Annotated in this window: 52 protein-coding genes and 1 tRNA gene (1 of these 53 running past the window's edge); 32 read left to right on the top strand and 21 right to left on the bottom strand. The window is 62.9% G+C overall.

Annotated elements, in window-relative coordinates; all coding sequences use genetic code 11:
- The first annotated feature begins 22 nt into the window (after positions 1-22).
- A tRNA-Met gene (locus tag AC07X9_RS12105) sits at positions 23-99 on the top strand.
- A gap of 138 nt (positions 100-237) precedes the next feature.
- On the opposite strand, the gene AC07X9_RS12100 is transcribed toward AC07X9_RS12105, so the two are convergent.
- Entirely contained in the window at positions 238-783 is a 546-nt protein-coding gene (locus AC07X9_RS12100) for an aldo/keto reductase (RefSeq protein ID WP_254908067.1), read from the bottom strand.
- A 27-nt stretch (positions 784-810) separates the two neighbouring features.
- Between AC07X9_RS12100 and AC07X9_RS12095 the strand changes: the two genes are divergently transcribed.
- Positions 811-1,893 carry an IS5 family transposase gene (locus tag AC07X9_RS12095; RefSeq protein WP_031309815.1) on the top strand — a complete coding sequence of 361 codons (1,083 nt, stop codon included), beginning with the start codon at positions 811-813 and terminating at the stop codon, positions 1,891-1,893.
- 119 nt (positions 1,894-2,012) lie between these two features.
- Here the strand turns inward: AC07X9_RS12095 and AC07X9_RS12090 are convergent, their stop codons facing one another.
- A complete protein-coding gene (locus AC07X9_RS12090; protein WP_017181222.1) occupies positions 2,013-2,585 on the bottom strand; it encodes an aldo/keto reductase in 573 nt (190 codons plus the stop codon).
- Between the two features lie 158 nt (positions 2,586-2,743).
- Here AC07X9_RS12090 and AC07X9_RS12085 point away from each other — a divergent pair, with 158 nt between their 5' ends.
- Positions 2,744-3,628: an AraC family transcriptional regulator gene (locus tag AC07X9_RS12085; protein WP_017181221.1), complete on the top strand. Its 885-nt coding sequence runs from the start codon at positions 2,744-2,746 to the stop codon at positions 3,626-3,628.
- An 80-nt stretch (positions 3,629-3,708) separates the two neighbouring features.
- Here the strand turns inward: AC07X9_RS12085 and AC07X9_RS12080 are convergent, their stop codons facing one another.
- Positions 3,709-4,197, bottom strand: a complete 489-nt coding sequence (locus AC07X9_RS12080) for a MarR family winged helix-turn-helix transcriptional regulator (RefSeq protein ID WP_017181220.1) — start codon at positions 4,195-4,197, stop codon at positions 3,709-3,711.
- A 267-nt stretch (positions 4,198-4,464) separates the two neighbouring features.
- On the opposite strand from AC07X9_RS12080, the gene ectA reads away from it, so the two are divergent.
- The 7 genes from ectA to AC07X9_RS12045 all read left to right on the top strand — a co-directional run bounded on the left by ectA (position 4,465) and on the right by AC07X9_RS12045 (position 11,787).
- Entirely contained in the window at positions 4,465-4,953 is a 489-nt protein-coding gene (gene ectA, locus AC07X9_RS12075; protein WP_017181219.1) for a diaminobutyrate acetyltransferase, read from the top strand.
- Positions 4,954-4,969: 16 nt separating this feature from the next.
- The gene (ectB, locus tag AC07X9_RS12070; protein WP_017181218.1) at positions 4,970-6,280 is read left to right on the top strand and encodes a diaminobutyrate--2-oxoglutarate transaminase; all 1,311 of its coding nucleotides are present in this window, start codon (positions 4,970-4,972) and stop codon (positions 6,278-6,280) included.
- Between the two features lie 15 nt (positions 6,281-6,295).
- Positions 6,296-6,709: an ectoine synthase gene (locus AC07X9_RS12065; RefSeq protein WP_017181217.1), complete on the top strand. Its 414-nt coding sequence runs from the start codon at positions 6,296-6,298 to the stop codon at positions 6,707-6,709.
- A gap of 110 nt (positions 6,710-6,819) precedes the next feature.
- Positions 6,820-7,740, top strand: coding sequence for an ectoine hydroxylase (thpD, locus tag AC07X9_RS12060; protein WP_026002071.1), 921 nt, complete (start codon positions 6,820-6,822; stop codon positions 7,738-7,740).
- Positions 7,737-9,179: an aspartate kinase gene (locus AC07X9_RS12055; protein WP_017181215.1), complete on the top strand. Its 1,443-nt coding sequence runs from the start codon at positions 7,737-7,739 to the stop codon at positions 9,177-9,179. The genes thpD and AC07X9_RS12055 overlap by 4 nt, the downstream gene beginning before the upstream one ends.
- A gap of 20 nt (positions 9,180-9,199) precedes the next feature.
- Positions 9,200-10,435 (top strand): MFS transporter, encoded by a 1,236-nt coding sequence (locus tag AC07X9_RS12050; RefSeq protein ID WP_017181214.1) that lies wholly within the window; start codon positions 9,200-9,202, stop codon positions 10,433-10,435.
- Entirely contained in the window at positions 10,432-11,787 is a 1,356-nt protein-coding gene (locus AC07X9_RS12045; RefSeq protein ID WP_086485773.1) for an MFS transporter, read from the top strand. The genes AC07X9_RS12050 and AC07X9_RS12045 overlap by 4 nt, the downstream gene beginning before the upstream one ends.
- A 106-nt stretch (positions 11,788-11,893) precedes the next feature.
- On the opposite strand, the gene AC07X9_RS12040 is transcribed toward AC07X9_RS12045, so the two are convergent.
- Together AC07X9_RS12040 and AC07X9_RS12035 are read right to left on the bottom strand one after the other, a co-directional pair.
- Positions 11,894-14,341, bottom strand: coding sequence for a right-handed parallel beta-helix repeat-containing protein (locus AC07X9_RS12040; protein WP_086485772.1), 2,448 nt, complete (start codon positions 14,339-14,341; stop codon positions 11,894-11,896).
- A gap of 260 nt (positions 14,342-14,601) precedes the next feature.
- On the bottom strand, positions 14,602-18,354 hold the full coding sequence (locus tag AC07X9_RS12035) for a putative Ig domain-containing protein (protein ID WP_017181211.1): 3,753 nt from the start codon (positions 18,352-18,354) through the stop codon (positions 14,602-14,604).
- A gap of 468 nt (positions 18,355-18,822) precedes the next feature.
- Here AC07X9_RS12035 and AC07X9_RS12030 point away from each other — a divergent pair, with 468 nt between their 5' ends.
- From AC07X9_RS12030 to AC07X9_RS11990, 9 genes are all read left to right on the top strand, one after another.
- Positions 18,823-20,688 carry an acyltransferase family protein gene (locus AC07X9_RS12030; RefSeq protein ID WP_017181210.1) on the top strand — a complete coding sequence of 622 codons (1,866 nt, stop codon included), beginning with the start codon at positions 18,823-18,825 and terminating at the stop codon, positions 20,686-20,688.
- Positions 20,685-21,839 carry a glycosyltransferase family 4 protein gene (locus AC07X9_RS12025; RefSeq protein WP_017181209.1) on the top strand — a complete coding sequence of 385 codons (1,155 nt, stop codon included), beginning with the start codon at positions 20,685-20,687 and terminating at the stop codon, positions 21,837-21,839. The genes AC07X9_RS12030 and AC07X9_RS12025 overlap by 4 nt, the downstream gene beginning before the upstream one ends.
- 173 nt (positions 21,840-22,012) lie before the next feature.
- Positions 22,013-22,597 (top strand): sulfotransferase family protein, encoded by a 585-nt coding sequence (locus AC07X9_RS12020; RefSeq protein ID WP_017181208.1) that lies wholly within the window; start codon positions 22,013-22,015, stop codon positions 22,595-22,597.
- 97 nt (positions 22,598-22,694) lie between these two features.
- Positions 22,695-24,194, top strand: a complete 1,500-nt coding sequence (locus tag AC07X9_RS12015) for a lipopolysaccharide biosynthesis protein (protein WP_244917211.1) — start codon at positions 22,695-22,697, stop codon at positions 24,192-24,194.
- Positions 24,191-25,234, top strand: coding sequence for an acyltransferase family protein (locus AC07X9_RS12010; protein WP_017181206.1), 1,044 nt, complete (start codon positions 24,191-24,193; stop codon positions 25,232-25,234). The genes AC07X9_RS12015 and AC07X9_RS12010 overlap by 4 nt, the downstream gene beginning before the upstream one ends.
- Before the next feature lie 477 nt (positions 25,235-25,711).
- Positions 25,712-26,128, top strand: coding sequence for a calcium-binding protein (locus tag AC07X9_RS12005; protein ID WP_017181205.1), 417 nt, complete (start codon positions 25,712-25,714; stop codon positions 26,126-26,128).
- Positions 26,129-26,584: 456 nt separating this feature from the next.
- Complete coding sequence (locus AC07X9_RS12000; protein WP_017181204.1) at positions 26,585-28,441, top strand: acyltransferase family protein; 1,857 nt, start codon at positions 26,585-26,587, stop codon at positions 28,439-28,441.
- A 62-nt stretch (positions 28,442-28,503) separates the two neighbouring features.
- Positions 28,504-30,252 carry a type I secretion system permease/ATPase gene (locus AC07X9_RS11995; protein ID WP_241763563.1) on the top strand — a complete coding sequence of 583 codons (1,749 nt, stop codon included), beginning with the start codon at positions 28,504-28,506 and terminating at the stop codon, positions 30,250-30,252.
- Between the two features lie 21 nt (positions 30,253-30,273).
- Positions 30,274-31,611: an HlyD family type I secretion periplasmic adaptor subunit gene (locus AC07X9_RS11990; RefSeq protein WP_017181202.1), complete on the top strand. Its 1,338-nt coding sequence runs from the start codon at positions 30,274-30,276 to the stop codon at positions 31,609-31,611.
- Between the two features lie 102 nt (positions 31,612-31,713).
- Here the strand turns inward: AC07X9_RS11990 and AC07X9_RS11985 are convergent, their stop codons facing one another.
- Complete coding sequence (locus AC07X9_RS11985; RefSeq protein ID WP_017181201.1) at positions 31,714-32,985, bottom strand: outer membrane beta-barrel protein; 1,272 nt, start codon at positions 32,983-32,985, stop codon at positions 31,714-31,716.
- A gap of 188 nt (positions 32,986-33,173) precedes the next feature.
- Here AC07X9_RS11985 and AC07X9_RS11980 point away from each other — a divergent pair, with 188 nt between their 5' ends.
- Entirely contained in the window at positions 33,174-34,409 is a 1,236-nt protein-coding gene (locus AC07X9_RS11980; RefSeq protein WP_017181200.1) for a right-handed parallel beta-helix repeat-containing protein, read from the top strand.
- Between the two features lie 795 nt (positions 34,410-35,204).
- Here AC07X9_RS11980 and pgeF read toward each other — a convergent pair.
- The gene (gene pgeF / locus AC07X9_RS11975; RefSeq protein ID WP_017181198.1) at positions 35,205-35,966 is read right to left on the bottom strand and encodes a peptidoglycan editing factor PgeF; all 762 of its coding nucleotides are present in this window, start codon (positions 35,964-35,966) and stop codon (positions 35,205-35,207) included.
- Between the two features lie 156 nt (positions 35,967-36,122).
- Between pgeF and AC07X9_RS11970 the strand changes: the two genes are divergently transcribed.
- The gene (locus AC07X9_RS11970) at positions 36,123-37,703 is read left to right on the top strand and encodes an amino acid permease (protein WP_017181197.1); all 1,581 of its coding nucleotides are present in this window, start codon (positions 36,123-36,125) and stop codon (positions 37,701-37,703) included.
- A gap of 59 nt (positions 37,704-37,762) precedes the next feature.
- Here the strand turns inward: AC07X9_RS11970 and AC07X9_RS11965 are convergent, their stop codons facing one another.
- Complete coding sequence (locus AC07X9_RS11965) at positions 37,763-39,031, bottom strand: multidrug effflux MFS transporter (RefSeq protein ID WP_017181196.1); 1,269 nt, start codon at positions 39,029-39,031, stop codon at positions 37,763-37,765.
- Between the two features lie 232 nt (positions 39,032-39,263).
- Between AC07X9_RS11965 and AC07X9_RS11960 the strand changes: the two genes are divergently transcribed.
- Entirely contained in the window at positions 39,264-39,560 is a 297-nt protein-coding gene (locus AC07X9_RS11960; protein WP_017181195.1) for an SEL1-like repeat protein, read from the top strand.
- Here AC07X9_RS11960 and AC07X9_RS11955 read toward each other — a convergent pair.
- From AC07X9_RS11955 to AC07X9_RS11940, 4 genes are all read right to left on the bottom strand, one after another.
- A complete protein-coding gene (locus AC07X9_RS11955; RefSeq protein ID WP_017181194.1) occupies positions 39,557-40,690 on the bottom strand; it encodes a GNAT family N-acetyltransferase in 1,134 nt (377 codons plus the stop codon). The two genes, AC07X9_RS11960 and AC07X9_RS11955, sit on opposite strands and share 4 nt — an antisense overlap.
- A gap of 88 nt (positions 40,691-40,778) precedes the next feature.
- A complete protein-coding gene (locus AC07X9_RS11950) occupies positions 40,779-41,243 on the bottom strand; it encodes a RidA family protein (RefSeq protein WP_017181193.1) in 465 nt (154 codons plus the stop codon).
- On the bottom strand, positions 41,240-41,896 hold the full coding sequence (locus AC07X9_RS11945; RefSeq protein ID WP_017181192.1) for a hypothetical protein: 657 nt from the start codon (positions 41,894-41,896) through the stop codon (positions 41,240-41,242). The genes AC07X9_RS11950 and AC07X9_RS11945 overlap by 4 nt, the downstream gene beginning before the upstream one ends.
- Positions 41,893-42,180 carry a DUF3572 domain-containing protein gene (locus AC07X9_RS11940; RefSeq protein ID WP_017181191.1) on the bottom strand — a complete coding sequence of 96 codons (288 nt, stop codon included), beginning with the start codon at positions 42,178-42,180 and terminating at the stop codon, positions 41,893-41,895. The genes AC07X9_RS11945 and AC07X9_RS11940 overlap by 4 nt, the downstream gene beginning before the upstream one ends.
- Positions 42,181-42,251: 71 nt before the next feature.
- Here AC07X9_RS11940 and AC07X9_RS11935 point away from each other — a divergent pair, with 71 nt between their 5' ends.
- Together AC07X9_RS11935 and AC07X9_RS11930 are read left to right on the top strand one after the other, a co-directional pair.
- Positions 42,252-42,614 carry a response regulator gene (locus AC07X9_RS11935; protein ID WP_017181190.1) on the top strand — a complete coding sequence of 121 codons (363 nt, stop codon included), beginning with the start codon at positions 42,252-42,254 and terminating at the stop codon, positions 42,612-42,614.
- A gap of 134 nt (positions 42,615-42,748) precedes the next feature.
- Complete coding sequence (locus AC07X9_RS11930; RefSeq protein ID WP_017181189.1) at positions 42,749-44,614, top strand: PhoX family protein; 1,866 nt, start codon at positions 42,749-42,751, stop codon at positions 44,612-44,614.
- 181 nt (positions 44,615-44,795) lie between these two features.
- Here AC07X9_RS11930 and rpmG read toward each other — a convergent pair whose 3' ends face one another.
- On the bottom strand, positions 44,796-44,963 hold the full coding sequence (gene rpmG, locus AC07X9_RS11925) for a 50S ribosomal protein L33 (RefSeq protein ID WP_017181188.1): 168 nt from the start codon (positions 44,961-44,963) through the stop codon (positions 44,796-44,798).
- 203 nt (positions 44,964-45,166) lie between these two features.
- Between rpmG and AC07X9_RS11920 the strand changes: the two genes are divergently transcribed.
- From AC07X9_RS11920 to AC07X9_RS11910, 3 genes are all read left to right on the top strand, one after another.
- The gene (locus AC07X9_RS11920; protein WP_017181187.1) at positions 45,167-45,493 is read left to right on the top strand and encodes a hypothetical protein; all 327 of its coding nucleotides are present in this window, start codon (positions 45,167-45,169) and stop codon (positions 45,491-45,493) included.
- 13 nt (positions 45,494-45,506) lie between these two features.
- Positions 45,507-46,073 carry a TMEM165/GDT1 family protein gene (locus AC07X9_RS11915; RefSeq protein WP_017181186.1) on the top strand — a complete coding sequence of 189 codons (567 nt, stop codon included), beginning with the start codon at positions 45,507-45,509 and terminating at the stop codon, positions 46,071-46,073.
- Between the two features lie 99 nt (positions 46,074-46,172).
- On the top strand, positions 46,173-46,664 hold the full coding sequence (locus tag AC07X9_RS11910) for a Dps family protein (protein WP_017181185.1): 492 nt from the start codon (positions 46,173-46,175) through the stop codon (positions 46,662-46,664).
- A gap of 61 nt (positions 46,665-46,725) precedes the next feature.
- On the opposite strand, the gene AC07X9_RS11905 is transcribed toward AC07X9_RS11910, so the two are convergent.
- The 6 genes from AC07X9_RS11905 to AC07X9_RS11880 all read right to left on the bottom strand — a co-directional run bounded on the left by AC07X9_RS11905 (position 46,726) and on the right by AC07X9_RS11880 (position 52,169).
- Positions 46,726-47,196: a GreA/GreB family elongation factor gene (locus tag AC07X9_RS11905; RefSeq protein WP_017181184.1), complete on the bottom strand. Its 471-nt coding sequence runs from the start codon at positions 47,194-47,196 to the stop codon at positions 46,726-46,728.
- Positions 47,197-47,297: 101 nt separating this feature from the next.
- Entirely contained in the window at positions 47,298-49,124 is a 1,827-nt protein-coding gene (cobT, locus tag AC07X9_RS11900) for a cobaltochelatase subunit CobT (protein ID WP_017181183.1), read from the bottom strand.
- Positions 49,121-49,468: a HepT-like ribonuclease domain-containing protein gene (locus tag AC07X9_RS11895; RefSeq protein WP_017181182.1), complete on the bottom strand. Its 348-nt coding sequence runs from the start codon at positions 49,466-49,468 to the stop codon at positions 49,121-49,123. Before AC07X9_RS11895 ends, cobT begins: the two co-directional genes overlap by 4 nt.
- Positions 49,458-49,754, bottom strand: a complete 297-nt coding sequence (locus tag AC07X9_RS11890; protein ID WP_017181181.1) for a nucleotidyltransferase family protein — start codon at positions 49,752-49,754, stop codon at positions 49,458-49,460. Before AC07X9_RS11890 ends, AC07X9_RS11895 begins: the two co-directional genes overlap by 11 nt.
- Before the next feature lie 16 nt (positions 49,755-49,770).
- Positions 49,771-50,778, bottom strand: a complete 1,008-nt coding sequence (cobS, locus tag AC07X9_RS11885; protein WP_017181180.1) for a cobaltochelatase subunit CobS — start codon at positions 50,776-50,778, stop codon at positions 49,771-49,773.
- An 86-nt stretch (positions 50,779-50,864) separates the two neighbouring features.
- Complete coding sequence (locus AC07X9_RS11880) at positions 50,865-52,169, bottom strand: Hsp70 family protein (RefSeq protein WP_017181179.1); 1,305 nt, start codon at positions 52,167-52,169, stop codon at positions 50,865-50,867.
- A 230-nt stretch (positions 52,170-52,399) separates the two neighbouring features.
- On the opposite strand from AC07X9_RS11880, the gene AC07X9_RS11875 reads away from it, so the two are divergent.
- The gene (locus AC07X9_RS11875; protein WP_017181178.1) at positions 52,400-52,672 is read left to right on the top strand and encodes a DUF1294 domain-containing protein; all 273 of its coding nucleotides are present in this window, start codon (positions 52,400-52,402) and stop codon (positions 52,670-52,672) included.
- Here the strand turns inward: AC07X9_RS11875 and AC07X9_RS11870 are convergent, their stop codons facing one another.
- A complete protein-coding gene (locus tag AC07X9_RS11870; RefSeq protein ID WP_017181177.1) occupies positions 52,673-53,293 on the bottom strand; it encodes a J domain-containing protein in 621 nt (206 codons plus the stop codon).
- Positions 53,294-53,337: 44 nt separating this feature from the next.
- On the opposite strand from AC07X9_RS11870, the gene AC07X9_RS11865 reads away from it, so the two are divergent.
- Together AC07X9_RS11865 and AC07X9_RS11860 are read left to right on the top strand one after the other, a co-directional pair.
- Positions 53,338-53,625: a BolA family protein gene (locus AC07X9_RS11865; protein WP_017181176.1), complete on the top strand. Its 288-nt coding sequence runs from the start codon at positions 53,338-53,340 to the stop codon at positions 53,623-53,625.
- Positions 53,625-54,515, top strand: coding sequence for a pirin family protein (locus AC07X9_RS11860; protein WP_086485771.1), 891 nt, complete (start codon positions 53,625-53,627; stop codon positions 54,513-54,515). Before AC07X9_RS11865 ends, AC07X9_RS11860 begins: the two co-directional genes overlap by 1 nt.
- Positions 54,516-54,694: 179 nt before the next feature.
- Here the strand turns inward: AC07X9_RS11860 and AC07X9_RS11855 are convergent, their stop codons facing one another.
- Positions 54,695-55,537, bottom strand: a complete 843-nt coding sequence (locus AC07X9_RS11855) for a zinc-ribbon domain-containing protein (protein WP_017181174.1) — start codon at positions 55,535-55,537, stop codon at positions 54,695-54,697.
- Between the two features lie 170 nt (positions 55,538-55,707).
- Here AC07X9_RS11855 and ftsE point away from each other — a divergent pair, with 170 nt between their 5' ends.
- Positions 55,708-56,418, top strand: a complete 711-nt coding sequence (gene ftsE / locus AC07X9_RS11850; protein ID WP_017181173.1) for a cell division ATP-binding protein FtsE — start codon at positions 55,708-55,710, stop codon at positions 56,416-56,418.
- Positions 56,418-56,837 carry the 5' end (the start) of a cell division protein FtsX gene (locus AC07X9_RS11845; RefSeq protein WP_017181172.1) on the top strand. Its footprint extends 486 nt past the window's final position, so only the first 420 of its 906 coding nucleotides appear in the window; the start codon lies at positions 56,418-56,420; the stop codon falls past the right edge of the window. The genes ftsE and AC07X9_RS11845 overlap by 1 nt, the downstream gene beginning before the upstream one ends.

Raw genomic sequence — 56,837 nt, 5'->3', positions numbered from 1 at the left:
TCCGCCCTTTGTCCTTTGGTGACGCGGGATGGAGCAGCCCGGTAGCTCGTCAGGCTCATAACCTGAAGGTCGTAGGTTCAAATCCTACTCCCGCAACCAAACACACACACAACATACGCCGCCCAGGGAAATCCTCGGGCGGCGTTCCTCGTTCAGCAACACAGGCACACGCAATCGGCGGCGTAGGCGGCGATGGCGGCTATCCGCTCAGGCCGTCGCGGCAACGCAGCCAGACGTCTACTGCCCCCAACTCGCAGCGCGATAGGCGCCCTGCCGCTCCAGCATCCAGCCTGGATATTCCGCAGGCAAGCGGCTGACCGCGTCCAGCGTCGACAGATCCTCAGCGGTCAGGCGGATCGTGGTCGCGGCCAGATTGTCGGCCAGTTGTTCGGGACGCTTCGCCCCGATGATCACACTCGTCACAACGGGCTGATGCAGCAGCCACGCCAGCGCGATCCGCGCCACGCTGACCCCATGGGCCGCCGCAATCGGGCGCAGCGCATCGATGACCGCATAGCCCCGGTCCCGATCCACGGGCGGAAAATCGAAGGCTGCACGGCGACCATCGCCCGCCTCTTCATGCTCACGGCTATATTTGCCGGACAGAAAGCCGCCCGCCAGAGGACTCCATACCATCAGCCCCAGCCTTTCGCTCGTCAGCATTGGCGCGATCTCACGCTCCAGGTCGCGCCCGACCAAAGTGTAATAGGCCTGTAGCGACAGGATGGGCGCCAGTTGGACACCTCGAAAAACTCTGGCGTTTGATCGGCGGATTTGATTCACTTCGTCGGCGATGCGTAGGAGGCGATGATGGCAAGTCAGCCTGGTTTCTTCGATCTTTCGGACCGGTACGATGCGCTGAGCGCAGCGGGCGATCCGCTGGAGCGATTAGCGGCAGTTGTGGATTTCGAGGTTTTCCGTGGTCCGCTGGTGGCAGCGCTTCGTCGCTGCGTTCGCGGCAAGGGTGGGCGACCGCCCTTTGATCCGGTGCTGATGTTCAAGATTCTGGTTCTACAGGCGCTCTATTCGCTGTCGGACGAGGCCGCCGAGTTTCAGATCAAAGACCGGTTGTCATTCCAACGGTTCCTGGGCCTTGGGCTCGATGGCACCGTGCCGGATGCGACCACGGTGTGGCTGTTTCGGGAACGCCTGGTAAATGCCAAGGCCATAGACAAACTTTTCGCTCGCTTCGACGCTGCCCTCAAGGATCGGGGCTATCTCGCCATGGGCGGGCAAATCATCGACGCTACGGTCGTGCAGGCACCCAAACAGCGCAATACCGAAGCGGAGAAAGCAGCGATCAAGGAAGGCGGCGTGCCCGAGGGCTGGAAGCCGGCCAAGACCCGGCAAAAGGACCGTGATGCGCGCTGGTCGATCAAGTACAGCAAGGCCAAGATCAAAGAGGGCGCCGATCCCAAGGCGGCTAGGCCGGTCGATCTGGCCATCCCGATGTTCGGGTACAAGAATCATATCGGCATCGACAAAACCCATGGGCTGATCCGCACCTGGGATGCCAGCGCCGCCAATGCCCATGACGGCGCACGGCTGCCGGTTCTGATCAGTAAGGACAACACTGCCTCCGGCGTCTGGGCTGATACCGCCTATCGATCCAAGAAGAACGAGGCGTTCCTGGCCAGTGGCATGTTCACCAGCCACATTCACCAGCGGCGTAAACCGCGGCGAGCGTTGCCTGAGCGGATCGCCAAGGCCAATACCCGGCGTTCCAAGATCCGCGCCCAGGTCGAGCATGTGTTCGCCGGGCAAAAGAACCGCATGGGGCTGGTCGTGCGCACCATCGGCATCGCCCGCGCTACCATCAAGATCGGCATGGCCAACTTGGCCTATAACTTCCAGCGCTTGGCCTGGCTCGAAGGGCGAACTGCGCCTGCTTGATATGAACCAAGCGCCACCGACGGTAAATCCGGCCACTGCGGCACCGGCAATATCGAAATCACCGACAAATACGCTGCAACATCACTCCTTCCACGCCGCCTCAATCCGCACCGTCGACCCTACACGCAAATCCAGCGGTTCTTCGAGGTGTCCAGTTGCCGGGCGCGCGCCAGACCAACCGCCTTCATGATCTGCCACGCGGCCCAGTTGGACAGGCCGATATAACGCACCAGTCCCTGGCGTACCAAAGCATCGAGCGCATCAAGCGTTTCCTCAATCGGGGTTGCCGCGTCGAAACCGTGGATCTGATACAGGTCGATATATTCCATCTGCAAACGCTGCAGGCTGCCCTTGATCTGGTCGTGAATATGCTTGCGCGACGCGCCGTTGGCGTTGGGGCCGCTGCCCATGGGGCCCAGCACCTTGGTCGCAATTACCAGATCTTCGCGGGCAAGGCCCAGATTGCGAATGGCCTGGCCCAGGATGCGCTCGCTCTGGCCGCCGGCATAGACATTGGCGGTATCGATGAAATTCACGCCGGCATCCACCGCCGCCCGCACCAGCGCATCGGCCTCATCCTGCTGCAACTGGCCGATCAGGCCCCATATGCCTTCGCCCCCGCCAAAGGTCATGGTGCCAAGGCAGATTTCTGAAACAAACAGGCCGCTGGGGCCGAGTGGGCGATAGCGCATGGGGGATTCCTTCAATGGGGAGGGATGCTTAAAATATACGCCCCGACAGCGACCGGGCTACGCCAATTCTCGCAAACTCTTGCCCGATAGTCGCAAAGCGCGGGCGCGGGGTGGATCGGCGGAAGGCCCGCGGCTACCATCGCGTCATGAGAGATGCGATGGACCATCTGCGCGGGCTGCTCGCGCGGCACTGGCACGCCAAGGGGCGAGAGACGCAGATTGACGGCCTGTTCCTCAGTCATGCCGAACAGCCCAGCGACATTATGCGATCCATCTATCGCACATCATTCTGCGTGGTGCTGCAAGGGTCGAAGATCAGCCTGCTGGGCGAGCAGGCATGGCGCTATACCCAGGGTCAATATCTGATCGCGTCGATGGACCTGCCGGTAACGGCCCAGATTGTCGAAGCCTCGCCCGATCGGCCCTATATGGCCTTCAGCCTGACCATCGATCCGGCGATGATCGCGGAACTGGTCGTCGAACTGGAGGATGCGTCGCCTGCCGCCGAACGCGGGCCGCTGGTGGTCGGCGCGCTGGACCCGTCCTTGCTCGATCCCCTCATTCGCCTGTTCGCTTTGCTTGATACGCCCCGCGATCTGCCGGTGCTGGCCCCGCTGATCCGCCGCGAGATCGTCTGGCGGCTGCTGAACGGACCGCACGGGGGAAGCCTGCGCCAGATCGGGTTGGCGGGCGGCGCCATAGCGCGCATTGCCCGCGTGCTGCGCTGGATCACCGATCATTATGCTGACCCGATCAGCATCGATGAACTGGCCGGCATGGCTGCGATGAGCGCGGCCAGCCTGCACCGCCATTTCAAGGCGGCGACGACGCTGACACCCATCCAGTTCCAGAAGCAGGTCCGGCTTCAGGCCGCGCGCCGCCTGCTCCTGTCGGAAACCAACGAAGCTGCCGCAGCGGGCTTTGCGGTCGGCTATGAAAGCGCATCGCAATTCAATCGCGACTATCGGCGTCTGTTCGGCCAGCCACCGCGTCGCGATGTCAGCGCCATCAGGAGGGACGTCACGGCAGATCTGGAAGTCTGAGGCCGTTATCGGCGACGAAGCGCCGGTGTCGGGGGCGGCCCATGCCGTTCACGTCGGCGACCAGAGGACCGGGGTGGTCCTCAATGCGGTTCCGACCGGTCTATCCGCCCGCCGTCGAGCAAAGGTGCGGCATCGATGGTGTCGGCGTCCATCAACACCGCCAGCTTTTCCGCCGCGGCAAGGATCATGGCCTGTTCCCAGGCTGGCAGGGCATCGAACCGGTCGATGAAGCGCATTTGCAACGGATCGGGCGCGCCCGCCAGCGCCTTGCTGCCATCGGGCAACAGGGTCAGGTGGATCTGCCGCTTGTCGCGCTCCCCGCGCTGGCGCTGAACGAAGCCGAGCGCGACGAGCCGATCCACGATCGCGGTGATCGTTGCCTGGCTGAATTGCAGCGTCTGCGCCACTGCCGAGGGCATGGCTGATCCGCGTGTGTCGATTTCACGCAGCACCAGCAATTGCGAAGGCGTGAGGCCTGTCGTGGAGGCGAGCTGGCGGCTGCCAATCTCTGTCGCGCGCAGCACGCGGCGCAGGGCGCGCAGGGTTAGCGAGGCTATTTCGGAGTTCATCCCAACGCCCATAGCGCGAAGCCAGGGGAAGCGCCATTGCACCCTAAATTTCCATTTTTATCCTTCATTGATTGAAACATTATTTGCCGTTCGGGGTTGAAAATGGCGCCCTGAAAAGGCATATAGTCGACCATCTCGCCGGGGAATCTGCTTCTCCGCGTAAAAATATAATTCGGGAGATAAACAATCTTCGATTCCCAAGCTACAGCGGCCGCTTCGCCGCCACGGGCTTCTGCGCGCTCTGAACAGGGCGAGGGGCAGGACATCATGTTCCGCAAGCCCGTTGCGACTGACGGGCCGGTCATCAGCGGATTGATCGCGGCCTGTCCGCCGCTCGATCCCAATTCGGCCTATTGCAATCTGCTGCAATGCACGGACTTTGCCGATAGCTGCATCATCGCCGAACGCGCTGGCGCGGTGGTTGGCTGGGTATCGGGCTATCGCCCCCCGGCAGCGCCCGAAAATTTCTTTGTCTGGCAGGTCGCGGTGTCATCCGCCGTGCGGGGTCAGCGTCTTGGCGGGCGCATGATCGAAGCGCTGCTGGCGCGACCAGAGCAAAGCGGCGTCGCCTATCTGACGACCACCGTGACCGAAGATAATCGCGCATCCTGGGGCCTGTTCGAAGGACTGGCGCACCGCTGGAACGCGACGCTTGAAAAGACGGCCCGTTTCGAGCGCGAAGCCCATTTTGCCGGCGCACATGACACCGAATGGCAGGCGCGTATCGGCCCGCTGCCGACCCTGACGCATATTTGAAAGAGATTTGACCATCATGACCATCATCACACAGCCCAAACCGACCGCGTCCATTCCGGACACCCGTATCTATGAACGGCGTGAATCGGGGGTGCGCAGCTATGCCCGCGCCATGCCGCGCCAGTTCAACCGCGCGCAGGGCGTGTGGATGCACGACAATCAGGGCGGTCGCTATCTGGATTTCCTGTCGGGCTGCTCGACGCTGAATTATGGCCATAATCATCCGGTGCTGAAGAGTGCGCTGGTGGACTATCTCGCTGGCGACGGCATCACCCATGGACTTGACCTCCATACCGACGCCAAGGCGGATTTCCTCGCCGCGCTGGAAGATGTCATCCTCAAGCCCCGCGGCCTTGATTATCGCGCCATGTTCACCGGACCGACCGGCACCAATGCGGTGGAGGCGGCGATCAAGCTGGCGCGCAAGATTACCGGTCGCGAAATGGTGATCGCCTTTACCAACGGATTCCACGGCATGACGCTGGGCGCACTCGCCTGCACCGGCAATGCCGCCAAGCGCGGCGGCGCGGGCGTGCCGCTGAGCCATGTCGCGCATGAACCCTATGACGGCTATCATGGCCCCGACGTCGACACTGCCGAATTGCTGGAGCGGCGCTTGTCCGACCCGTCGAGCGGGCTGGACGCGCCAGCGGCCATTCTGGTCGAAACGGTGCAGGGCGAAGGCGGTCTCAATGCCGCGTCGCCGGAGTGGCTGCGCAAGATTGCAGAGATCGCCAAGCGTCACGGCGCGCTGATGATCGTCGATGATATTCAGGCGGGCTGCGGCCGCACCGGCAATTTCTTCAGCTTCGAAGGCATGGGCTTCACGCCTGACATCGTCACGATGGCCAAGTCTTTGTCGGGCATGGGCCTGCCCTTTGCGTTGACGCTGTTCCGCCCGGAACTCGATCAATGGGCGCCGGGCGAGCATAATGGCACCTTCCGGGGCAATAATCATGCCTTCGTCACGGCGACGGCCACGCTGCGCCATTTCTGGAGCGACGATCGCTTCCGGCAGGATGTTGCCCGTCGCGGCGCGCTGCTGGCGCGGCGACTGGACGCGATGGCGGCCGAACATGGGCTATCCACGCGCGGTCGCGGCATGATGCGCGGCATCGACGTCGGATCGGGCGATGTCGCCGCAACCATCACCGCCGCCTGCTTTGCGCAGGGGCTCATCATCGAAACCAGCGGCGCGCATGACGAGATCGTCAAGGTGCTGGCGCCCCTCGTGATCGAGGACGCCGTGCTGTCGGCCGGCCTCGACATTCTTGAGGAGAGCATCCGGTCCGCGCTGGGCGTCACTTATGGCGTCGCCGCAGAATAAGAGGAGTTATCAGCTATGATCATTCGCAAACTGCAGGATATTCGCAAGTCCGACCGCAACGTGAAGTCCAAGGGCTGGGAAAGCGCGCGCCTTCTGCTGAAGGACGACAATATGGGCTTCTCCTTCCACGTCACCACCATGTACGCTGGCGGGGAATTGCACATGCATTACCAAAATCATCTGGAGGCGGTGCTGGTGCTCAAGGGCACGGGCACTATCGAGGATCTGGACAGCGGCATTACCCATCAACTGGCGCCGGGCGTCATGTATGCGCTCAATGCACATGACCGGCATGTGGTGCGGCCCGAAACCGACATATTGTGCGCCTGCACCTTCAATCCGCCGGTGACCGGCACGGAAGTGCATGACGAAAATGGCGCTTATCCCGCCGAAGCCAGCGTCGCGCGCGAACCGGCGCTGGCCGAATAGGGCCGGGCGATGGCGCTGCCCCTCACTCGGTCGAAACGAACCGATGCAGCGCCGGCCGGTCCCGAACCGGCCATTTCGAATTTTCCATGAACGAACAAAGGGGGAGTCCCATGAAAGACCTCTACCCATCCCGCCATGCGACCATGGCGGAATTTTTGCCGCGTCTCGATCCCGTCGTCCATAGCGCCTGGAACGCGAACGCGCCCGTCAGCCGCGAACAGGCCGACGCCTTCGACCGCGACGGCTTTGTCGTGCTGGAGGATCTGTTTTCCGACGCGGAGATCGCGTTTCTTCAGAGCGAGGCCGGGATGCTGCTTGGCGATCCCGATGCGCTGGAGGAGGAAACGGTCATTACCGAACCGGGCGGCAAGGAAGTCCGGTCGATCTTCCGCATCCATGCCCAGAGCCGGGTGATCGGACGACTGGCCGCCGACGAGCGGCTGGCCGGGGTGGCCCGCTTCCTGCTGGGCGACGATGTCTACATGCATCAGTCGAGACTGAACTATAAGCCGGGTTTCCAGGGCAAGGAATTCTACTGGCACAGCGATTTTGAAACCTGGCATGTCGAAGATGGAATGCCGCGCATGCGGGCGCTGTCCATGTCGGTGTTGCTGGCGGAAAATACGCCGCATAACGGCCCGTTGATGCTGATCCCCGGATCGCACCGTCAATTCCTGACCTGCGTTGGCGAAACGCCGCAGGATCATTACCGCCAGTCGCTCAAGAAGCAGGAATATGGCGTCCCTGACGAGGACAGCCTTGCCGAGCTGGCCCACAAGTTCGGCATCGTCGCCCCGACGGGAAAGCCGGGATCGGTGGTGATCTTCGACTGCAACGTCATGCATGGGTCGAACGGCAACATCACGCCGTTCCCGCGCGCCAATGCCTTCCTGGTCTATAATGCCGTGTCGAACCGGCTGGACGCACCCTTTGGCGTCGACCGGCCGCGCCCCGACTTCATCGCCGCGCGCGGCGAGCCGCAGGTGATCTCGCCCGTCAGCGGGCCGCTAATGGAGGAGGCACTGGCATGAGCAATATCCATAGCGTCGAAAAGATCGGCGGCACCTCCATGGCCGCGACCGCGACATTGTTCGACAATGTGCTGATCGCGGGCCGCAAGGGCGCGGACCTCTACAACCGGATTTTCGTGGTGTCGGCCTATGCCGGGATGACCGACCTGTTGCTGGAACATAAGAAGAGCGGTGACGCTGGCGTCTATGCCCGTTTCGTCGCCGACGATGATGCGACGGGCTGGCGCCAGGCGATGGACATGGTGCGCCGCGCGATGCGGGACCATAATGCCACCATGTTCGTCCGCGCCGACCGGCTGGCGGAGGCCAACGCCTTTGTCGACATGCGGATCGACGCCGTGGCCGCCTGCCTTGACGATCTGGCGCGTCTGCGCAGCCATGGCCGCTTCTGCGTCAAGGAACAGCTGATGACGGTGCGCGAACTGCTGGCGGGTCTGGGCGAAGCGCACAGCGCCCATTCGACGGCGCTGCTGCTGCGCGACCGGGGCGTCAATGCCCAGTTCGTCGATCTCACCTTGTGGGACCAGCAGGACATGCGCGAACTGGACGATCGGATCAGGCAGGCATTCGCATCGATCGACCTGTCGACCACCCTGCCGATCGTCACTGGCTATGCCGGGTGCACGGAGGGCATGGTGCGGCGCTATGCGCGGGGCTATTCGGAAATGACATTTTCGCGCATCGCGGTGCTGACCAAAGCGCGCGAAGCGATCATCCACAAGGAATTTCACCTGTCGAGCGCCGATCCGCGGCTCGTCGGCACGGGCAAGGCCCGCAAGATCGGTCGCACCAATTATGATGTGGCGGACCAGCTGGCGAATCTTGGGATGGAGGCGATCCATCCCGGCGCGGGCAGGGGGCTGCGCCAGACCGACATTCCGCTGCGGGTACGAAACACGTTCGACCGGGAGGATGGCGGCACGCTCATCTGCGGCAACTATGTTTCGGACACGCCGCGCGTGGAAATCGTGACCGGCGTGCGCCATGCACAGGCCCTGCAATTTTTCGAGCAGGATATGGTCGGGGTGAAAGGCTATGACGCCGCCATTCTGGACGCGCTGGCCCGCCATGGCGCATGGATCGTCAGCAAGGCATCCAACGCCAACACCATCACCCACTATCTGTCGGCCGATGTCGCGACGGTGAAGCGGGTGATCGCCGACCTTCAGGCGCAATATCCCGATGCGTCCATATCGGCCCACCCGGTTGCGATCGTGTCCGTCATCGGCAGCGACATTTCACGGCCGGGACTGATGACGGACGCCTTGCAGGCGCTGGCGGACGCGCATGTGCCGATCGTCGCGATGCAGCACCAGATCCGCAATATCGACGTGCAGTTCATCGTCGATGTCGACCAGTATGACACCGCCGTTCGCGCGCTGCACCGCGCGCTGGTGGAAGATGGCCGCGAAGCGATGGAAGGCCGGCGCGCGGCCTGAGCCGCGCATCCGCATCATCCATGCTTGCCGCCGTCCATCCCGTCCGCAGCCTGCTGCTCGCCATCTTCATATTGATGGCGGGCAGCGGCTTTCTGTCCACGCTCATCGGCCTTCGGCTGGAGCGGGCCGGGGCGGGCACGATGGCGATCGGCGCGGTCGCCACCGCCTATTTCGGCGGGCTGGTGATCGGCGCATTGCGCGCGGGGTCGATCGTGCGGCAGGTCGGGCATATCCGCGCATTCGCCGCCTTCGTGTCGCTGTTGTCGGCGAGTACGCTTGCCTATGCGCTGCTACAATATCCACTGTTCTGGGCCTGCCTGCGCCTGATCGACGGCATGTGTGTCGCGGGCGTGTTCATCTGCCTTGAAAGCTGGCTCAACGACCGGGCCGAAGCCGAAACGCGCGGCAGCATATTGGCCGCCTATATGGTCGCGCTCTATTCGGGACAGGCGGTCGGGCAGTTGCTGCTGGGGGCAAGCGGGGCGCTGCCCGCGGTGCCGTTCCAGATCGCCTCGATCCTTGTTTCGCTTGCCATCATTCCGCTCTGCCTGACCCGCAGCAGCGCACCCGCGCCGGTAGAGGCGGAAGCCTTCACGATCCGCGCCCTGTACGCATCCTCGCCGCTCGGCACGGTCGGATCGGTCGCGACGGGGCTGATGCTGGGCGCATTTTACGGCATGGCGGCGGTGCATGTCCGGCGGCTGGGGCTGAATCTGGGCGCGACCGCCAGCTTCATGATGATCGTGATCCTGGGCGGGGTTGCGCTGCAATGGCCGTTGGGGCGCCTGTCCGACCGACTCGATCGGCGGCGGGTGATCGTCGGCTGCTTTGCCGCGACGCTGGCGGTCTGCGTGCTTCTGGCGATGCTGGCGTCGGGCGGACTGGCGTTGCTGGCGCTGGGCGCATTGTTCGGCGGCCTCAGCTTCGCGCTCTATCCGCTTTGCGTCGCGCACTGCAACGACCGACTGCTCGCGAACGAGCGGGTTGCGGCGAGCGGGCGGCTGGTCTTGCTCTATTCGGTGGGCGCGGCGATCGGCCCGCTGGGGGCCGCGATGATGATGAGCCTTGCCCCTGGCGGCGGCCTCTTCCTGTTCATCGCCCTCTGCGCCGCCGCGACGCTCGCCTTTGGTCTGTGGCGGCAGGCAGCGACACCCCCTGTTCCTCTGCCTGACCAGCAGAGTTTCCAGATCGTGCCGCGCACGACGCCGATGGCGGCGCTGCTCGATCCCAATACATCGGACGGACTTGACGAATGACCGCTTCTGCCATGCCCGCCGTGCCCGACGCCCTGGCGCAGGCCGACAACGCCACCCTGCGCCGCGCGATCGCCGCGTCGGCGCTGGGCAACGCCACGGAATGGTTCGACTATGGGATCTACGCCTATGGCGTGACCTATATCTCGGCCGCGCTTTTCCCCGGCGAGGTGGACGATGCGGTGCTGTTCGCGCTGGCGACCTTCGCCATCTCCTTTCTGGTGCGGCCTCTAGGTGGCCTGTTCTGGGGACCGATGGGCGACCGGCTGGGGCGCAAGTCGGTATTGGCGCTCACCATATTGCTGATGTCGGGCGCGACGCTGGCTGTTGGCCTTATCCCCTCCTATGCGCAGATCGGCTGGGCCGCGCCTGCGCTGCTGATCCTGCTGCGGATGGTGCAGGGCTTTTCGACCGGCGGCGAATATGGCGGCGCGGCGACCTTCATGGCCGAATATGCGCCCGACGACCGGCGCGGCTTTTATGGCAGTTTCCTGGAGTTTGGTACGCTGGCGGGCTTGTCGTTCGGCGCGGCGCTGATGCTGGGCTTTTCGCTGCTGCTGGGCGACGCCGCGATGCATGACTGGGGGTGGCGCATCCCGTTCCTGGTGGCCGCGCCGATGGGCCTGATCGGCATGTATCTAAGGTCGCGGATGGAGGATACACCGGTGTTTCGCCAGCAGGCCGCCGAAGGCAGCGGATCGCCACCGCTCGCACGGCTGTTGCGCGACCATAAGCGGCCGATGCTGGTCGTCGCCGGACTGGTCGTGGCGCTCAATGTCGTCAACTATACCTTGCTCAGCTACATGCCGACCTATTTGCAGCGCCGCATCGGCCTGTCACCGGACGAAGCGTTGATCGTGCCGATCATCGGCATGCTGTTCATGATGCTGTTCCTGCCCTTTGCCGGGCATATGTCCGACCGGGTCGGCCGGCGGGCGATGTGGCGCCTGTCGCTCATGGGCCTGCTGGTGGCGGTCGTGCCGCTCTACATGCTGATGGCGACGGGGCTGGTGGGCGCGATTGTCGGGTTCGTGCTGCTGGGCCTGCTCTATGTCCCGCAACTGGCGACGATTTCCGCAACCTTCCCGGCGCTGTTCCCGACAGCCGCGCGCTTTGCGGGCTTCGCCATCGCCTATAACATGTCGACGTCGCTGTTCGGCGGCACCGCGCCAGCGATCGGCAGCGCGCTGATCGGCTGGACCGGCAATGAACTGATGCCCGCCTTCTACATGATGGCGGCCTGCGTCATCGGCCTGATCGCGCTCCGCTTCATGCCGGAAACGGCCGGTCGATCGCTGCACGACGACCCGTTCGCGCGGGCCGGCATGCGGGATCAGCATGAGCCGTCCAAATGAATAAGCCCGCAGGATTGCGGGCTTATTCATTGGCGGTCTGCTGGTTCCGCGTGATGCTGTTCAGGCCCTCTGGTCAGTGCTGACCATAGGCCGTCACAGCCACGGATCAGCCGACCAATATGTCGTCCAGCGCATAGGTCTTTTTGACACCGGCCAGCGTGGCGAAGGTGTAGGATTGCCCGGACAGCGTGGCGATGATGTCGAGGCCGTCGGGGCCAAGATGGGTGGAGAAGGTCACGGCCGGGTGATCTTGCCGAAGGTCGCTGACGTCGATATGATCCTTGCGGAATTCGAAGTCGGCGATCGTGTCATGACCATCGTTGAGCGAATGGAACATGAACGTGTCGGCGCCGCCCTTGCCATAGAGCAGGTCGTCGCCGCCGCCGCCTGAGATCACGTCATTGCCAGCATTGCCGACGATCTGGTTGGCAAGGCTGTTGCCGATGACGGTCGTGGCTTCCTTCGTGTTGACGATGACATTTTCGACATTGGTGTCGATCGTGTAGCTTGTCCGGTAGAGCAGGACCGTATCGGTGCCCTGGTTGGCATGTTCGATGATATAATCGCCCACCTTGTTGATGGCGTAGCTGTCATCGCCCCGGCCGCCGCGCAGGATGGCGGCGCCATTGCCCGACAGCTTGTCGTTCGTTTCCGCTCCGATGAAGCTGTTGAGCTGCTTGTCCAGGCTCACCTTGTAGGTGGCGTTGGCGCCTTTCGCCGCGCTGCCCGCATCCTGCATGTCGAAATCGGTGGCCGTCAGGCTGTTCATGTCCCTGTTGTCGAGGATGATCTGACGACCGCCCGACAGGGTGACCACCGTATCCTGACCGACCTGCTGCATCGCCGCCTTCAGCGCGCCGAAGCTTGCAAATTCATCTCCAGCCATGTGGATGATGTCGCCCGCGCTGAAATCAGTGATGCGGGTGACTGCGTCGGCCTTGCCCACCAGGAATATGTCATTGCCTGCGCCGCCGCTGAGCAGATTATTGCCCGCGCCGCCGATCAGCAGGTCATCGCCCGCATTGCCGCGGATGATATTGTCGCCGTCATTGCCGATGCCCACGGCGCCTTCGGTCCGGGTAATCTCCAGATTTTCGGTATGGTCAGGCATCACCATATAGCGCGATGTCGCAACGATGGTGTCGATGCCGCCGCCAGCCTTTTCCACGACCTTGGCCGCTTCGATATTGCTGACGATATATTTGTCGTCGCCCAGGCCACCGGCAAGCGTGCCGCTCTTGAACATCAGCAGATCGTTGCCGTCCGTGCCCTGATTGACCGCGACGCGCCCGGTTTCGCCACCTTCTGCCCATTTCAGACCCGGTTCAACCGGCTTCGATGGCGCGGCCTGGGCCTCGCTCGGCAACTGGGGGACGACCGGCTTTTCCGGAACGCTGGGCGCTTCCGGCACGATCGGCGCTTCGACCGCATTGGGCGTTTCCGGGGCGCTGGGCGCCGGGGTCGGGGCCGCGGCCGTGCCAGCCAATTTGTCGAGCACGTCCTGCAGGCTGCCCAAAACGCCGGTCGTCGCGGCGGTGATGGCCGCCACGGCATTGTCGACGAAGGACACGGTGTCGCTGCCGGCTTCGATGAACAGCGTCTTGGTATCGCGCGTGATGAAATTGTCCGTCACGCTGATATTGTGGCTGGTGAAGGTGCCATATTTGGTGGCGGCCGAATTGCCCACCAGGACGGCGGTGTAATAGCCTTCTGCCGCTTCGAGATAATTGCCCGTCGCAACCGAATCGACCGCGCCGCGAAAGGCGAGGGGGCGTTTGCCGACATCTTCCACACGGTTGCCGACCACGGTGACATCCGACGCCTGGAAGGCGTCATAGCCTTCGAGCATCTTGTAATTATAGGATGTCCAGCCACCCACGGAGATGCCGTCAGCCGTCACGCCATGGACGTAATTGTTGGAAATCAGGATGTCCGACGATCCGCCCTTGGCAAAGATCGCCGCGCTGGTCCCGGTATTGCCGCTGACGTCATTATGCGAAATCACGCCATGGATGATCGACATGAAGTCGATGCTTTCGTCGATGCCGCCGGTAATGACATTGTTGGTGACGACGACGTTGGAGCCGCCATTCGCCTTCACGCCATCCTGCACCACATTGTCGATCACGTTATTCTTGATAACGATGTTCTTGATGGGGTCGGTATAGTCGTTGCCGTTCTGGCTGAACTGAATGCCGTTCTTGCCGCCGGTGACGTGAAAGCCGTCTACGATGAAATTTTCGGTGCCCCCGCCGCCGATCGTCGCCATCGTGTCGCTCTTGGCCGTGATATGGGCGGCCTGTGGGCCGTCTGCCGAAATCAGCCAGATGGGCGCGCTGTCGGTTCCGCTGACATTGCGTGGAATCAGGACATTTTCGACATAGTCGCCGGCCTTGACCATGATGGCCGCGCCGGGCGTCGCTGCATTGACGGCTGCCTGAATCGTTGTGAAGGGTTTTTCCGCCGATCCGTTCGGCTTACCCCGATAACTTGCATCCCCGTCGACCCATATTATTTTCGTGGGCGTGACGTCGCCCCAGAGATCTTCAGTCATGAAAAAATACTCCCGCTGCCCGATACGGATAGGCGAGAGCGACTGAACACCGTGTAATATGGTAGAGTTAACTTCAGATTAGGTATAAAAATATTTCGCGGTCATCCGTTATAGCTTTCTGGGCCGGACGACGCCCGAAAATCCACACTATATCCTTTGGCCACAGCCAGGAAAATTGCGCGGCCTACTTGGCAGGCGCTTTATCTTCTATCATGACCATGGGCGTCGATGCAACGGCATCAACGCCCGCGACTATGCGATCATAGAATGATATAGTCGGCGCTGCTGAGCGCAGTGACGTTCAGTATCTGAAAACTGTTCTGGATGCTGTTGTCCGCCGTCGCGATGGTCCACAACTGCGTGGCGTTATTATAGGTCAGTGTCGCGCCCGGCCCATATCCTGAAAATTCCAGCCGGTCGCCGGTCGCTACCCCGGCCCCCTCGAAATCGGCGATTATGTCGCCCTGAACATGCCCGACCTTGAACTGGAACGTATCCTCGCCCAACCCGCCATAGAGCGTGTCAGCGCCGCCATCGCCCGAAATCTTGTCCCGTCCGCCGCCGCCATAGATGATATCGTCGTCGGCGCCGCCGGATATGACATCATTGCCGTTGCCGCCGGACAATATGTCAAAGCCCTTGCCGCCGGTCAGCCGATCGGAACCGGCACCCAGCGTGATGATGTCGTCGCCCGATCCGGCCGAATAGTTGAAGGTTTCAAAGCCGGTAATCTGCGTGCCGTCGGCCAGCGTGACGATCACCCCGGCCTGTTCCTGCAACGAAAGATCGACAATCTGCGCGTCGCTGAACTGCGACCGGTTGAGGGCCAGCGTATCCTTGCCCGCGCCGCCGATCAGCATCAGGTCGGGATCGTTGCTGGTCACGATGTCATCGCCCGCGCCCGCATCGATCCAGTCGAACCCGCGGCTGCCATCGATCTTGTCGACGCCATTGCCGCCCTGGATGATGTCGTCGCCATTGCCGCCATAGATCAGATCGTCGCCGTCCATGCCCTCGATCACATCATTGCCGTCGCCGCCCGAAATCTGGTCGGCATAGGCACCGCCGCGCAGCATGTCCGACCCGCTGCCGCTCGCAATCTGCAAGGTTTCGATATTGACCAGGCGGGTGCCGTCGAACAGTTCCAGGATCGGGCTATTATTGGCGTTGAACGAACTTGTGTAGCTGATGTCGACGAAGATGTCGGCGGTTGCGGTCGACCGGTCGAGATAGATGGTGTCGATATTGTGGCCGCCATCGATCAATCCGTCGGCGTCATAGCTGATCAAAAGATCCTTGCCGTCGCCGCCGCGCATGACGTCGCGGCCAGCGCCGCCATCCAATATATCGTCGCCCGCTTCCCCGGTCAGGCGGTCGTCGCCCACGCCACCATAGAGGCGGTCATGGTCCGCGCCGCCATCCAGTTCGTCATTGCCAGCGCCGCCGAACAGGTCGTCATCCCCGGCGCCTCCGCGCAACTTGTCGTTGCCGATATTGCCATAGAGCCGGTTGCGGCCAGCGCTGCCGCTGATCGAGGTATCCTGATCGCGCAGCGTATAGACGTCCTCGATCGAACTGGTGCCGACCTTGTACACGGACGCATTGCGAGTCAGGATGACTGCGTCATGGCCGCCACCCGCGGCTTCGATGGCCTGGTCGTTCCGGTCGTCGAACACATAGATGTCATCGCCCAGGCCGCCATACATCATGTCCGCGCCACGCTGGCCGCTGATATAATCCGCCGTCGCATGGCCCGACCGGTCGCCGTACAGCACATCGTCGCCCGACTTGCCGATGATCTGGTCGCGGGCCACCGCGATGCCACCGTCGACACCGCCGACAAATCCATATTGTTCCGGGTCATATGTGGCGAGCGGATCGAAGGCGGCGTTGCCGCCCAGGTCATAGGTCGTGGCTCCGGGCGCATTGGTGAACAGCGCCTTGCCTTTGAAGATATTGTCGGCGAAGCTGATGTCGTCGGAAAAGCCGGTCAGCCCCCTGGGAATATATTGTTCCGCAACGCCGTAAAGGCTGGCTGTGACGCCCCGCGCGACACTGGAAATATTGGCCGTGTTGAACAGATTGTCGGTGACCAGCACGTCCTGCGCGCCTTGCAACAGCAGCGACGTGGGATAATCGGTCGCGATATTGCCGCTCACCACGGCATGTTTCACTTCATAATTGACGAAATGCGCGCCGTCCCCGTCCGCGCCGACCTCGATCGGCAGATAGGCGATGCCGGTGGGGCTGCCGATCTTGATCGCGGGGCCTTCGGTCGAGCCGATCACATTGTTGCGGATTTCGACGAAAGTGGAACCGCCCTTCACCGTGATCGCGGAATCGCCGGTGTAATCGCGTCCGTCCAGCGCTTCCCATTCATCCTTGGACGTGATTTCGTCAATGACATTGCCCTGGATCAGCAATTTCGACGTGCCGACAAAATCGATGCCCTGTTCATGCGCGCCGATGATGCTGTTGTTGACGATCTGGATGCCAAAGCTCTGGGCGATGTGGATCGCGTCAATGCCCCAATCGGTAAAGACATTGTTGATCAGGAGGATATTTTCGACCTTGTCGCCCGCATAGCCTTCCTGAAAGGCGGCGTTCGCGCCGAAATTGCGGCTGACGAGATTGACGCCATAGGTGCCGATCGTGTCCGATCCCTGCACCGTGAACCCGTCTATCACCCAATTGGCGGTGCCCCGGCCGGATATGGCGCTGGTTTCTGCGACTGCGGGCGGCGCGATGACGGCCGCGCCCGCGCCGTCGGCGGAAATCAGCCGAATGGGGGCGTCGGTCGTGCCTTCGACACTCAGGTTGAGCGCTTCATTATAGGTTCCGGCCCGCACCATGATGTCTGTGCCGGGGCCTGCATTGTCGATCGCATGCTGGATCGTGGCGAAGGGGGAATCGGCGCTGCCGGTCCCGGCCGCGTCGTCGCCGGTCGTCGACACCCACAATATGGTAGTGGCTGGCGGCGCGTCGCTGAAGATGATCGTGTCGTGAGCGGCCTTGATCGTGATGTCGATCGATTTCTGAAAGGTGAAGCCGGTCGAATCCTCGACCTGGACCACGACGGTGCGCTGCGTGCCTGCGCGAATGTCCAGCGCGCTGTTGACGACCAGCTGGTCGCCGACGATGGCGAAGGCGCCGCCAGCATCGTCCACCAGCGAATAGACATGGGTGTCGCCCTTGTCCGGATCATCCACGAACAATTCGCCCACCGGAGTGCCGATGTCCGAAAATTCGTTCACCCATGTGGTGTGCAGGCTAAGGTCCAGCGGCGCGTCGGGCGTGTCGTTGACGTCGACGCGGAAAATGATCTGGGCTCTGTTGGGGCCGTCTGTGGCAAAGACGGTCAGGTTGAACCAGTTGGAAAAATCCTGCGGCATCTGGCCTGAAAAGGTCATGGTCGCCGGATCGAAGCTGAGCCAGCTGTTGACGTCCGAACCGACGCTGCCGCCGAAGGTCAATATGCTGTCCGGGTCATTAAACAGGCCGGTCGCCGGAATCGTAACGGAAAAGAAACTATCCTCCTCGACCACCAGGTTGGGCAGGGTTCCAATGACGAAGGGCCGTTCCGACACGGTCAGGTCGAACGCCAGCGTCGCGCTGCCGCTTTGATCGCTGGCGTTCAGGAATATCGTATAGTCATGGTGCCCGTCGGTCGGGCCACGACCGCTGAACGTCAGCGTGTCGGGCGAGAAGGTCAGCCAGTCGGGCAGGGCGGACCCGTCGGACAAGGTGGCGCTGTAGGTCAGCGCGTCGCCATCGGGATCAATGAAGAATGTCGCGGGTATGACGAGAGAGTAGGGCGTGTTCTGACCGGTCAGCTGACCTTCGATCACGCCATTGACCTGCGGCGGGCTGTTCACCGGCGGGGGTGGCGGCGAATCGCCTTCCGGATCGCCCGTGCCGGTATCAGTGCCTGTATCGGTACCGGTTTCGCCATCCTCTTCAGCGACATAGTCGGACGGGACAATATCAAATTCAAATAGCCCGTCTGTCGTCATGCCTGTCAATCCCATCTGGATGTCAAAAGGAATGAGACACAAGTGCCTCAAATCGCTTTATTTTCTTGCATGAGATGTCGTTTCCGGACGCCTGGAACGCGGTGACATTTGTCCTGCCCGAAAAGGCTAATCAAAGGTTAAGCACAACGCAAGCGCAGCAAAAATCTGTTCGTCGCAAAATCGTCATTATACTGTCCTGTATTGATACGGACTTGCGCCGAGTTTGCGGGCTCAACGCAGGCGCGAGGCATTATTCGATTGAATCTAAAATATTTTTTCAGCGAAGCCGCGATGGCGGAGGCGCTTTGCGCGCGCTTATTTATACTTTGCACGCCCTGTTCGCCCTGAGCCCGCCTATCTGCGCAGTTGCCATGGTGCGCCGCGATAACTTATGGCAAGGGGTGGTGACGGCGCGCGGGGCCGGCCGGGTCGGGGCCTGCACGCGAAACCGGCGGGACGGTGGGGGCTATGATCAAATATCGCCAGGACATTGACGGGCTGCGTTCGCTGGCGATCTTGCCCGTGCTCTTCTTTCATCTTGGCGCGATCCGCCTGTTCCCCGGCGGCTTCGTTGGCGTGGACGTGTTTTTCGTGATCTCCGGCTATCTGATCACGAAGATCATCTATGACGACCTGTCCAATGAGCGATACAGTATCGTGCGTTTCTACGAACGCCGCATCAGGCGTATCGTCCCGGCGCTGATACCGGTCTATCTGTTCGTCTGCGTCGGCGCGCTGCTGCTATATTTTCCGAGTGAAGGGCGGGAGATCGGGCGAACGGTGGTCAGTTCGATCTTCTTCGTTTCGAACATCCTGTTCTACGCAAAGTCGGGCTATTTCGATGCCGGGGCCAAGACATCCCCGCTGCTGCACACCTGGTCGCTGTCGGTGGAGGAGCAATTCTACATCGTCCTGCCGCTGCTGCTGGTGCTGATCCTGCGCTTTGGCTTTGCCGTGCAGCGCTATGTGTTCGTGGCGCTGACGATCATCAGCTTCGTGGCATCCGTGGTGATGGTCAGGCTGCAACCCGAAGCGGCCTTCTACCTGCTGCCGTTCCGGGCGTGGGAGTTGATGCTTGGATCGTTGATCTCGGTTGGCGTGGTGCCCGCCATCCGCAGTCGCCCGCTGGCGGAAATCGTTGCGGGCGGCGGACTGTTGCTGATCATCGGGTCGATCCTGCTCATTTCGGAAAAAATGCCCTTTCCCGGCCTGCTGGCGGCGCCCGCCTGCCTTGGCGCGGCGGCGCTCATCCATGCGGGCGCCGGTTTCCAGACGCTCCCGACCCGCCTTTTGTCGCTGGCACCGGCGCGCTTTGTGGGCCTCATATCCTATTCGCTCTATATCTGGCATTGGCCGGTCATCGTATTTTATGCCTCAAGGACTGGCGAACTCGACAAGGCCGACAAGCTGATCCTGCTGGCGATCATCACGGCGCTTGCCATCCTGTCCTGGCGCTTTGTCGAACGGCCGTTCCGCAAACCCCATGGGGCCGATTCCCGCATGGGACCGGTCTATGGCTGGGCGGTCGGCAGCTTCGTCGCGGTCACGGCGCTGGCCCTGCTGATCGCTCCGGCGCGCAAGGCGATATGGCCCGACTATGCCGTTCCCGAACAGATATTGGCGTTTCAGACGCCACCGCGCGCGGCCATGCGCAATGGCACCTGCTTCATCGCCAGCGGATCGGGCGCGCAGGATTATGACGCGGTCCAATGCCTGTCGCTGCGTGCCGGCGCGCGTAACGTCCTGCTGATCGGCGACAGTCATGCGGCCCATCTCTATGCCGGGCTGACCAAGGCGTTTCCCGATGTGCATTTCCTTCAGGCCAATGCTTCGGGCTGCATGCCGCTTGGCCGCTTTGCCGGGCCGGAGCGATGCACGCAGGTCATCAGCAAGGCGTTCGATTTCGCCGCCGCCCATGGGAAGCAGCTCGACGGCGTGATCATTTCCGCGCGCTGGAAAAAGGGCGATGCTCGCCGCATCGGCGACACCATCGCGCGGATCGGATCGGCCGTGCCCGTCACCATCGTCGGCCCCAGCGTCGAATATCGACTGCCCTTGCCCAAAATATTGGCGCAGGCCTGGCCCGATCAAAGCGGCGGGTCGTCCGCTTCTTTCCGGGGAGAACCGGGACCGGGTCTGGACAAGGCCATGCGGGTTGCGGTCGAGCGGGCGGGCGCGCGCTATATTTCGATGGAGGAGGCCATCTGTCCGGGGGGCACATGCCGCGTATGGGCAGGCCAGCATATTCCGCTCCAGTTTGACGAAGGCCATCTGACGACCCAGGCATCGCATCTGATCGTCGCGCAGATCGCGCCGCAGTTCCGCTTCCGATGACCCATATGTCGCCGCAGGCCGGGCAGCATGATCTGCCGGAAAAGGGCAGACCGGAAAAGGGCAGAAAGGTCATGGTCCTGACGACCATGACCCATGCGTCGGGCGCGCCGATCGCCGCGCTGCGGCTGGCCGCCGGGCTGGAGGCGAGCGGCCATGAGGTCAAGGCCGTGTTCCTGTATCACCGCGAGCCGATGAACGGCGCGGACTATCCGGCGCAAAAGCTGCTGGGCCATGTCCCCCGCACGCCCGCCGACATGCTGCGGATCATCGTGCGGCTATGGCGGTGCCTGCGCGCGCACCGGCCCGACGTCATCATCATGTTCCTGCCGCTGGCATCGGTGGTTGGCGCAAATGTCGCGCGGCTGGCCGGAATTCGCCGCCGGATCATGTCCTTTCGCGTGCCGCGCGACACCTATTCGCCGGTCATGCGCGCCGCCGACCGCCTGTCCGCATGGCTGGGCAGCTATACCGATGTCGTGGGCGTGTCGCGCGCGATGCTGGCCGGATGCGCGGCCTATCCCCGCTGGCTGCGCGATCGGGCCGTCGTCATCCATAACGGGCTGAAGGACTGGCCACGCAGCACGCTGGACAAGGGCGCGGCGCGCGCGCTGTTCGGCTTGCCGACAGATGGGCGGCTGGTCGGCGCGCTGGGCCGGCTGGAGGAGCAGAAGAACCCCGAACTGCTGGTCGAAGCGCTCGCCCAATGTCCCGCCCATGTCCATCTGGTGCTGGCGGGCAGCGGCAGCCTGCATGACCGGGTCGTCGCATTGGCCGACAGCCTGGGCGTGCAGGACCGGCTGCATCTGCTGGGCGATGTCCCGCGCGACAAAGTCCCGCATCTGCTGGCGGCGATCGACCTTTTCGCCCAGCCATCGCGGTTTGAAGGACAAAGCAACGCCCTGCTGGAGGCGTTGCATGCCGGCCTGCCCTGCCTGGTCAGCGATATTGCGGAACAGGTGGAAACGCTCGTCGGGGACGATGGGCGCGCCGCCGGGCAGGTGCTGCCGCTCGATGATCCCGCCGCCTGGGCGCGGGCCATGGCGGAAGAAGGGCAGGGCGCTGATCTGGACGCCATCATTGCCGAGCGCGCGGCCCTGTTCACCTTCGCCGCCATGATGCGGTCCTATAATGCGTTGCTGCGTGCGCGATGATCGGGTGCCGACCAACCGCCTGCTGCACGGAATGCAGCCCTGCGCAGGATCAAATTCGCCGTAACGGAAGGAATGGCGATTGCATGGTGACGCGGCCTGCGTATAGCAGAGGCGTCGGGGATGCTGCACAGGCTTTTACGGCATTGCAGCGCTAGGAAATCAGGAGCGGCTTTATGAAACTGTTCGTCATTGGCTTTCCCAAGTCGGGTACGACTACGCTGCACAAGGCGCTGGAAGCCAGTGGCATGTCCACGCTTCATTGGCGGCAGGGCGACAAATTCTTGGGCAAGATGATCTATGACGCCTATATGGCGGGTGAAGATCCATTGCGTGACTTTGGCAACATTGATTGCATCACCCAGGCGGACGTGTGTCTGCCGCGGCACAAGCTGAATTACTGGCCGAACCTGGATTTCCAGATCATCGCGGCCATCCGGCGCTATCATCCCGATTGCCTGCTGGCGCTGAACTATCGTGATCCGGTCAAGGTGGTGTCGAGCATGAATCGCTGGCTGGACATGCGCAAACGCTTCATTGCGTCCGACATTCCCGGCCTGCCCAAGGGCTTTGGCGCCAAGGACAGCGAATTGCTGACCTGGATCGAGGGGCATTATGATGCCTGTCGCCGGTTGCTGGGGTCGGACCCCAAATTCTTCGAATATGATATTGAAGACCCAAAGGCGCCGCAGATATTGAGCGAACGGCTGGGGGTCGAGCTTGCCTGGTGGGGCAAGGCCAATGTGAATGAGGCCGCCTGAGGGGACAGGCGTGCGGCCAGCCCGCTCGACGGGTTGTCAATCGATCGGATGAACCGGCCCCTTTGTGGGCGGTGTAGGGGTAGCAGGGGCACATCCGATGGCGACAGCGCGGCGACGGCAGATGCCATATTGGCTGGCGTCCATATTGACATATGGTTTCGTCAATGTGGTGACGCGCGGCGCAAGCGGCGTGCTGACGCTGCTTTACGCCTATCGCCTGACGCCCGGCGAACTGGGTTCCTACGCCATTTTGATCACCATCGCGGCGTTGATCGACGTCGTCACCAACCTGGGCGTGACCCAAGCCATCCTGCGGCAATATTTCGATTTCAAGCATGATGGCGACGCCGGGAAGGCCTTTCTGGCGCGGGTCATACGACTGACCCGGCTGATCGGGCTGACGCTGGTCGTCGTGGCGGGCCTCATCTGCCTGTCGATGTGGGACCATCTGGTCAGCAATCATCTACCCAGCTGGCCCTATCTGCTGCTGATGCTGGTCTATGCCTATGTCATGCGCAGCAGCAAGATTTTCGATATCGTCGCGCGCACGCTCGACAAGCCGGGCATGTTCGCCACCTATCGCCTGGTGCAGATGGCGGCGCTGATCCTGTTGTCGTTCCTGTTCGTGTTCCAGTTGCGCTGGGGCCTGCAGGGCGCCTTGCTGGCGACGGTCGGGTCGGCGGTTTTCGGTGCGGCGATCCGATCCTATCTGTTCCGCAACCAACTGCCTGCGTCCGGCCGGTCCGACCGATCGGAAATCACGGCGCTCTACAGCTACGGCCTGCCGCTCCTGCCGCGCGAACTGGCGGAATGGGGCCGCATTCCCGCCCAGCGGCTGATCGTCGCGAGCGTCATGTCGGTCGCCGATGTCGGCATGTTCTTCCTGGGCAGTTCGATGGTCGCCATGCTGACCATGCTCACCGATTCCATCGAAATGTGGCTCAATCCGCAATATATGCGGTTGCGGACCAGCACGGGCGCGGACGTCAAGGCGCGGCTGCACATGATTCGCCAGATGCTGCTGGGCGTGGTAACGCCGGTCTATATCGGGTCCATCCTGTTCCTGCCCGACATCATCCGGCTCGTCCTGCCGCCCGGCTATGCTGCGACCCTGCCGATTCTGGGGCCGCTGCTGCTGGCATCCTATGTCCAGATCCAGTCGCAGTTTCAGCAGCGCCAGCTCCTGTTCCTCAAACGCACCGTCTCGGTTTCGGTCGTGACCATCTCCACCTCCGCGGCCTCGCTGGCGGCGGCCTATGTCGCGGGCGGCCATTGGGGCGTGCAGGGTGTTGCCTGGGCGGTTGCTTTGGTCTCGACCGTCGGGCTGATGGCGGGCCGGGGCGTCGTGAGCCGCTATGAGGAGAATGAGCTCACCCTGTCATCGTCCCTGTGCGGCCTCCTCATCGTATTCCTGCCGGCGCTGGTCATGTCGTTGCGCACCGACATGGCGTTCGAATGGCTATGGGAAGGGGTGAAGATGCTATATCTTCTCCTGGCCACCACGCTGGTTTTCCTGTTGTGGATGCGCGGCCATCTGGCGGAGCTTATGGGCGGCAAGGGCCAGAAAAAGAACAAAGGGATGGAGTCGGGCAAATGAGCGGCCCAGCGATTGAGGCATCCGCAGCGCCAGAGGCCGCAAGCGCGCCACAGAGCGCGCCGGAGCGGCCACGGCTCGCCCATCTGGACGTGGGCCGGGGCATCGCGATCCTGCTCGTCGTCATCTTTCACGCCTATCGCGGCTTTCTCAATGCCGGGACGGCGGGGGCCGGGTCGATCTGGCCGTTGCTCGACTATAGCGTCTATATATTCCACATGGCCTTCTTCTTCATCGCGGCGGGCTATTGGGTGCCGCGTGCCTTGAAGAAGGGCAGGGGGCCTTATCTGAAGGACAAGCTGGCGACGACCTGGTGGCCGGCCGTGCTCTGGTCGCTCATCTATATCCTCATCAACAACGTCATGGCCTCCTATGTGAACAAGGCTGTTCCCATGGACGATCTGTGGCGGATACTGTTCTTTCCCGCCCTGCATTTCTGGTTTCTGGGCGTGCTGTTCCTGTTCTTCCTGTGCATGGCGATCAGCCGGAACCTTTCCTTCTGGCTGCTGGTCGCGGTGGTCGCCTGCGGACTGGTCGATGTCTTTCCGATGCGGGAAACCTTCGCGCGCTATTGTCATTTCGGGATATTCTTCGTTGCCGGGGCCATATTGTCCACCAACCGGTCGCAGATGACGGGCAAATGGTGGCCGATCGCGCTGGTCGTGCTGGGCGCCACGATCTGGCTGGGGTTTGACAGGGGGATTGGTCTCTATTCGGGCTGGCTGGTCCCTGGCGGCTTTGCGGGGATCATCCTGCTGCTGGCGCTGGCCCAGGCGATCGCGGGTTATCGCGTGGGACAAGTGCTGGGGTGGATCGGCCAACGATCGATGCCGATCTACGTCCTGCACATTCTGCCCATGTCGGCGGCGCGAATCATCTTGCATCGCGTCGCGCCGGATTTGAATCTGGACCTGCGAATCCTGATCGTTTCCACCTCCGGCCTGGTTTTTTCGCTGATTGGCTATGCACTTGCGGCTCGACTGAACCTGTTGACCCTTACCGGACTGGGCAAGGACAAATCGCGCATTGCCGCGGCGAACTAGGACGTAAAATATAGATGGCGGAACGCCGTTAAATTTTTTTTCATGCAAATTTCGCGCATGCGAGATGATGCGGAATGACTTGACAAAATCGTGGCGATGGAATCCATACGACGGATACATCCCAGGCCGCGACCACAGGTTCGCGGCGCTTAGCTCCTGCATCCCCCGAAATCCGGCGTTTCAAGGCGTCACTTGTCGCATCGTCCGGCGCATGACTGTTGCTGTCGAGTCGATTGTTGCGGCGGCATGGACCTGCGGGGCGAGTTTGCGGAAATTATGACAATCTATGTTTACTGTCTCAAATAGAGGCAATCTCGCAATAGCGTAACGGCGAAGCATTGACGTGATATAGTTACCAAGTTACTAACGCCCCGCGGACAACGAGGCAGCAAACGTCTCTGGCTATAACCGCTTGAAGCAGTGAAATGAATTCGCGGGCGCAGCAGTTGAGCAACATTAACTAACAGGAGATGTCTTATGGCAGTCATTAAGGGTACGCCGGGCAACGGCAACACCGCAGACGATCTGACCGGCACCGATGCGTCGGACCAGATTGCGGGTGGCGACGGCAACGACCGGATTCGCGGCGGTTTGGGGGATGACTTCATCTCCGGCGGCGCTGGCGATGATGGCATCACCGGCAACCAGGGCGACGACCTGCTGTTCGGTGGCGACGGCAATGACGACCTCAATGGCGGCGCGGACTATGACACCGCCCAATATCGTGGTGCGCTGAGCGACTACACCATCTATCTGAACGATCGTGGCGAAGTCATCATCATCGACAGCGTCGGTGGTCGCGACGGCCGTGACACGCTCAAGAACATCGAAGCTCTGAAGTTCTGGGAAAACGGCGCGTACAAGACCTACGCAATCGCCGACATTCTTCCCTGATCTAGCTGGGCTATTCGGCTGGTGCAGACAAACAGCGCTGCACCGGTCGATTTGCCTGCCTTCATCTTGTGAACAGTAAATTGCCGCTGACGCTGGGGATATGATCCACCAGAGTCAGCGGCAATTTGCTTTGGTGCGCCATAACGCGGCTCTACGCCATGCCGGTCTGTCGCGACTTGCGCGACTGGGGCGTTTTCATCTTTGCTGCTGGCAAATCATCCCCTGGCGGATGGATTGCAAAGCCGTTGCATCCCTGCAAAGGCAGGAATGAGGGCAGGGGGCATCGGTCGCATGATTGGCGCCCCTGTAACGGATAGCCTGTATCGGTTAGCTCTGTGTCGGATTGGTGCTGTGCCAGTTTAACACGCGCGCCGTAACGGCAGGATGGATGTGTGGCGCGGAGCCGACTATCGGCAGGTGGCTGGCGCTAAATGCCTTTGGGGGGCGAGCAGATAGATGATCTACCGCAGGGATATCGACGGACTTCGTTCACTCGCGGTACTGCCCGTCGTGCTTTTCCACGCCCATGTGGCGGGGTTCGATGGTGGTTATGTCGGCGTCGATATATTTTTCGTCATTTCGGGCTATCTGATCACCTCCATCCTGGCCAAGGACATTGATGCCGGGCGTTTTTCGCTGGTCACCTTTTACGAACGGCGCATCCGGCGCATCTTTCCTGCCCTGTTCGTGCTGTTGCTTGCCGTGCTGGTCGGCGGCGTTGCGATATTGCTGCCCAGTTTCCTGCGCGAACTGCCCGGCACGGTCATCGGCACCTTGCTGTTCGTGTCCAACATCATCTTCTGGATGAAGTCGGGATATTTCTCCGGCGATTCCGAACAAAAGCCGCTGCTGCACACCTGGTCGCTGGGCGTCGAAGAGCAGTTCTACATCTTCTTTCCGGTCATCCTCTTCCTGCTCGCCCGTTATGCGCCGCGTTATCGTCTGCCGGTTGTCGCCGCCATGGCGGTCGCATCGCTGGTGGCCTGCATCGTCCTGACAAAGCCCTATCCCGATGCCAGCTTTTACCTGATTCATACCCGCGCCTGGGAATTGTTCGCCGGCTCCCTGCTTGCGCTGGGCGCTGTGCCACAGGTCCGATCGCCCATGGCGCGCGAAGTCGTGAGCCTGGCGGGGGCTGCCGCGATTCTGGTGGCGATATTCAGCTTCACCGACCAGACGCCGTTTCCCGGCTATGCCGCGCTGCTGCCCGTGCTGGGCAGCGTCGCCCTGTTGCACAGCGCGCCCGGCACCCTCGTCGGCCGGCTATTGTCGATGCGATTGCCCGTCGCGATCGGCCTGATCTCCTATTCGCTCTATCTGTGGCACTGGCCGATCGTCGTTTATGGCCGGTTCCTGGGCCTGTTCGCCCTGGGCGCGGCCGGGTCCGCCATCATTGTCGGCCTGTCTCTGGCGGCCGCGACCCTGTCCTATTTCTGGGTCGAGCAGCCATTTCGGAAAAAGGACCGTGTCGGCCGCGCCCGCCTGTTCATGCTGGCGGCGGTGGGCGCGCTGATTCTGGTGGCGGGCAGCGCCGCGCTGTGGGTCAAGCATGGCTGGCCGGAGCGTTTTGCCGCCTCGACGGTCGCCTATGACAATGGCCGTTACGATGTCAGCCCGCAGCGGGGACGGTGCCACCGCGACGAGGGGCATGACCGGCCGCTCGATCGATCCTGCGTGCTTGGCGCAGGCGCAAGCAAGGCTGTCCTGTGGGGCGACAGTCATGGCGTGGAGCTGGCCAAGGCGCTGGCCGTCGGCGACCATGCGATTACCCAGATCACCTATTCCCACTGTCCCCCCGCGATCGGCTTTGATGATCCCTATCGTGCGGGGTGCAAGGCGCATAACCAAAGGGTGGCGGACTGGATCGCGGCACAGCCGATCGACACGGTGGTGCTGGCCATGCGCTATCACACCTATCAGGACGCGCCCGGCTTCTTTCAAGGGCTGGACCGGACGATTGCGATGCTCCGGCGCGCGGGAAAGACCGTGCGAATCATTGGTCCCGTACCTTTCCCGGGATTCGACGTCCCCACCCATCTTGCCAATGGCGGCACCCCGGCCATATCCCGCGCGGCGTGGGAAGCGGCGGACCGCGATACATTGAACTGGCTTGCCCGCAACGTGCCGTCGGATATCGCTGTGCTTCGGCCATCTGACACGCTATGCAACCGCACGTCATGCGCGCTCGCGCGGGATGGGCGTTCACTATATTTTGATGCCAATCATCTAACCCTGTTCGCAGCCAGATGGGTCACGCGGGAATTCTGGCAGAATTCCACGAACTCGCTTTCTCGTTCTGGCAAGAATATGTAGAACTCTGTTCATAAGACGCCAAGTCGGACGGGGCGGCTTGCGGCTTGATGCAGGACAAATTGATGCTGAAGGTATTTGATTCGGAATCGGAAATCGGTTCGGCGCTCCGTCGATTCCGCTTCGCCATAGGACAAATCAGCATAATCAGCGCGGTGCTGAACATTCTGATGCTGGGCGGCTCCTTTTTCATGCTGCTGGTCTATGACGAGGTATTGCCGAGTCGTAGCATCCCTACGCTTGTCGGCCTGTTGATCATCATCACTATTGTCTATTGCTTTCAGGGGGTGCTGGACCTGTTGCGGTCCAGGGCGATGATCCAGATCGGCGCATTGGTCGACCGGGAAATCACGCCGCGCGTCTTCGACGTCATTACCAAGATGGAGTTGCGGCGGCGCGAAATGCCCGAAGGGACGCAGGCCGCGCGCGATCTGGACGCGATCCGCTCCTATGTTTCGGGGTCGGGGCCGCTGGCCCTGCTCGATCTGCCGTGGGTCTTTCTCTATCTGGCCGTCTTGTTCATGTTCCACTGGACGCTGGGCGTGCTCGCGTCGATCGGCGTTGTCGTGCTGGTCGCCATCATGCTGGCCGCCGACCGCATGACCAAATCGGCCACGATGAAGGCGACGCAGATCGGCTCCAGCCGATCGATGCTGATCGAAATGTGCCGGCGTAATGCCGAAGTCATCTATGCTCTGGGCATGCATCGCCGCGCCCGGCAATCGTGGGAAGACGCGACCGCCGCCTTCGTCCGGTCGACCGACCGGCTCGCCGATGTGGGCGGTCGGATGCAGGGGCTCAGCAAGACTTTCCGCATGTTGCTTCAATCCCTGATGCTGGCTGCGGGCGCCGCGCTGGTGATCGACAATCTGGCGTCGGGCGGCGTGATCATTGCCGGTTCCATCCTGAGCGCGCGGGCGCTCGCCCCGGTCGAATCGGTCATCAGCAACTGGAAGGGCATGACCGGCTGCGTCCAGGCGTGGCGGCGGCTCGACGCTATGCTCAAGCAGGTGCCGGCGCCGATGCCGACCATGGAGTTGCCGCCGCCAAGTCAGCAATTGTCGGTGGAAGGGCTGACGCTTGGCCCGCCCGGCGCGAAGAAGGTGACCGTCAGCGATGTCACCTTCACCCTGAACGGCGGCGACGTGCTGGGGATTATCGGCGCGTCGGGGTCTGGCAAGTCCAGCCTGTTGCGCGGCCTGGTCGGGATATGGGAGCCTTTGCGCGGCGCGGTCAGGCTGGACGGCGCGTCGATCGACCAGTGGGACCCGGACATTTTGGGCGCGCATATCGGCTTCATGCCGCAGATGACGGACCTGTTCGACGGCACCATCGCGCAGAATATCGCGCGTTTCGACCCGGAAGCCCGGTCGGAAGACATTGTCGCCGCCGCCAAATCGGCCGATGTCCATGACATGATCGTCAAGCTGCCCAAGGGCTATAATCACCCCCTTGGCACCAATGGCGGCAATTTGTCCGCTGGCCAGCGTCAGCGCGTGGCATTGGCGCGGGCGCTTTATGGCGATCCCTTCCTGATCGCGCTGGACGAGCCCAATTCCAATCTGGACGCCAATGGCGAAGACGCGCTGGGCGCGGCGATCCAGGCGGCGCGCGCGCGTAATGCGATTGCCATCATCGTTGCGCATCGCTCCAATATCCTGACCCATGTCACCCATCTGCTCGTGATGTCGAATGGCCAGATGCAGTTGTTTGGCGTGCGTGATAAGGTGATGGAGAAAATGAAGCTGCCTGCGCCCCGCCCGCCCCGCGTGGACGACAAGCCGGCGGCGATTTCGTCGGCCGGCGCCGCTTAGCAGTTCGACAGGGATTTCGGCATGTATTATCTGATCACCGACCAGCGCAGCGATCGTCCTGTCGAAATGACGCCAGCCGTCAAGCTGACGCGCAGCCTGCGCAACGCAATGCTGCTGGTGGGCATACTTGTTTTCGTGCTGGGCGGTCTGGCGGCCTTTTTGCCGATGGCCAGCGCCGTCATCGGGTCCGGGGAAGTGACGGTTGAAAGCCGCATCCGGCAGATTGGTCATCCGACGGGCGGCGTGATCAAGGATTTGCCCGTGCGTGAAGGCCAGCATGTCAAGAAGGGGCAGTTGCTGATGGCCCTCGACAATCGGGTCAGTTCAGCATCGGCGGCGATGACCGGCGCGAATATCGACCAGCTTGAAGCGCGCGAAGCCAGGCTGATCGCGGAGCGGGACGGATTGCCGTCGATCATTTTCCCGGCATCGCTGCGCGCCCGCGCCAAGGATCCGGCGGTTGCGGAAATCATGCGTGTCGAACAGCGCGCCTTTGCGTTCCGACGGGCATCGCGCGGCGGTCAGGAAGCGCAGGTGCAGGAGAGGATTCGCCAGACCCAGACGCAGATCGCCGGGTTCGACGATCAGGTCGTGTCGCTGCAAAAGCAGGCGGAACTGATGGACGATCAGCTGGCGGCCACCCGGATGCTGTGGGAAAAACGCTATACCACGCTCGATAAGCTGAGGTCGCTGGAACGGGCCGCCATCGCCGCGCACAGCAGCGTGGCCGACGCGCGGGTTCAGGCCGCGCAGGCGCGGGCGCGACTGTCGGAAATCAGCCAGCAGGGCATATCGATCACGTCCGATCTGAGCGGGCAGGCGGGGACTGATCTCGCCACCGTCCAGTCGCAGCTCATCGAACTTCGCCGCAACAATATCACCGCGATCACGGACGATGAACGCAATGCGATCCGCGCGCCATCCGATGGCGTCGTCGACAAGATCAAGTTCGCGACCATCGGCGGGATCGTGCCCGCGGGCGAAACGCTGATCGAACTGATCCCCGATGGCGACGATATGGAGGTGACGGCGCGCATCTCCATCGCTGATATCGATCAGGTCAGCCCCGGCCAGCCGGCCATGTTGCGCTTTTCCGCCTTCAACATGCGCACGACGCCCGAAATCGCCGGAACGGTCGTCTATGTGTCAGGGGATCGCCGCACCGATGAGCGCAACGGCATGCCCTATTATGTCACGCGCGTTCAGGTGACGAAGGACGAGCTGAAAAAGCTGGACGGTTTGAAGCTGAAACCCGGCATGCCCGTGGAAACCTTCATCAAGACCGGCGAACGTTCGATGCTGAGCTATCTGGTCAAGCCGTTGAGAGACCAGCTCTACCGCGCTTTCCGGCACGACTAGCGCATTTTCCGGGCGGGCGGCAGGGTGCCGCTGGCCCGGAAAGACCCGTGCGATAAGGACGATGGACTGGCGCCCGCACAAACGCGCGGCGGCGGGCGTCGCTTACAGCGTCAGGACGATGCCCATGCTCACCCAGATGCCGTCGAAACTGTCGATCGGCGAATTGGTGTCGCGGCCATTATAGGAAACCCGCGATGTAACGGACCAGCGGCGATTGAGGCGATAGCGCCCAAGCAGGCTGGCGCCATATTCCGTCGCATTGCCGGTCGTCACGCCGACCGGATTATAATGGACCGCATTCGCGCTGGCCGTGAACAGCAGCGCGGGCGTGGGCACATAGTCGACGGCCACCGTTCCGCGTGTGAACTGGTCGCCAGCCACCAGCGGCGACGCGGTTTCCTGAATATCGCGCAGGCCATTGACCCGCACCGTCAGATATTCGGTCGGATTCCACAGCAGGTTGATATTGTAGGACAGGCTGCTGACATCGCGAAGCTGGGGCACCTGATCGCGATATTTGCGGGTCAGATAGCCGATCGTCGCGACGCCATAGAGGCGCTGGCTTATGTCAAAGCCCAGCCCGACTTCACCCTTTACGCGATAGGAGTTGCGATCGGGCGCCAGACCCGAAGGAAAGCCAGGTTCCCCCGGCCCCAGGTCATAATAGAAACGGTCATAATCGACCTGACCGATGACATCGATCCCCTCGCGCACCCGATAGCCAAGCCGGGCATTGCCGCCCAATTGGCTATAGTCGCGAAAATCCTGGTCGATGACGGTGCCGGTGCGGCTGATGGCGTCGGCAAAATCGACCCGCCTGCCATGGACGCCAAAGCGATAGCTCAACCGGCCAGCGGAAAAGGCATAGGCCAGTTCGCCGTCGAACCGACCATGATGGACGGGCGAGCGCGCCAAGGTGACATTGTTGCGGCCCGTGCGTTGATCCACTTCGCGCTGGGCGGATGCTTCGAATGTGATGTTCGCGCTGTCGACCGCGCCCCAGCGGTTGCGGGTCAGGACGCCGAATTCCGAAAAATTCTCATCCTTTGAATCGAAATGAAACCGGTTGGAATTGAACAGCTGGACGACATGGCTCGATTGCTGGCTGTTGCGGGCCATGGTGACACGGGGGGCCAGAGTGACATAGGCGTCGCCCCGGCGGTCTGCGTCCGATGCCACCACATTGTCGGTGCCGGTCAGGTCGTAGGTCAGCGCCGGATAGACAAAGACCGTGCCGATCCGGCCGCCGATGGGCTTATATTCGTCAGGGACACGGGCTGCCACGCCGACATCGTCGGGGATTTGTTGCGCATAACCCGTTACGGGGATGGATGTGACCGCGGCAGTCGCCGCGATCCAGAAGTAATGTTTCAATTGAAACCCCCAAGCGGCCTGACGTATCATGGTCACCGGCCTCTATACACCAGAGTCGATGCCTGTAAATCTCCGGTTAACCATCAAAATGCAGGGCGCGCATGGTCGCCCTTTTTGTACGAGAAGCGCCTGCCCGGGCAGGCATCACATAGGCTGCACACGCCGTTGGGCGATGGGAGAGGTGAGCGATGAACCATTTTGCGATTGCAGGGATCGTCCTGACCGCTGTTACTGGCCTGTACGTCGCGTCCGCCAGCAATCCCAATGTCGTGGGCGAACGCCTGCTCGCCCAGCAGCAGGATATTGCGGCGCTGCGCATGGATGCGGACGTCCTGCCAGCGCTGCCGCCGACCGGGCTAGACGCAGCGGTATTCCGCAAGGCAAAGCCGCAGCGCTTCGTCTGGGTATCGGCTGGCGCGCCCGCACAGTCGGGGAATGGCAGCCGCGACCGTCCCTTCGCCCGGATCGGCGATGCGGTGATGATGGCCCGCCCCGGTACGGCCATCATGGTGAAGGCGGGCACCTATAACGAAAATGTCCTCTTTCCCAAAAGGACGAACGGTACGCCCGACGCGCCGATCTGGCTGGTGTCGGCGGACGGCCCGCAGGCGGCCCGGATCGTGGCCCCGCGCGAAGGCAAATGGGCCGCGATCGGGGGCGGGGGGACCGACAATGTCCTGGTGCAGGGATTCCATGTCACCGGGGGCCATAATGGCATCCAGTTCAGCCAGAATGGCTATGACTATCACGATACCGTCAACAATATCGCCGTCTATGGCAACGTCATCGACAATCCCAAGGAAGATGGCGTGAAGATCAACGGCGGCAGCAATGTGATCGTCGCGGACAATGTCATCACCAACTGCTATGACGAAGCCATCGACCTGCTGGGCATCGTCAATGGCCAGATTTCGCACAACAGCGTGTCGAAGGTGGACTCGCGGACCGGGGCGATATCGGTCAAGGGCGGCAGCGACCGGATACTGATCGACGCCAACAAGATCAGCGACATCACCTCCGATGGCGTGCTGGTCGGCGGCTGGACCAGTCCGCGCATGGCGTCGCGCCCCGGCTATGAGGGGTTTGAGGCGCGTAATGTCCGCGTGACCGGCAATCTGGTCCAGGGAGTGGGCAAGCGCGCGGTGAACATCATGGCGGCCCAGCGCGTCGACGTCAGCGGCAATTATCTGGATGTGTCCCCGACCTATGGCGCGGCGATCGAACTTGGCCGCAACCACCCCCGCGCGGCGGTCGCCCTCTATTCCTCCGATGTCGCGATCGCCAATAATCAGTTCAGCCGGAAGGCGGGCCGCATGCGCTCCATGGAGGGGACGGGCAAGGTCCGGTTCCTGAACAACCGGAACGGAGGGCGACCCGCCCTGTCCGCGGGCGCGCGCCCCGTACCGCTGCCCTTTTCCCGCTGACGGCGCGCGCGGCGCGTCGTCATCATCGCTTGAGGCGCCTGTCCCGGCGCTGATCCTGTCGGCCGCGCGTCGGACGGCTGGCTGACGACGCCTCCCGGCGCCACTTGCCTGACATTATCGAAGTTTTTTTATTGTTCGGACCGGGGCCGGGCCGACGGCGGTTCGCGCGACGATAATGCCGATTTTTCAAATCAATAGCTGCGAGAATCGCCCGTTTTTCGGGGCAAATGGCCCGTGCCGGAGGGCCGCAACCCCTGCGGCGTTAAGGAAACTTTGTAAAGAAAAATCGTTGGGTAGCTGTACGAGAAAAAAACCTATGCTAAGGATAAAAGAAAACCATATTTTGGAGAGGTCGTATGTTGAATTCTATGCCGCGCAGTTATGCGTCCCGTTTCTTGATCACCGCGAGTGTTTCTGCCGCGCTTTGGATCGGAATTGGCACTATTATATTCACGGGTTTGCAGTAAAACTGCCAATTATCAAATATTTGGGAATCTGCTCACGGGCAGTTCAGTGACGGCTGCGCCTATGCGTAGTCGGCATGCATGTTGGTCTGTGTCGATACAGGCGTCATGCTTGTCCGCTACTGCAAGCGCAGCATTTTTTGTCGCATAGCCGCGCGGACATTAAAAGCAAGCCACAGACAATATATTTGCAATTATATTACAACATCGCCCTGTCGAATGTACCAAAGATGCTTTTCCGCCGACCCCTCGACGGGCAGCGTTATTGGCACGGCGATCCCCGCCGTGATCGCCTGGCGGAAATCGTCCCTGATCGCCCCTCTCAAGCCGACTATGCTGGCAGGCCGATCATCGACAATTGCCGCCCATAATCCGGCTCGTTGCGATGGCAGGACCGGCGATAGCTGAAAAAGCGGTCCGGCTGGCTGTACGTATCCTCATCCAGCAGATCGATCCGCCCGACCCCGGCCGCCGCCAGCCGGGACGCGACATAGGCGGCAATGTCGAACTGCACATGCCCCAGCCGCCCCGCCGTGAAGAAGCGCGCATTATCGGCATCGTCCCGCTCGAACCGCTCGGCGAAATCCAGCGTCACCTCATAGGAGGAGCGCCCGATGCAGGGACCGATCGCGCAGCCGATCCGCTCCCGCTGCGCCCCCAGCGCCGTCATCGCCGCGATCGTCGCGTCGGTCACCCCGCCAATCGCGCCCTTCCATCCGGCATGGGCCGCGCCGACCACGCCCGCCGCCCGGTCGGCAAACAGCACGGGCACGCAGTCCGCGGTCAATATCCCCAGCAACAGGCCCGGCCGATCCGTCACCATCCCGTCGGCGGCGGGGCGCTCGGCGTCCGGCACCGCGGCGCTGACGGTCACGACGTCGGGCGAATGGACCTGATGCACCGTCACCAGCGCCGCGCCGGGCATCACCGCGTCACGCGCCAGTTCGCGGTTCCGCAGCACCGCCGCGCGATCGTCCTGCGACCCCAGGCCGACATTCAGACCCGCATGAACACCCTCCGACACCCCGCCGCGCCGCCCGGCAAAGCCATGAGGCAGGTCATGCAGGCCGGGTGCTGTCAGCAGGTCGATCATCGTCACTCCTCATCATTCGACCATGGATGGTCATGTCTTGGTCGCGCAACATACTTGCGCGCGCGCGATTAGGCGATAGTCTCCGGTCCCATAGCAAAAGGGGGCGGGTGATCCGGCCGCCGGGGCAAGACATCGCAAGATAAAGGGTTTCCATTCATGATATTCGGGCGCGTAAAATCTCTCGACGCCATATTGGCGACGGCAGAGAAGAAATCGCTGCATCGTTCGCTGGGCGCATTCCAGCTCACCATGCTCGGCATCGGGGCCGTTATCGGCACCGGCATTTTCGTGCTGACGGCCGAAGCCGCGCAAAAGGCCGGGCCGGGCATGATGATCGCCTTCGTCATTGCCGGCTTCGTCTGCGCGGTGGCGGCGCTCTGCTACGCGGAAATGGCGGCGATGGTGCCCGTGTCCGGCTCTGCCTATACCTATAGCTATGCCGTGATGGGCGAATTGATCGCCTGGATGGTCGGCTGGGCGCTGATCCTGGAATATGCGGTCGCGGCGGGCGCGGTGTCGGTCGGCTGGTCCGGCTATGTCGTGGGGTTGATCGAACATACATTCCACATGGACATTCCCGATCTGCTGACGCGGGGACCGTTCGATGGCGGCGTGGTCAACCTGCCCGCAATGCTGATCGCCGGTCTGGTCACCTGGCTGCTGGTCATCGGCACCAAGGAAAGCGCGTCGGTCAACGCCGTGCTGGTGCTGATCAAGGTCGCGGCGCTCACGCTGTTCATCGTGCTGGCGCTGCCGGTGATGAACATGGACAAGTTCACCCCCTTCGCCCCGCTCGGCTTTTCGGGCATTTCCGCTGCCGCCGCCTCGATCTTTTTCGCCTATGTGGGCTTTGACGCCGTGTCCACGGCCGCTGAAGAAACCAAGAACCCCCAGCGTAACATGCCGATCGGCCTGATCGGTTCGCTCGGCATCTGCACCATCTTCTACATGCTGGTTGCCGCAGGCGTCATCGGCACCGTGGGCGCGCAGCCGGTGACCGAAGGCGGCATCCCGATCGCGCAGGGCGGCATTGCCCTGGCGCCCGGATCGACCGCGCTGTCGCAACAATGCGCCGCACTGGCCGCCGCCGGTACCGAAGCCGTCACCTGCTCGAAGGAAGCGCTGGCCTGGACCCTGCGTGAAATCGGCTGGCCCCAGATCGGCAATCTGCTCGGCCTGGCCGCTGGTCTCGCCCTGCCTTCGGTCATCCTGATGATGATGTTCGGCCAGACCCGCATCTTTTTTGTCATGAGCCGCGACGGCCTGCTGCCGGCGATGTTCTCCAAAGTCCATCCGACCTACAAGACGCCCTATGTCATCACCATCCTGACCGGCATCTTCGTCGCGCTGTTCGCCGCCTTCTTCCCCGTCGGCATCCTGGCGGACATCTCCAACTCCGGCACCCTGTTCGCCTTTGCCGCCGTGTCGATCGCGGTGCTGGTGCTGCGTCGTACCGACCCGGCACGCAGGCGGCCCTTCCGCACCCCGGCGATCATGATCACCGCGCCGATCGCGATTCTGGGCTGCATGTATCTGTTCTGGAGCCTGGGCGTCGAAACCAAGCTGATGTTCGTGGGCTGGGCGGCGGTCGGCCTGATCGTCTATTTCGCCTATAGCCGCAACCGCAGCCATGTGGGGCGCGGGATCAGCGACGTGCCGGAACTGGATGCGGGCATCCCGCCCCAGCCGGTGCCGCCGCTGCCCGGCGCGCACACGCCGGGCGGAAAGGACGCCTGATCAAGCAAGGCGCCTGATCGAACATCGAACGGGGCGGGTAACACCGCCCCGTTTGTCGTTCAGTGGACCGTTTCAAACTCTACGTCGCGCAGCCCGCTATTGTTGGGCCGGGTGAACAGCCTGCCCCGCTCCGCCCAGATCACGATCAGGAAGCTTAAGGAGCCGAACACCAGCAGCCCCATGGCCAGCGGCAAGGTGGTGCCATTGAACGCGCGGCCCACGATGCTGCCCAGCGTCGCGGACAGGGCAGTGGTCAGGAACGCCTGAAAGGAGGAAGCGACGCCCGCACCTTTCGAAAATGGCTCCATCGAGATCGCGCTGAAATTGGACGCGGTGAAGGCGACCGTCAGCATCGTTATTCCCTGCAACAGCATGAAGGTGACGATCGTCTCCCGCCCCGACAGGATGACGCTCACATGGACGATGGCGATCAGGATGAAGGCGATCAGCGCCGCCTGGCTCAGCCGCCGCGCGCCAAAGCGTGATACCAGCCGGCTGTTGACCAGGCTGCCGACCCCCATGCCGGCCGCCATCAGGGCGAAGGCGATCGGGAAAATTTCTTCCGCTTTGAACACGTCGAAGAATATCTGCTGCACCGACAGGATGAAGCCGATCAATCCGCCCATCACCACGCCGCTGGCCAGCATATGGCCGATCGAACTGCGCGTGCGCATGATCGTCCCGACCGTGTGCAACAGCCCGCCGACCGTGATTCGCATCCGGTTTTCCGGTCGCAATGTTTCGGGCATCCGCGCCATCAGCCATAGCAGGATCAGGCTCGCCATTATCGCCAGCGCCCAGAAGATCCAGCGCCACGGCGCGATCCACAGGATCGCCTGCCCGAAACTGGGGGCCATCACCGGGATCAGCATGAACACCGCAAAGATCAGCGACATGACCCGCGCCATCGCATCGCCCCGGAACCGGTCGCGCACGATTCCCACGGTGATGACGCGGCTCGCTCCGGCGAAAAAGCCGGCGCAGGCGCGGCCGATCAGCATGACCGGGAAGCTTTGCGCCGCTGCGCAGGCCATGGAGGAGAGGATGAACAACAGCATCGCCCAGGCCAGCACCTTCTTGCGGCCATAACGGTCGGACAGGACGCCAAACAGCAGCGACCCGATTCCCAGCCCCAGAAAATAGACGCTGATGATCAACTGCCGGTCATTGGGCTGCGCGATCGCCAGATCGCGGCCGATGGCGGGCAGGGCAGGCAGCATGGGGTCGATCGACAGGGCGTTCATCGCCATGAGACAGGCGCATAGCAGAACGAATTCGCGAAACTGGATGTCCTTGCCTGCTGGCGGGGAAGGGGGATTTTGGGCCATGGGTCCGGCTATGGGGACTAAGATGCGCCGATGCCAGTCCTAAAATGCTACTATTCGCTGCCCGGCGCGGCACCCATTAACCTTGCCCGCCCCCGCAATCGCGCGAGTCCGGCCCGACAAACGGTCAAAGCCGTTAACCATTTTTTAGCGGCTGCCGGTCCAACCTGCTCTTCGTGGAAAAAGAACAAGGGTTGTCGACCATTGGGTTAGCGTTGGAAAAGGGAACAGGGTCATGGGCAATAGTATCAAGAGTGCGCAGTTTCTAATCGAGAGCCGCATGGCGCGGGCGGCCAGCGGATCGGCAGAGGCCTGTTTCGATCTGGGCGTCGCCTATAGCTGCGGCACCGGCGACATGCCGATCGACCTGATCGAAGCGCATAAATGGTTCAACCTGGCGGCCCTTGGCGGCAGCGAAGAAGGCCAGGCGATGCGCGCCGAAATTGCCGAGGAAATGACCGCTCGCGAAATCGCCGAGGCCCAGCGTCAGGCCCGCGCATGGATCGCCCTGACGCAGGCGCGCGCCGCCTAATCAGCCTTTCTGAACGGCGTTCGCCCGGCCAGCCATAGCCGGTCCTGCTGCACGCCTGCCCGCTCGGCGGTCAGGAAATCGGCCACTGCGCGCCGAAACCCGGCATCGGGAATATAATGCGCGGAAAAGGTCGGCTCCGGGGCATAGCCGCGCGCCAGCTTGTGCCCGCCCTGCGCGCCCGCTTCGACGCGAGCAAGGCCGCGCGCGATCGCGACGTCGATCGCCTGATAATAGCATAGCTCGAAATGGAGGTTCGGCACCTCCTCGTTACAGCCCCAATAGCGGCCATAGAGCGTATCCGCGCCGATCAGGTTGAGCGCCCCTGCAACCGCCCGTCCGTCGCGCAGCGCCAGCATCAACAGCACCCGGTCGGCCATCGTCTCGCCCAATAGCGAGAAGAAGGATCGCGTCAGATAGGGCGTTCCCCATTTGCGTGAGCCGGTATCCTGATAGAAATCCCAGAATATATCCCAATGCGCCTCGGTCAGATCCGGCCCGGTCAGGTGGACGATGTCCAGCCCTTCGACCGCCCGTGCGCGTTCCTTGCGGATATTCTTGCGCTTCGCGCTCGACAGGTCGGCCAGGAAATCATCGAAACTGCCATAGCCGCGATTGGACCAGTGAAACTGGCTGTCCTCGCGAATCAGCCAGCCCGCCGCCTCGAAATCGCCGACCTGGTCCGGTGCCACGAAGGTCGCATGGGCGGACGACAGGTGGTTGCGCTCCACCAGCGTCTCGATCCCCGCGATCAACGCCGGGGCAAGGCTGCGGTCGCGCAGCAGCAGCCGGGGACCGGGTACGGGAGAGAAAGGCGCGGCGATCTGGATCTTGGGATAATAGCGCCCGCCCGCCCGTTCCCAGGCATCGGCCCAGCCATGGTCGAACACATATTCGCCCTGGCTGTGGCTCTTGGCATAGAGCGGCGCGGCGGCGGCGATGCGCCCGTCCGCCCCGTCGATCATCAGCGGCAGGGGTTGCCAGCCGGTCCCTTCGCCCACGCTGCCCGACCGCTCCAGCGCGCTCAGGAAATCCCAGCTGACGAACGGATTGTCGGCCCCTGCGCAGGCATCCCACTGCGCACGCGGCAGCTCCGCCACGCCTGCCGCGATACGCGCCACCACATCAGTCATCGGCGTGCCTTCACGCGATCGGGTCTGGCTGCTTCAATCACAGCCGGGGACATTGTGTCGCCCCGGCTGTTGCGCAAGGTCCGTCGCGTCAGTCAGCGGCGCGGACGAGCACGACGGCGTCGATTTCCACGACCGCGCCCAGCGGCAGCACCGGCACGCCCACGGCGCTGCGGGTATGCTTGCCTGCCTCGCCAAACACTTCGACCATCAGTTCGGACGCACCATTGGCGACCTTGGGCTGGTCCGTGAAGGATGGCGCGCTGGCGATGAACGCGCCCAGCTTCACCACCCGCTCGACCCGGTCGAGGCTGCCGAGCGCCGCCTTCATCTGCGCGATCAGGTTGAGGCCGCAGATGCGCGCGGCGGCGACGCCATAATCCAGTTCCCTGTCCTCGCCCAGACGTCCGGTCATCAGACCGTCGGGGGCCAGCGAAATCTGCCCGGAAATGTGCAGCAGGCCGTTGGCCTCCACGCTCGACACATAGGCGGCGACCGGGGCGGCGGCCTGGGGCAGGGTGATGCCGAGTTCGGCAAGGCGGGCGTCGATGCTCATGATAAGGCTCCGTCAGTGTAGGATGTTTCGATTGGTGCCGGTCCGGTGGCCAGCTTTTCCATGATCCAGCGTTCAGCCGCTGCCCAATTGTCGATCCGCGCATGGGCGTGCGGCGCGGCGGGCACGGTTATGGCGATCTCCGGCTCGCCGACCATGTGCAGCCGCCACACGTCGGGCGCATGGCGCGCGACGGACGTGTGATGTTCGGCCAGATCGTCGATGAACAGCGCGACGCTGGCATCATGCGCGGCGACGATCGCCGCCAGCGGTTCGCCCTTCGGCCCGTGATTCCACTGGACCGGGAAGTCGAGGCCAAACGCCGCCAGCTGCTCGACCCGTAACTGGTGATGGCGCTCGCCGATATTGGTCAGCACGACGATGTCGGCGACCTGCGCCAGCCGCCCCAGCGCGGCGACCGCGCCCGCGATCGGCGTCTGCCGGTGCATTTCGGTATCGAAAAATGCGACCAGCAACCCCCACACCAGTTCGCGCTCGACGACCTGCCCGCTATCCTTGTGCCGCAGCGCCTCTGCAAAGCCGCGATCATGCATGTCGAAATGCACATTGTGCGTTTCGTCCAGCCAGTCGCGGAACGGCACGACCATGTGCAACAGCACCTCGTCGCAATCGGTGATGATCAGCGGGCGGTTCATCGGCTCAGTCTCTCCTGCGCGGCGATCAAGGTGTCGGGCGATGTGTCGATCGCCTCGGCACAGGCGATCAGGTCCGGCTCATGATCCGCCAGAAAGGCCAGCACCGCGCCCAATATCGCCGGATTGTCGATCCCCGCGCGCAGGGTGTCGCTGTCCAGGCCGGTCAGCGCCAGCAGCCGGTCGGCCCGCTGCCCGTCGGCCAGGATCCAGCCCAGCGCCATCAGCGCCAGCGTCGCAGGGTCTGCGCCGCTATCTCGCTTGCCATTATGGGTGTCGGGTCGCATGATCGGGTCTCGGCGGGGGTGCGGCCAGGATGTGGCGCGCTTCGGGGCTGCTTGGAAATTATGGGTGACTGGTGGCAAAGCGCGTGCTTGTTGTCGAGGACAACGAACTCAATCTGAAACTTTTTTGCGATCTGCTGCGTGCGCATGGCCATGAAGTGTTGCCGATGCGTGACGGTCGCGACGTGCTGGCGCAGGCGCGCGACTTTCTGCCCGACCTTGTCATCACGGACATTCACCTGCCCCATGTCAGCGGGCTGGACCTCATCATTTCCCTGAAGGCCGACGATCGGCTGTCCAGCGTGCCGATCATGGCGGTCACCGCCTATGCCGGGAAGGGGGACGAGGAACGGATTCGCGCCGCCGGGGCGCAGGCCTATGTTTCCAAGCCCATTTCGGTGCTGCGCTTTGTCGAACAGGTGAACAGCCTGCTGTAACAAGCCTGTCATGTCGCTTTCATCACCCTGACCCGGTGCCGCCGTCCGCCTGTCATCCCTGACTGGCACTGCCCGACGGCCACAGGGGCGCGGCGCTCTGCCGACGGCCCGGAACCGCAATAAGGGTAATCATCATGTCCCATCTGACCGACGAAGCGCGCGCGCCCTATCGCGATGCGCAGCCGACCATTTCCATGGGCGACAACAGCCTGGAAGCCATCGTCGCGGCCAATCCGGCGCGCCGCACGATCCTGAAGAACGGCCTGCTGGGCCTGTCGATCCTGCCGATGCTGGGCACGCTGGCCGCTTGCGACGATGATGATGACGGCGCGCCCACCCCGACGCCCACACCCACGCCGACCCCGACGCCGACCGACAGCTACACCGTCAGCTTCGCCCCCGTCGCCGCCAATATGAACGACACCGTCACCGTGCCGACCGGCTACACCGTCGACGTGCTGCTGAAGGCGGGCGATTCGGTGGAAACCGGCACCCCCTATTCGGGCAGCTTCCCGACCCCGGCCGATGCTGAAAAATGGGCGGGCGGCAACCATGACGGCATGGAATATTTCGACCTGTCGGGCGTGGACGCCAATAATGGCGGCCTGCTGGCGCTCAACTTCGAATATCCCGACTTCAACATCCTGATGTCCGGTTCCTACGATCCGGCCACCGCCACCGCCGACCAGAAGAAGATCGCCCTGTCGGCCGTCGGCATCGGCGTGGTCGAAATCGCCAAGGGCAGCGACGGCAAATGGGCAGTCAAGGCGGGTTCGCGCTTCAACAAGCGCTATACCGGCAACAGCCTCTATCGCGCTGGTGGTCCGGCTGCGGGCCTGCTGTCGGCGTCGATCAAGGGCATGCTCAACAATTGCTCGTCGGGCCGTACCCCCTGGGGCACCTACCTCACCTGCGAGGAAACGACCGACAATTATCTCGATCCGGTCCAGCCTGAAAATGACTATGGCTGGGTGGTCGAAATCGACCCCTATCAGGAACTGGCCGCCCCGACCAAGCGCACCGCCATGGGCCGTTTCAGCCATGAAAATGTCGCCTATATGGCCAATGCCGACCGCCGCGTCGCCTTCTACATGGGTGACGATTCGACGCCGGGCTGCATCTATAAATTCATCCCCGACCGCGCTTTCTCCACCGCGAACCGGGCGGCCAATATCGACCTGCTCGACTATGGCACGCTCTATGTCGCCCGCTTCAACGGCGATGGCACGGGCGAATGGCGCGCACTGGTACAGGGTCAGAACGGCCTGATCGTCGGCGCGTCCGATCCCGGTGATGTCAGCCAGTCCACCACGCCGCCTGCGCCCGCTACGGTCAATTTCGCCAATCAGGCCGACGTGCTGATCAAATGCCAGTCGGCGGCGCGCGTTGCTGGCGGGACCATCATGGACCGTCCCGAATGGATCACGGTCGCGCCCGACAACAGCGCCGTGTTCGTGACGCTCACCAACAATAGCGGCCGCCGCGTCACCGATCCGGCCAACCCGCGCGTCACCAACCGTCACGGCCACATCATCAAGTTCAAGGAAGAGGGCAATTCGCCGCTCGCCACCAAGTTCAGCTGGGAAATCTTCCTGCTGGCGGGCGATCCGGCGCTGGCGTCGGGCGGCGCCAATCTGGTCGGCGACATCAAGGGCGACACTTTCTCCAGCCCCGATGGCATCCGCATCGATCCCAAGGGTCGCCTGTGGGTCCAGACCGACCATAGCATTCCGGGCACGTCCGGCGTGACCGGCAAGTCGATCGAGGATATTTTCGGCCAGAATGCCATGTTCTACATCGACCAGACAACCAAGCAGTCCAAGCGCTTCCTGGTCGGCCCGAAGGGCTGCGAGATTACCGGCCTTGCCTATACGCCGGACCTCAAGACCTTCTTCGTCAACATCCAGCATCCCACCGGCAACTGGCCGGTATCCGGCCAGCAGCCGCGCTCCTCGACCATAGTGGTTCGCCGCACGGACAGCCAGCCGGTCGGTAACTGATCGCTGATCCTGTTCACCGTCATTCCGGCTTTTGCTGGAATGACGGTGAACAATCCCGGCAAACAGCAAAAGGCCCGTTCCAGCATTGGAACGGGCCTTTTACAATTCCGACGTAGCGCCTGGAACCCTGTATCCCGGCGCAAGGCCGGAATGACGACCGGCGGCTAACGCCGCCTTGCCGTCACTTGATCTTGGCTTCCTTGAACTCGACATGCTTGCGCACGACCGGGTCATACTTCTTGAAGCTGAACTTTTCGGTCTGGGTGCGCGGATTCTTCTTGGTGACGTAGAAGAAGCCGGTGTCAGCGGTGCTGACGAGGCGAATCTTGACAGTTGCTGGCTTGGCCATGGCCTTGTGTCCCCGGTCGTGAGCTATAAAAAAAGTAAGAGCGGCCCGCCAAATGTCAGGACCGCCCCGTTTCAGCGGTGGCCCATGGGGCAGATTCGCCGCGCTGTCAAGGTTGGCACGCCGGTTTTGGCCGGTTTACCCGGTCTTAACCAGACAGGCGCATCATGCCCATGGGGACGACAGGACAGGGAAGGGGCTTTCCCATGCGACATGATCCGATGCTGGCGATATTGGCCGACCTGATGCGCCGGGTCGACGGGCTGGCGGGCCAGCGCGGTCATCTGTCGGTCGTCCGGCTGCACGATGAAGTCGACCAGATTCGCCACATCGCCCGCGCCTTCCACCTCGATGTGGTCGAAGGACTGGCCGGGACGCTCGAATCGGCGCTCTCGCTTCATGGCCTTGGTCCGGTGGTCCTGTCCTATCTCGATCTGATGCGCGACGCGATCAGCAGCGACATGCGCGCGGCCGACATCGTGCCGATCATCGCGCAGCGCTCACCCGCCCCCATCGCCACCCTGCGCGCCTGAACCAGCGCCGCCGATGGACGCCCTGCTGCTTGCCCTGCTCGGCTGTCTGCTTGGCGAAATTGGCGACAAGAGCCAGTTGCTCGTCCTTGCACTGGCGACCCGCTTTCAGCGCAATGGCGCGGTGATCGCGGGCATCATCGTCGCCGCCATCGCCAATGCGGCGCTGTCCGCCACTGCCGGGGCCTGGATCGGCCCGATGCTGGGTTCGGACCCGCGCCTGCTCTTCCTCTCGCTTTCCGTCCTGTTTCTGGGGATCGGCCTGTTATGGCCGGTCACGTCGCCCGATCCGCTGGCCAGCTGGCCGACCGGCGCATTCGTCACCACGATGCTGGGCCTGTTCATCCTGGGCTTTGGCGATGGCCCGCAATTTCTGATTCTGGGGATCACCACCCATAGCGGCAATCCGGTGCTGGCGGCGATGGGCGGCGCGATCGGCGTGATCGCGGCGTCCGTGCCCGTCGTGCTGCTGCGGGACCGGATTTTCGCCGTCCTGCCCATCCGCGCGATCCGGCTGGGCGGCGCCGTGCTGTTGCTGCTGGTGGGCGCGATGCTGGCGCTGTCGGCGCTGGCGCTGGTCTGATCGCTTTCTTCCATCAGGCTGATCGCGTTTTTCCGTGGCACCATATCGGCCTTTAATCATTATATGTCCGAAACCAATTCGCACTGCCCAGGAGGACATATGACCGCCGCCGATCTCAAGACACCCACCGACCTTAAAAACAACGCTACCAAGACCGTGGCGCAGGCGCTCAACGGCGTACTGGCGGACAGCTATGCGCTGTATCTCAAGACCAAGAATTTTCACTGGCACGTTTCCGGCCCGCATTTCCGCGACTATCATCTGATGTTCGATGAACAGGCTGCCGAGATCCTGGCCACCACGGACCTGATCGCCGAGCGTGTGCGCAAGACCGGCAATGTCACCCTGCGCTCGATCGGCGATATTTCGCGTCATCAGAGCCTCACTGACAATGACGCCGAATTTGTCAGCCCCGCCGACATGCTGATGGAATTGCGCAACGACAATCTGGCGCTGGTCGAATCCTTCCGCGCGGTGAAGGCTGCCGCGACCGAAGCGGGCGACAACGCCACCGAAGGCATTGTCGACGACTGGACCGATCAGGCCGAACAGCGAGCCTGGTTCCTGTTCGAAGCAGGTCGCGGCGCCTGATTTCATTCCTCAGCCGTTCGGTTCGCGCCCTCGACAGGCTCGAACCGGACGGAGCAGGGGGTCAGGGTTCCACGACAACCGCAATATCGACAATCTCCACCGCATCGGGCTTGCCCGCGAAATCGACCGTCTCGCCGACCGTCGCATCCATCATTGCGCGCGCCAGCGGGGCGGAGAAGCTGATTCGCCCTTCCGCCGGATCGGCCTCATCATCGCCGACAAGTCCGACCGTCTTGTCCCGTCCATTGATCCGATAGGTCACCCGGCATCCGAACGCCACGGCGTCGCCCGTCGCGACCGGGCGCAGTTCCGCGGTTGCCAGCCGCGTTCGCCAATAGCGCAGCACGCGGCCATGCTTCTTGGCATCCTCCTCGGCCATGCCGCTCAGGTCCACGGCCTCCAGCGCCTCGACCTTCTCCCGCGTCAGCCGCAATCCGCGCGCCGTCACCCAATTGGGTCCCGGCGGGATCGGCAGTTCGAACTTGGGCTCCATATGCTCATCATCGCCCTCGCGACGAAAGGCGACACTCATGACGCTCTCCTAGACATTATTATCCGTTCGCCCTGAGCGAAGTCGAAGGTGAAGAGACGGACAAGGCTTCGACGGTCGCTCAGTCCCAAAGATATTGAGGGTCAATCCTCATCGAACAAGCCGGCCAGCTGCTCCACCATCGTCCCGCCCAGTTGCTCGGCGTCCATGATGGTCACCGCCCGCTTGTAATAGCGGGTCACGTCATGGCCGATGCCGATCGCGACCAGCTGCACCGGCGATCGATTCTCGATCCAGTCGATCACCTGCCGCAAATGGCGTTCCAGATAGGTGCCGCTGTTGACCGACAAAGTGCTGTCATCCACCGGCGCGCCGTCGGAAATCACCATCAATATGCGCCGCTCTTCATTGCGGGCGATCAACCGGCCATGCGCCCAGAGCAGCGCTTCGCCGTCGATATTTTCCTTCAGCAGCCCTTCGCGCATCATCAGGCCCAGATTCTTGCGCGCCCGCCGCCATGGCTCGTCGGCCTTCTTATAGACGATATGGCGCAGGTCGTTAAGCCGCCCCGGCATCGGCGGGCGTCCGGCGGCCAGCCATTCCTCGCGCGCCTGTCCGCCCTTCCACGCCCGCGTGGTAAAGCCCAATATCTCGGTCTTGACCCCGCACCGCTCCAGCGTGCGCGCCATGATGTCGGCGCTGATCGCCGCGATGCTGATCGGCCGCCCGCGCATGGAGCCGCTATTGTCGATCAGCAGCGTCACCACCGTATCGCGAAACTCGGTATCGCGTTCGATCTTGTAGGTCAGCGACCGGGTCGGGTCGATGATGACGCGCGCCAGCCGCGCCGCATCCAGCATCCCTTCATCCTGGTCGAAATCCCAGGACCGCGACTGCTGCGCCATCAACCGCCGTTGCAGCCGGTTGGCCAATTTGGTCACCGCCCCCTGCAAGCTGACGAGTTGTTGGTCGAGGAAGCCGCGCAGCCGGATCAGTTCATCCTCGTCGCACAATTCCTCAGCAGTGACGATCTCGTCATGCTTGAGCGTATAGGCCTTGTAATCGAAGCCGGGCGGCAGGTCGGACGTCGGCCGGTTGGGGCGGACCGGCATCATGCCTTCCTCGCCCATATCGTCCGCGCCCGCTTCGCTGTCGGCGTCGAAATCGTCGCTATATTCGGTTTCGCCGTCCTCGGTATCGCCGCCCTGATCCTCGGCGCGGGCCTCGGCATTCACATCGCTGTCGCCCGACTCGTCCTGCCCCGAATCGCCGTCCTCGGATTGATCCTCCTCATCGTCGCCCTCGTCCTGGGCTTCGGGCTCTTCGGTATCGGGCGGCACGTCGGCGTCGATCAGCGCGAGATGCTCCAGCATCGCGGTGGTCAGCTTCTGGAAGGCGCGCTGGTCGTCGATCGCCAGCGCTAGCGCGTCCAGATCAGACCCGGCCTTGTCCTCGATCCATTCCTCCACCAGCGCCACGCCCGCCGCGACATCCTTGGGGATCGCCTGGCCTGTCAGCCGCTCGCGCACCTTGAGTGCCAGCGCGGTGGACAGCGGCACCTCGTCCGCCGACCGCGCCCGGCGGATCGCGTCGGACTTCAACCGCATGTCGAGCGCATGGTTGAGGTTGGCGCGCACCCCCTCCATCTGCCTGGAGCCGATCGCCTCGACCCGCGCCTGCTCGACCGCGTCGAACACCGCCCGCGCCACGGCCTCGCCCGGCGCGGAGGCGGCATGGATTTTCGCACTGTGATGCCGCAATTTCAGCGCATTGGCGTCGGCAAAGCCCCGCGCCAGCGCCACCTGATCGGCGGGTAAAGTGCGCGCGGGCGTCGGCACCTTGATTGCCTTGCCCGCCAGATGCGGCGCGTCGGCGGTAAAGCCCACCTCCACTTCCATGTCGCGCGCCATCGACCGCGCCGTCCCCGACAGCACGTCCTTGAAAGCGTCGAGAGGGGAGCGTTCGGTCATGGCAGATCCTTCAGCGCTGCAAGGCAGGCCGCGCGCAAAACAGGCAGGCTGTCGGTCATCGTGGCGAAAATGATCCTCAAATCCAGCGCATCATAATGGTGCCGCAACATATTTCCCAATCCCCGGACGGCGTCGGCCGGAATGGATGGGGCAATTGCCGCCATCCGGTCCTTGCCGATCTTGATCACCGCTTCGGTGATCCGCTGCAAACAGCGTTCCGACGCGTCGATGGTTTTGCGATCGGCGGCGAAACGCGCATAGTCCATTCCGTCGATATAGATTGCAATCGCATCGCAATTTTCAACGATGTCCAGCAGCCGATGCTGTTCCCGACTAGAAGACACGCACGCGATCCCTGTCGATTTCAGCCTGGAAGCGCGCTTTCCGCGCCGGTTCGCTGACCAGATCGACCCGAACGTCCAGCCAGTCTCCCAGCCAGCTCGACATGGCCGCAAAGCGGAACAGGTCCATGCGGGCGGCATCGTCGATGGTCACGGCGACGTCCACGTCCGAATCCGATCGCGCATCCCCGCGCGCGGTCGATCCGAACAGCGACAGGCTCACGACGCCCATGGCCCGCAATTCTGCTTCATGGGCTTTCAGGCGGGCAATGGCTGTCTGCTTGTCCATGACACTCCTGCGGCTTTTACCCCGCTTTCCCGACCACGCTTTCCGGCAAATCCTTGCCGAACACGCGCTGATAATATTCGGCCACCAGCGCCCGTTCCGCCTCGTCGCACTTGTTGAGGAAGGACAGGCGGAAGGCGAAGCCGACATTTTTGAAGATCAGCGCATTCTGCGCCCAGCTGATCACGGTGCGCGGCGACATGACGGTGGAAATATCGCCGTTGATGAAGCCCTGCCGCGTCAGTTCGGCGACCTTGATCATATTCTCGACTTCCTTGCGGCCGCCCTCATGATCATATTCGCCAGACTTCGCCAGCACCACCTGCGCCTCGGTCGCGGCGGGCAGATAGTTGAGCGCCACCACCAGATTCCATCGGTCCATCTGGCCCTGGTTGATCTGCTGCGTGCCATGATACAGGCCGGTCGTATCGCCCAGACCGACGGTATTGGCGGTCGCGAACAGCCGGAAATAGGGATTGGGGCGAATCACCCGATTCTGGTCGAGCAGCGTCATCTTGCCGTCTGTTTCCAGCACGCGCTGAATGACGAACATCACGTCGGGGCGGCCGGCATCATATTCGTCGAACACCAGCGCGACCGGCCGCTGCAACGACCAGGGGAGCAGGCCTTCCTTGAATTCGGTAACCTGCTGCCCGTCTTTCAGGACGATGGCGTCACGCCCGACCAGATCGATACGGCTGATATGCGCGTCCAGGTTGATGCGGATGCACGGCCATTTCAGGCGCGCGGCGACCTGCTCGATATGGCTCGACTTGCCGGTGCCATGATAGCCCTGCACCATGACGCGCCGGTTGAACGCAAAGCCCGCCAGGATCGCCAGCGTGGTATCCGGATCGAACACATAGGCAGGATCAAGGTCGGGCACCCGCTCGTCGGCTTCGCTGAAGGCGGGGATCTGCATGTCGATGTCGATGCCGAACACATCGCGGGCGTCCACGAACCGGTCGGGGACATCCATCAGCGTTTCGGCGCGCGTATCGGGCTGAACGTTGGAAATATCAGTCATCGGGTCTTCATCTTCCTGCGAGTCACGCCTGCCGTAGCCGATCCATCAACGGCGTGTCGATAGAGTGGGGGCAAGGGCGCGTCGGATCAAGCGGCCCATTGGGCCAGATTGGCCTCCTGTCCGATCAGCGCCAGCCCGTGCGCGATAGATGTCAGTTCGCCCCCGGTCGCGATCCGCTCCGCCCCGAAGCGCGCGTCGAATATGCCGCGGATCGCCGGAATCAGCGACGATCCGCCGGTCAGGAACACCCGGTCGATCGCGTGCGGCGCCACCCCGGCGGTCGCCAGCGCCTTGTCCACGCATCCCTCGATCCGGGCGATGTCGGGCGCGATCCAGCGCTCGAAATCGGCGCGGCGCACCTGCGTCTCGATCTCCAGCCCGCCACCGGCAAAGCGGAAATCCGCTTTGTCCTGCGTCGACAGCGCCCGCTTCAGGCTGCCCACCGCGTCATAGAGCGGATAGCCCAGTTCCTTTTCGATCACCGTCATCATCCGCCCGATCGCGGCGGGATCGTCAGCCGATTTCTGCAACCGCGTCAGCTCGTCCATCGTCCGCCGGTTGCGCATCAGCGCAAGGCGCGACCAGTCGGCAAAGTCGGCGAAATAGCTGCGCGGTATCTCCAGCGTCTTGCCGAACGACTGGTAACTGCCGCCCTTGCCCAACATCGGCAGCACCAGATGGTCCATGATCCGATAGTCGAAACGGTCGCCTGCAATGCCGATGCCTGCCGATCCCAGCGGCGTCGCCCGCCGCGCCGCGCCCGCCGTATGGTTGGGCGCTTCCACTCGTACGATCGAAAAGTCGCTGGTGCCGCCGCCAAAGTCCGCGACCAGGATCGTCGCAGCCTGGGTCAGGCGGCTGGCATAGCTGAATGCCGCGCCCAGCGGCTCATAGACATAATGAATGTCCATGCCGAAATCGGCGAACATCGCGTCATAGCGCTTGCGCGCCAGCGCCTCGTCAGGCCGCGACCCGGCATAGGTCACTGGCCGCCCGACGACGATCCGCTCTGGCCTCTGGTCCAATGCCCCGCCCGCATGGCCAACCATATGCGCCAGGAACATCGCCCCCAGTTCCTCGAAGCGGTAGCGCTTTTCGAATATGTTGGCGCTCTCGAAAATCGGGCTGGCGGCGACCGACTTGAACGACTGGAGGAAGCGGCTGTCTTCGGGATATTCCATATATTCCGCGATCGCCCACGGCCCGGCCTCATGTGCCAGGCCGCCCTTGACGCCGTCCTCATGCCAGAAACAGAGCGCGGAACGGAACACCGCCCCGGTCGCCTGGCTACCGGCAAATTCGACCAGATCGGATTGCTGGCCGTTGGCAATCGCAACGACGCTGTTGGTCGTGCCGAAATCCAGGCCCAGCGCGCGCGGCACATCCTGCATGCTTTTGTCTCCGGGGAAGGGGGGGGCGCGCCCTATGGCATCGCCATCGCATCGGGACAAGGCTGTCCTACTCGCGACTATGCTGCCATGCTCTGCCCCGGCTCTTTCCGATCGTCGATCTTGCGAAAAACTTGCCATGCGCAACATGGGCGAATTTTGCGAACTTCCGCCAAGTCAATTCCACCACGAATGCTGGCGAAAGACTTTTTTCAGACATACTGGATTAGGCCATGATGATGATCACGATAGTCGTTTCATGCCTTGTGGCGATCAACGTCGTCACCATGCTGGCATTTTATCTCGATAAAGCCAGCGCTATTGCCGGTGAACGACGTGTGCCTGAATCGGAATTGCTCACGCTCGCTTTCGTTGGTGGCACGCCAGGTGCGTTTCTCGCCCGCCAACTGTTCCGCCATAAAACCCGCAAGGAACCGTTTTCGACGCATCTGATGGTCATCGCGACAATCCAGATCGGCGGATTGATCGGCTGGTTCTTGCTGTAATCAGGCGAAAACCGCTGCCTTCTTCAGATGGCCATAGGCCTCGATCACCGCCTGCAATGCGCGTTCATGGCTGCGGTCGCCGCCATTATGATCGGGGTGATAGCGGCGCAGCAGCGCGGTGTAGCGCATCCGCAAAGCCTTGCGATCCGCGTCAATGTCCAGTTCCATGACGCGCAGCGCCTTGCGGTCCTCCGCCGACAGAAACTGGCCGTCCTGCCGCATCTGCGCATCGGCCCGCGCCTTGGCCACCCGTTCCTTGAACTTCGCGCCGATGGCGTCGAGCGGGTCGGAGAAGTCGGACCATTTGGGCGGCGGGCTGTGGGCGTTGGACGAAAAGGCGCGCGTCTCCCGCTCCCACCCGGCAAAGGGGCGCTGGGCGGCGGCGATTTCCTCCGGCGACATGCCGGTGAAGAAATTATAGCCCTGATTGAATTCGCGCACATGGTCCAGGCACAGCCAGCGCCAGCGCGGCCCTTCATCGCCGGGACGGGCGCTGCCTTCCAGCGGCGGCGCGCGGAACTCGCCCGGTTCGGGGCAGCCACTCACCCAGCAGGGGCGGTCGCCCTCCACCCGGCCATGGAAGCGGTTGAAGCGGCGGGTCGAGAAAGGGTCGGTCGACAAAGTTGTCCTGATGCAAGTCGCGGCAAAGCGACTATATAGGCGGCATGACTCAGATTCTGAAAGGCCCAGTGGCCACCGAAATCGAAACGCGGCTGCAAAATGCCCTGGCGCCGCAACTGCTCGCCGTGATCGACGACAGCGAAAAACATCGCGGTCATGCGGGGCATGACGGCTCTGGCGAAAGCCATTTCACCGTCGACATCGTGTCGGATCGCTTCACCGGCCAGAGCCGCGTCGCCCGCCAGCGCATGGTCAACGCAGCGCTCGCCGACCTGCTGCGCGACAAGGTCCACGCCCTTGCGATCAAGGCCCGCGCACCCGGAGAAGCCTGATGACCCTCGATGATCTCGTCATCCAGACGATCAGCCCGACCACCCATGATCTGGGCGATTTCAAGGTCCACCGTTCGCTCCCTGCCAAGGGGCGTACGATGGTCGGCCCGTTCATCTTCTTCGATCAGGCCGGGCCAGCGAAGATAGGGGCGGGGCAGGGGATTGATGTCCGCCCCCATCCGCACATCAACCTCGCCACCGTGACCTATATGTATGAAGGCGCTTTCTTCCACCGCGATTCGCTGGGCACGGAACAGATTGTCGAGGCGGGCGCGGTCAATCTGATGACGGCGGGCAAGGGCATCGTCCATAGTGAGCGTTCCCCCGACGAAGAACGCGCCAAGCTCTCCAAACTGTCCGCCATCCAGACCTGGCTCGCCTTGCCCGACCGCCAAGAGGAAATGGACCCCGCGTTCGAGCATGTCGGCGAAGCCGGCCTGCCGGTGATCGAGGCGCATGGGGTGTGCGCCCGTGTCATCATGGGGTCGCTATGGGGCGAACGCTCGCCCGTCACCACCTATGCCGACATCCAGCTGTCGCCCGGCGGCCGTGTACCGATCGACCCGTCAGCCGACGAGCGCGCGATCTATGTGTCGGGCGGTGATGCCGCGCTCGACGGGATGATGCTCGCGCCCCAGACGCTCTACGTCCTGCGCCCCGGCACCAGCGCCACGCTGATGAGCGTCGATGGCGGCCGGGTCGTCCTGTGCGGCGGCGAAGCCTTCAAAACGCCGCGCCATGTCTGGTGGAACTTCGTGTCCTCCCGCCAGGACCGGCTGATGCAGGCGCGCGAGGATTGGGACGCCCTCCGCTTCCCGCTGATCCCCGGCGACGATAAGGAGTTCATTCCCATCCCGCAGGGCCGGCCCAAGACGGTCAGCTATCCGTAATTCCTCCCCATTTCGGGGAGGGGAATTGTATATGACTTTTCGTTATCCAACGACGTCATCCTGAATTTATTTCAGGATCCATCATGCCCCAAAAGCCGTGGCTGGAGACGCGAAATGGATGCTGAAACAAGTTCAGCATGACGATGAAGGAGGGGGGGTAGGCTTGGCTCTCCCTTGCCCTACTGCACGAAGGCCAGCGACAGATTCTCGGCATTTTTGGGAATGTCGATCCGGCTTTCGTTGATCGACGCTTCCTCGCCCGGCTTCAGGCGGTTCTTGTCCGCCTTCGTCGTCCAGCTGAACACCAGCCGATTCTGCCGGTCGCGCAACTGCACCAGCACCGGCGGCACCGGCAGCGCCTGTGTCCCACTGTTCACGATCCGCGCGCCAAAGGCGAAATATTCCTCGCCAGTCGGCAGCTTGCGCCGCTCTGCGGGTTTGGACAGGTAGAAGAGCAGGTCAGGATCGCCCTCTTCGGCAACCAGTCCCAGGCTGACCGCCCATCCGGGGGGGCCGAAATAATAAAAGGCGCCGCCCGCCGCCGCCACGACCAGGGCAAAGGCGACCGCGGCATAGGTCCATAGCTTGATCGGATTGCGCCGCGGCTTGAACGGCGGCGCGGGCGCGAACTGGCTGTCCTGTGCGGGATCGACCGGCGCACCGGCATAAATGTCGTCAATACGGTTGTCCGCAGGCGCAGCGATCGGCGGCGCGACGGGGGCCGCTTCCTCCGGCACGACGGTTTCAGCCGGGGGGGCTTCCGGTGCGGGGGCAGGTACGGGTTCAGGCGCGGGCGCGGCGACCGTTTCGACCGGCTCTGCGACCGGCGGTGGCGGAGCGGGAGGCTGGACCGGCGGCGGAGCAGGCACCTCGTCCGGCCCGCTTTCGCGCGGTGGCAGGGTCGCCGGCTGCTGGAACCAGCTATGCTTGCACGCGGCGCAGCGGACCTGGCGGCCGGCCGGACCGACGGCGCTGTCCGGCACGACATAGCGCGTCGCGCAATTGGGGCACACCAGTATCATGTCGCTTCATAGGCATGGCATGGACTCGCGCGCAAGCGGTCAACTTATGTTGACGTCATTCCGTCGCGACTCGCGGTCGGATGCGGGCCGGGCTTTACGGCTGCCCGCCCACTGTGCCATGGCTGTCACTCCGGGGAAGCAGGGAGCGCGCGAGCGCCATATTTCAAGACATGTCGGCCATCGTCCAGTTCGAGAATGTCGGTCTGCGCTATGGTCTGGACAGCGAGACCCTGTCCGACGTCAGCTTCACGCTGGCAGGCGGTGGCTTTTATTTCCTGACCGGCGCGTCGGGCGCGGGCAAGACATCGCTGCTCAAACTGCTCTATCTGGCCCAGCGTCCCAGTCGCGGCGTCATACGGCTGTTCGGCGAGGATGTGGTGACCCTGCCGCGCAAGCGCCTGCCCGGTTTCCGCCGTCGCATCGGCGTGGTGTTTCAGGACTTTCGCCTGGTCCCCCATCTGTCCGCCTATGACAATATCGCCCTGCCGCTTCGCGTCGCGGGGATGGAGGAGGGGGAGGTTGACGCCCCCGTCACTGAAATGCTTGGCTGGGTGGGGCTTGGCGATCGCGGGCAGGCGCGGCCCGCGACCCTGTCGGGCGGGGAGCAGCAGCGCGTCGCCATCGCCCGTGCGGTCATCGGCCGACCCGAAATATTGGTGGCGGACGAACCGACCGGCAACGTCGACGCGGACATGGCCCGCCGCCTCATGACCCTGTTCGAAGCGCTCAATCGCCTGGGCACCACCATCGTCGTCGCCACCCACGATCTGCCGCTGATCGCGCAGGTATCGGGCGCGCAGATGATGCGGCTGGACAAGGGGCGGCTGGCTGACCCGACCGGATCGCTGCGCTATCCGCCGCGCCCGCAGGGCGGCGAGTGATGGCGTCGCGCACCGACCGCCGCGCCGCCGCCGCTGCGCGTCATCGCCTGTTGCCGGGCGGGCGGGTCGCGGGGCCGATGCTGTGGATCATCGCGATCATGATGTTCCTGACCGTGCTGGCCGCCGCCGCTGGCCTTGGCCTGGGCGCTGCCGTCCGGTCGATGAGCGCGGACCTGGCCGGACGCGCCAGCGTGCAGGTGGTCGAGGCGAACCCGCAACTGCGCGACCAACTGGCGGCGCGAGCGCTGACCGCGTTGCGCGGCGCGGACGGGGTGCAGGCCGCCGCGCCCGTCGATCCTGCGCTGCTCGCAGATCAGGTCCGCCCCTGGCTGGGCGAAGAGGCGACGAGCGGCGACCTGCCGCTGCCCGCGCTGATCGACGTGACGCTGACGCCGGGCGATGCTGATGCGAAGGTCGCG

It is taken from the genome of Sphingobium sp. GW456-12-10-14-TSB1, assembly GCF_059424385.1.
Note: the sequence above shows the minus strand (reverse complement) of the source record. Positions and strands in the feature narration are given on the sequence as shown.

Excerpts from the sequence above, each read along its gene's own strand:
- AC07X9_RS11995 (WP_241763563.1), top strand. The coding sequence starts at position 28,504 with ATGCTGAAGGTATTTGATTCGGAATCGGAAATCGGTTCGGCGCTCCGT.
- AC07X9_RS11880 (WP_017181179.1), bottom strand. The coding sequence starts at position 52,169 with ATGCAGGATGTGCCGCGCGCGCTGGGCCTGGATTTCGGCACGACCAAC.
- AC07X9_RS11915 (WP_017181186.1), top strand. The coding sequence starts at position 45,507 with ATGGACGCCCTGCTGCTTGCCCTGCTCGGCTGTCTGCTTGGCGAAATT.
- cobT (WP_017181183.1), bottom strand. The coding sequence starts at position 49,124 with ATGACCGAACGCTCCCCTCTCGACGCTTTCAAGGACGTGCTGTCGGGG.
- AC07X9_RS12045 (WP_086485773.1), top strand. The coding sequence starts at position 10,432 with ATGACCGCTTCTGCCATGCCCGCCGTGCCCGACGCCCTGGCGCAGGCC.
- thpD (WP_026002071.1), top strand. The coding sequence starts at position 6,820 with ATGAAAGACCTCTACCCATCCCGCCATGCGACCATGGCGGAATTTTTG.
- AC07X9_RS11970 (WP_017181197.1), top strand. The coding sequence starts at position 36,123 with ATGATATTCGGGCGCGTAAAATCTCTCGACGCCATATTGGCGACGGCA.
- AC07X9_RS12030 (WP_017181210.1), top strand. The coding sequence starts at position 18,823 with ATGATCAAATATCGCCAGGACATTGACGGGCTGCGTTCGCTGGCGATC.
- AC07X9_RS11855 (WP_017181174.1), bottom strand. The coding sequence starts at position 55,537 with ATGATACTGGTGTGCCCCAATTGCGCGACGCGCTATGTCGTGCCGGAC.
- AC07X9_RS11920 (WP_017181187.1), top strand. The coding sequence starts at position 45,167 with ATGCGACATGATCCGATGCTGGCGATATTGGCCGACCTGATGCGCCGG.
- AC07X9_RS11945 (WP_017181192.1), bottom strand. The coding sequence starts at position 41,896 with ATGAACCGCCCGCTGATCATCACCGATTGCGACGAGGTGCTGTTGCAC.
- AC07X9_RS12065 (WP_017181217.1), top strand. The coding sequence starts at position 6,296 with ATGATCATTCGCAAACTGCAGGATATTCGCAAGTCCGACCGCAACGTG.
- rpmG (WP_017181188.1), bottom strand. The coding sequence starts at position 44,963 with ATGGCCAAGCCAGCAACTGTCAAGATTCGCCTCGTCAGCACCGCTGAC.
- AC07X9_RS11930 (WP_017181189.1), top strand. The coding sequence starts at position 42,749 with ATGTCCCATCTGACCGACGAAGCGCGCGCGCCCTATCGCGATGCGCAG.
- AC07X9_RS12080 (WP_017181220.1), bottom strand. The coding sequence starts at position 4,197 with ATGAACTCCGAAATAGCCTCGCTAACCCTGCGCGCCCTGCGCCGCGTG.
- ectA (WP_017181219.1), top strand. The coding sequence starts at position 4,465 with ATGTTCCGCAAGCCCGTTGCGACTGACGGGCCGGTCATCAGCGGATTG.
- AC07X9_RS12025 (WP_017181209.1), top strand. The coding sequence starts at position 20,685 with ATGACCCATATGTCGCCGCAGGCCGGGCAGCATGATCTGCCGGAAAAG.
- AC07X9_RS12035 (WP_017181211.1), bottom strand. The coding sequence starts at position 18,354 with ATGACGACAGACGGGCTATTTGAATTTGATATTGTCCCGTCCGACTAT.
- AC07X9_RS12055 (WP_017181215.1), top strand. The coding sequence starts at position 7,737 with ATGAGCAATATCCATAGCGTCGAAAAGATCGGCGGCACCTCCATGGCC.
- AC07X9_RS12085 (WP_017181221.1), top strand. The coding sequence starts at position 2,744 with ATGGACCATCTGCGCGGGCTGCTCGCGCGGCACTGGCACGCCAAGGGG.
- AC07X9_RS12095 (WP_031309815.1), top strand. The coding sequence starts at position 811 with ATGGCAAGTCAGCCTGGTTTCTTCGATCTTTCGGACCGGTACGATGCG.
- AC07X9_RS12090 (WP_017181222.1), bottom strand. The coding sequence starts at position 2,585 with ATGCGCTATCGCCCACTCGGCCCCAGCGGCCTGTTTGTTTCAGAAATC.
- pgeF (WP_017181198.1), bottom strand. The coding sequence starts at position 35,966 with ATGATCGACCTGCTGACAGCACCCGGCCTGCATGACCTGCCTCATGGC.
- AC07X9_RS11950 (WP_017181193.1), bottom strand. The coding sequence starts at position 41,243 with ATGAGCATCGACGCCCGCCTTGCCGAACTCGGCATCACCCTGCCCCAG.
- ectB (WP_017181218.1), top strand. The coding sequence starts at position 4,970 with ATGACCATCATCACACAGCCCAAACCGACCGCGTCCATTCCGGACACC.
- AC07X9_RS11865 (WP_017181176.1), top strand. The coding sequence starts at position 53,338 with ATGACTCAGATTCTGAAAGGCCCAGTGGCCACCGAAATCGAAACGCGG.
- AC07X9_RS12010 (WP_017181206.1), top strand. The coding sequence starts at position 24,191 with ATGAGCGGCCCAGCGATTGAGGCATCCGCAGCGCCAGAGGCCGCAAGC.
- AC07X9_RS11860 (WP_086485771.1), top strand. The coding sequence starts at position 53,625 with ATGACCCTCGATGATCTCGTCATCCAGACGATCAGCCCGACCACCCAT.
- cobS (WP_017181180.1), bottom strand. The coding sequence starts at position 50,778 with ATGACTGATATTTCCAACGTTCAGCCCGATACGCGCGCCGAAACGCTG.
- ftsE (WP_017181173.1), top strand. The coding sequence starts at position 55,708 with ATGTCGGCCATCGTCCAGTTCGAGAATGTCGGTCTGCGCTATGGTCTG.
- AC07X9_RS12005 (WP_017181205.1), top strand. The coding sequence starts at position 25,712 with ATGGCAGTCATTAAGGGTACGCCGGGCAACGGCAACACCGCAGACGAT.
- AC07X9_RS11990 (WP_017181202.1), top strand. The coding sequence starts at position 30,274 with ATGTATTATCTGATCACCGACCAGCGCAGCGATCGTCCTGTCGAAATG.
- AC07X9_RS12040 (WP_086485772.1), bottom strand. The coding sequence starts at position 14,341 with ATGACTGAAGATCTCTGGGGCGACGTCACGCCCACGAAAATAATATGG.
- AC07X9_RS12020 (WP_017181208.1), top strand. The coding sequence starts at position 22,013 with ATGAAACTGTTCGTCATTGGCTTTCCCAAGTCGGGTACGACTACGCTG.
- AC07X9_RS11875 (WP_017181178.1), top strand. The coding sequence starts at position 52,400 with ATGATGATGATCACGATAGTCGTTTCATGCCTTGTGGCGATCAACGTC.
- AC07X9_RS11905 (WP_017181184.1), bottom strand. The coding sequence starts at position 47,196 with ATGAGTGTCGCCTTTCGTCGCGAGGGCGATGATGAGCATATGGAGCCC.
- AC07X9_RS11890 (WP_017181181.1), bottom strand. The coding sequence starts at position 49,754 with ATGGACAAGCAGACAGCCATTGCCCGCCTGAAAGCCCATGAAGCAGAA.
- AC07X9_RS12000 (WP_017181204.1), top strand. The coding sequence starts at position 26,585 with ATGATCTACCGCAGGGATATCGACGGACTTCGTTCACTCGCGGTACTG.
- AC07X9_RS11910 (WP_017181185.1), top strand. The coding sequence starts at position 46,173 with ATGACCGCCGCCGATCTCAAGACACCCACCGACCTTAAAAACAACGCT.
- AC07X9_RS11960 (WP_017181195.1), top strand. The coding sequence starts at position 39,264 with ATGGGCAATAGTATCAAGAGTGCGCAGTTTCTAATCGAGAGCCGCATG.
- AC07X9_RS11955 (WP_017181194.1), bottom strand. The coding sequence starts at position 40,690 with ATGACTGATGTGGTGGCGCGTATCGCGGCAGGCGTGGCGGAGCTGCCG.
- AC07X9_RS12015 (WP_244917211.1), top strand. The coding sequence starts at position 22,695 with ATGGCGACAGCGCGGCGACGGCAGATGCCATATTGGCTGGCGTCCATA.
- AC07X9_RS11980 (WP_017181200.1), top strand. The coding sequence starts at position 33,174 with ATGAACCATTTTGCGATTGCAGGGATCGTCCTGACCGCTGTTACTGGC.
- AC07X9_RS12050 (WP_017181214.1), top strand. The coding sequence starts at position 9,200 with ATGCTTGCCGCCGTCCATCCCGTCCGCAGCCTGCTGCTCGCCATCTTC.
- AC07X9_RS11965 (WP_017181196.1), bottom strand. The coding sequence starts at position 39,031 with ATGGCCCAAAATCCCCCTTCCCCGCCAGCAGGCAAGGACATCCAGTTT.
- AC07X9_RS11940 (WP_017181191.1), bottom strand. The coding sequence starts at position 42,180 with ATGCGACCCGACACCCATAATGGCAAGCGAGATAGCGGCGCAGACCCT.